This is a genomic window from Streptomyces panaciradicis (assembly GCF_023516615.1).
GTDB lineage: Bacteria > Actinomycetota > Actinomycetes > Streptomycetales > Streptomycetaceae > Streptomyces > Streptomyces panaciradicis.
The window spans coordinates 1-56,743 of the sequence record NZ_JAMGBF010000076.1; the positions used below are offsets into that span (position 1 = coordinate 1).

General features: G+C 70.9%; 41 protein-coding genes and 2 pseudogenes. 25 read left to right on the forward strand and 18 right to left on the reverse strand.

The features are described from left to right. The 4 genes from M8J74_RS24320 to M8J74_RS24335 all read right to left on the reverse strand — a co-directional run. Positions 1 to 296: phosphoadenosine phosphosulfate reductase domain-containing protein (locus M8J74_RS24320; RefSeq protein WP_249838485.1), on the reverse strand; the 296-nt coding region annotated here is incomplete at its 3' end. Further along, positions 293 to 850, reverse strand: a complete 558-nt coding sequence (gene cysC / locus M8J74_RS24325; RefSeq protein ID WP_249838486.1) for an adenylyl-sulfate kinase — start codon at positions 848 to 850, stop codon at positions 293 to 295. The genes M8J74_RS24320 and cysC, both read right to left, overlap by 4 nt. A 149-nt stretch (positions 851 to 999) precedes the next feature. Continuing rightward, complete coding sequence (locus M8J74_RS24330; protein WP_249838487.1) at positions 1,000 to 1,812, reverse strand: PaaX family transcriptional regulator; 813 nt, start codon at positions 1,810 to 1,812, stop codon at positions 1,000 to 1,002. A 15-nt stretch (positions 1,813 to 1,827) separates the two neighbouring features. Further along, on the reverse strand, positions 1,828 to 3,420 hold the full coding sequence (locus M8J74_RS24335) for an AMP-binding protein (RefSeq protein WP_249838488.1): 1,593 nt from the start codon (positions 3,418 to 3,420) through the stop codon (positions 1,828 to 1,830). 127 nt (positions 3,421 to 3,547) lie between these two features. Here M8J74_RS24335 and M8J74_RS24340 point away from each other — a divergent pair, with 127 nt between their 5' ends. Together M8J74_RS24340 and M8J74_RS24345 are read left to right on the forward strand one after the other, a co-directional pair. Continuing rightward, positions 3,548 to 4,672, forward strand: coding sequence for an acyl-CoA dehydrogenase family protein (locus M8J74_RS24340; protein WP_249838489.1), 1,125 nt, complete (start codon positions 3,548 to 3,550; stop codon positions 4,670 to 4,672). Next, the gene (locus M8J74_RS24345; protein WP_249838490.1) at positions 4,669 to 5,067 is read left to right on the forward strand and encodes a RidA family protein; all 399 of its coding nucleotides are present in this window, start codon (positions 4,669 to 4,671) and stop codon (positions 5,065 to 5,067) included. Before M8J74_RS24340 ends, M8J74_RS24345 begins: the two co-directional genes overlap by 4 nt. Before the next feature lie 13 nt (positions 5,068 to 5,080). Here the strand turns inward: M8J74_RS24345 and M8J74_RS24350 are convergent, their stop codons facing one another. Next, positions 5,081 to 5,275 (reverse strand): DUF5999 family protein, encoded by a 195-nt coding sequence (locus M8J74_RS24350; RefSeq protein ID WP_249838491.1) that lies wholly within the window; start codon positions 5,273 to 5,275, stop codon positions 5,081 to 5,083. Between the two features lie 227 nt (positions 5,276 to 5,502). Between M8J74_RS24350 and M8J74_RS24355 the strand changes: the two genes are divergently transcribed. Together M8J74_RS24355 and M8J74_RS24360 are read left to right on the forward strand one after the other, a co-directional pair. After that, on the forward strand, positions 5,503 to 5,928 hold the full coding sequence (locus M8J74_RS24355; protein ID WP_249838492.1) for a DUF6299 family protein: 426 nt from the start codon (positions 5,503 to 5,505) through the stop codon (positions 5,926 to 5,928). 109 nt (positions 5,929 to 6,037) lie between these two features. Beyond that, the gene (locus M8J74_RS24360; RefSeq protein ID WP_249838493.1) at positions 6,038 to 7,459 is read left to right on the forward strand and encodes an NsdA family TPR-like regulatory protein; all 1,422 of its coding nucleotides are present in this window, start codon (positions 6,038 to 6,040) and stop codon (positions 7,457 to 7,459) included. Positions 7,460 to 7,877: 418 nt separating this feature from the next. Here M8J74_RS24360 and M8J74_RS24365 read toward each other — a convergent pair whose 3' ends face one another. The 3 genes from M8J74_RS24365 to M8J74_RS24375 all read right to left on the reverse strand — a co-directional run bounded on the left by M8J74_RS24365 (position 7,878) and on the right by M8J74_RS24375 (position 9,833). After that, positions 7,878 to 8,648 (reverse strand): cytochrome P450 family protein, encoded by a 771-nt coding sequence (locus tag M8J74_RS24365; RefSeq protein ID WP_249838494.1) that lies wholly within the window; start codon positions 8,646 to 8,648, stop codon positions 7,878 to 7,880. Between the two features lie 217 nt (positions 8,649 to 8,865). Then, positions 8,866 to 9,525, reverse strand: a complete 660-nt coding sequence (locus tag M8J74_RS24370) for a hypothetical protein (protein WP_249838495.1) — start codon at positions 9,523 to 9,525, stop codon at positions 8,866 to 8,868. Beyond that, on the reverse strand, positions 9,522 to 9,833 hold the full coding sequence (locus tag M8J74_RS24375; RefSeq protein WP_249838496.1) for a hypothetical protein: 312 nt from the start codon (positions 9,831 to 9,833) through the stop codon (positions 9,522 to 9,524). Before M8J74_RS24375 ends, M8J74_RS24370 begins: the two co-directional genes overlap by 4 nt. 406 nt (positions 9,834 to 10,239) lie before the next feature. Between M8J74_RS24375 and M8J74_RS44855 the strand changes: the two genes are divergently transcribed. Genes M8J74_RS44855 through M8J74_RS24390 form a run of 3 tightly spaced genes read left to right on the forward strand, consistent with a single transcriptional unit; the run spans position 10,240 to position 15,144 of the window. Then, a complete protein-coding gene (locus tag M8J74_RS44855; RefSeq protein WP_249838497.1) occupies positions 10,240 to 13,821 on the forward strand; it encodes a CHAT domain-containing protein in 3,582 nt (1,193 codons plus the stop codon). Further along, on the forward strand, positions 13,811 to 14,476 hold the full coding sequence (locus M8J74_RS24385) for a hypothetical protein (protein WP_249838498.1): 666 nt from the start codon (positions 13,811 to 13,813) through the stop codon (positions 14,474 to 14,476). The genes M8J74_RS44855 and M8J74_RS24385 overlap by 11 nt, the downstream gene beginning before the upstream one ends. Further along, positions 14,476 to 15,144, forward strand: a complete 669-nt coding sequence (locus tag M8J74_RS24390; protein WP_249838499.1) for an RES family NAD+ phosphorylase — start codon at positions 14,476 to 14,478, stop codon at positions 15,142 to 15,144. The genes M8J74_RS24385 and M8J74_RS24390 overlap by 1 nt, the downstream gene beginning before the upstream one ends. A 12-nt stretch (positions 15,145 to 15,156) precedes the next feature. Here M8J74_RS24390 and M8J74_RS24395 read toward each other — a convergent pair whose 3' ends face one another. The 4 genes from M8J74_RS24395 to M8J74_RS24410 all read right to left on the reverse strand — a co-directional run bounded on the left by M8J74_RS24395 (position 15,157) and on the right by M8J74_RS24410 (position 22,093). Further along, complete coding sequence (locus M8J74_RS24395) at positions 15,157 to 15,936, reverse strand: FHA domain-containing protein (RefSeq protein ID WP_249838500.1); 780 nt, start codon at positions 15,934 to 15,936, stop codon at positions 15,157 to 15,159. Further along, entirely contained in the window at positions 15,936 to 17,996 is a 2,061-nt protein-coding gene (locus M8J74_RS24400; protein ID WP_249838501.1) for an AAA family ATPase, read from the reverse strand. Before M8J74_RS24400 ends, M8J74_RS24395 begins: the two co-directional genes overlap by 1 nt. A 93-nt stretch (positions 17,997 to 18,089) precedes the next feature. Next, on the reverse strand, positions 18,090 to 19,685 hold the full coding sequence (locus M8J74_RS24405; protein WP_249838502.1) for a hypothetical protein: 1,596 nt from the start codon (positions 19,683 to 19,685) through the stop codon (positions 18,090 to 18,092). Then, entirely contained in the window at positions 19,682 to 22,093 is a 2,412-nt protein-coding gene (locus M8J74_RS24410) for a protein kinase domain-containing protein (RefSeq protein WP_249838503.1), read from the reverse strand. Before M8J74_RS24410 ends, M8J74_RS24405 begins: the two co-directional genes overlap by 4 nt. A 241-nt stretch (positions 22,094 to 22,334) precedes the next feature. On the opposite strand from M8J74_RS24410, the gene M8J74_RS24415 reads away from it, so the two are divergent. Next, positions 22,335 to 23,525: a macro domain-containing protein gene (locus tag M8J74_RS24415; protein WP_249838504.1), complete on the forward strand. Its 1,191-nt coding sequence runs from the start codon at positions 22,335 to 22,337 to the stop codon at positions 23,523 to 23,525. A gap of 7 nt (positions 23,526 to 23,532) precedes the next feature. Here the strand turns inward: M8J74_RS24415 and M8J74_RS24420 are convergent, their stop codons facing one another. Then, a complete protein-coding gene (locus M8J74_RS24420; protein WP_283948548.1) occupies positions 23,533 to 24,174 on the reverse strand; it encodes a 4Fe-4S single cluster domain-containing protein in 642 nt (213 codons plus the stop codon). Positions 24,175 to 24,527: 353 nt separating this feature from the next. On the opposite strand from M8J74_RS24420, the gene M8J74_RS24425 reads away from it, so the two are divergent. The 3 genes from M8J74_RS24425 (at position 24,528) to M8J74_RS24435 (ending at position 27,617) form a co-directional block, all read left to right on the forward strand. After that, on the forward strand, positions 24,528 to 25,157 hold the full coding sequence (locus tag M8J74_RS24425) for a hypothetical protein (protein ID WP_249838506.1): 630 nt from the start codon (positions 24,528 to 24,530) through the stop codon (positions 25,155 to 25,157). 113 nt (positions 25,158 to 25,270) lie between these two features. Further along, complete coding sequence (locus M8J74_RS24430) at positions 25,271 to 26,077, forward strand: hypothetical protein (RefSeq protein ID WP_249838507.1); 807 nt, start codon at positions 25,271 to 25,273, stop codon at positions 26,075 to 26,077. Further along, positions 26,055 to 27,617, forward strand: coding sequence for a hypothetical protein (locus tag M8J74_RS24435; protein ID WP_249838508.1), 1,563 nt, complete (start codon positions 26,055 to 26,057; stop codon positions 27,615 to 27,617). Before M8J74_RS24430 ends, M8J74_RS24435 begins: the two co-directional genes overlap by 23 nt. 75 nt (positions 27,618 to 27,692) lie before the next feature. Here the strand turns inward: M8J74_RS24435 and M8J74_RS24440 are convergent, their stop codons facing one another. Both M8J74_RS24440 and M8J74_RS24445 read right to left on the reverse strand, forming a co-directional pair. After that, positions 27,693 to 29,222, reverse strand: a complete 1,530-nt coding sequence (locus M8J74_RS24440; protein ID WP_249838509.1) for a helix-turn-helix domain-containing protein — start codon at positions 29,220 to 29,222, stop codon at positions 27,693 to 27,695. A gap of 64 nt (positions 29,223 to 29,286) precedes the next feature. Further along, positions 29,287 to 29,484, reverse strand: a complete 198-nt coding sequence (locus M8J74_RS24445; protein ID WP_079077882.1) for a DUF4236 domain-containing protein — start codon at positions 29,482 to 29,484, stop codon at positions 29,287 to 29,289. Positions 29,485 to 29,776: 292 nt separating this feature from the next. On the opposite strand from M8J74_RS24445, the gene acnA reads away from it, so the two are divergent. The 5 genes from acnA to M8J74_RS24470 all read left to right on the forward strand — a co-directional run bounded on the left by acnA (position 29,777) and on the right by M8J74_RS24470 (position 39,929). Then, entirely contained in the window at positions 29,777 to 32,494 is a 2,718-nt protein-coding gene (acnA, locus tag M8J74_RS24450) for an aconitate hydratase AcnA (protein WP_308406094.1), read from the forward strand. Between the two features lie 249 nt (positions 32,495 to 32,743). Beyond that, on the forward strand, positions 32,744 to 34,240 hold the full coding sequence (locus M8J74_RS24455; RefSeq protein WP_249838511.1) for a sensor histidine kinase: 1,497 nt from the start codon (positions 32,744 to 32,746) through the stop codon (positions 34,238 to 34,240). Between the two features lie 74 nt (positions 34,241 to 34,314). Beyond that, positions 34,315 to 34,917 carry an HD domain-containing protein gene (locus tag M8J74_RS24460; protein ID WP_249838512.1) on the forward strand — a complete coding sequence of 201 codons (603 nt, stop codon included), beginning with the start codon at positions 34,315 to 34,317 and terminating at the stop codon, positions 34,915 to 34,917. 317 nt (positions 34,918 to 35,234) lie between these two features. Beyond that, positions 35,235 to 36,314, forward strand: a complete 1,080-nt coding sequence (locus tag M8J74_RS24465) for a lytic polysaccharide monooxygenase (protein WP_249838513.1) — start codon at positions 35,235 to 35,237, stop codon at positions 36,312 to 36,314. A 342-nt stretch (positions 36,315 to 36,656) separates the two neighbouring features. Next, positions 36,657 to 39,929 (forward strand): GH92 family glycosyl hydrolase, encoded by a 3,273-nt coding sequence (locus M8J74_RS24470; protein ID WP_249838514.1) that lies wholly within the window; start codon positions 36,657 to 36,659, stop codon positions 39,927 to 39,929. On the opposite strand, the pseudogene M8J74_RS24475 reads toward M8J74_RS24470, so the two are convergent. Further along, positions 39,910 to 40,245: pseudogene (locus tag M8J74_RS24475) on the reverse strand (acetylxylan esterase); the annotation flags it as partial. The gene M8J74_RS24470 and the pseudogene M8J74_RS24475 sit on opposite strands and share 20 nt — an antisense overlap. Here M8J74_RS24475 and M8J74_RS24480 point away from each other — a divergent pair. Continuing rightward, positions 40,225 to 40,488, forward strand: a pseudogene (locus M8J74_RS24480) (hypothetical protein); the annotation flags it as partial. The pseudogenes M8J74_RS24475 and M8J74_RS24480 sit on opposite strands and share 21 nt — an antisense overlap. Before the next feature lie 56 nt (positions 40,489 to 40,544). Here the strand turns inward: M8J74_RS24480 and M8J74_RS24485 are convergent. Both M8J74_RS24485 and M8J74_RS24490 read right to left on the reverse strand, forming a co-directional pair. After that, positions 40,545 to 42,488: an alpha-glucuronidase gene (locus M8J74_RS24485; RefSeq protein ID WP_249838515.1), complete on the reverse strand. Its 1,944-nt coding sequence runs from the start codon at positions 42,486 to 42,488 to the stop codon at positions 40,545 to 40,547. Positions 42,489 to 42,508: 20 nt separating this feature from the next. Further along, positions 42,509 to 46,312: a GH92 family glycosyl hydrolase gene (locus tag M8J74_RS24490; RefSeq protein WP_249838516.1), complete on the reverse strand. Its 3,804-nt coding sequence runs from the start codon at positions 46,310 to 46,312 to the stop codon at positions 42,509 to 42,511. A gap of 376 nt (positions 46,313 to 46,688) precedes the next feature. Here M8J74_RS24490 and ngcE point away from each other — a divergent pair, with 376 nt between their 5' ends. The 8 genes from ngcE to dxs form a co-directional block, all read left to right on the forward strand. Beyond that, complete coding sequence (gene ngcE, locus M8J74_RS24495) at positions 46,689 to 48,143, forward strand: N-acetylglucosamine/diacetylchitobiose ABC transporter substrate-binding protein (RefSeq protein WP_249838517.1); 1,455 nt, start codon at positions 46,689 to 46,691, stop codon at positions 48,141 to 48,143. Between the two features lie 121 nt (positions 48,144 to 48,264). Continuing rightward, on the forward strand, positions 48,265 to 49,200 hold the full coding sequence (locus M8J74_RS24500; protein ID WP_249838518.1) for a carbohydrate ABC transporter permease: 936 nt from the start codon (positions 48,265 to 48,267) through the stop codon (positions 49,198 to 49,200). A 15-nt stretch (positions 49,201 to 49,215) separates the two neighbouring features. After that, the gene (locus M8J74_RS24505; protein WP_249838519.1) at positions 49,216 to 50,139 is read left to right on the forward strand and encodes a carbohydrate ABC transporter permease; all 924 of its coding nucleotides are present in this window, start codon (positions 49,216 to 49,218) and stop codon (positions 50,137 to 50,139) included. Positions 50,140 to 50,333: 194 nt separating this feature from the next. Next, complete coding sequence (locus tag M8J74_RS24510) at positions 50,334 to 51,533, forward strand: ROK family transcriptional regulator (RefSeq protein ID WP_249838520.1); 1,200 nt, start codon at positions 50,334 to 50,336, stop codon at positions 51,531 to 51,533. A gap of 133 nt (positions 51,534 to 51,666) precedes the next feature. Further along, complete coding sequence (locus M8J74_RS24515; RefSeq protein WP_249838521.1) at positions 51,667 to 52,761, forward strand: sugar ABC transporter substrate-binding protein; 1,095 nt, start codon at positions 51,667 to 51,669, stop codon at positions 52,759 to 52,761. Between the two features lie 301 nt (positions 52,762 to 53,062). Further along, positions 53,063 to 53,854 (forward strand): ATP-binding cassette domain-containing protein, encoded by a 792-nt coding sequence (locus M8J74_RS24520; protein WP_079077881.1) that lies wholly within the window; start codon positions 53,063 to 53,065, stop codon positions 53,852 to 53,854. Then, positions 53,851 to 55,167 carry a sugar ABC transporter permease gene (locus M8J74_RS24525; RefSeq protein ID WP_249838522.1) on the forward strand — a complete coding sequence of 439 codons (1,317 nt, stop codon included), beginning with the start codon at positions 53,851 to 53,853 and terminating at the stop codon, positions 55,165 to 55,167. Before M8J74_RS24520 ends, M8J74_RS24525 begins: the two co-directional genes overlap by 4 nt. A 192-nt stretch (positions 55,168 to 55,359) precedes the next feature. Beyond that, positions 55,360 to 56,743 (forward strand): 1-deoxy-D-xylulose-5-phosphate synthase (gene dxs, locus M8J74_RS24530; RefSeq protein ID WP_249838523.1); only part of this gene is annotated, 1,384 nt, incomplete at its 3' end.

Here is a 56,743-nt window from a genome sequence, read left to right on the forward strand (position 1 = left end):
ACACCCCGGTCGATGTAGTCCTGTACGGAGGCCACATGGAGCCGCAGCCCATGTGCGGCGACCACACGGTCGCGGTAGTCGAGGACCTCGGGGAAGTTGTGCCCGGTGTCCACGTGCAGCAGCGAGAAGGGAACGGCCGCCGGGGCGAAGGCCTTCAGCGCCAGGTGGAGCATGACGATGGAGTCCTTGCCGCCGGAGAACAGGATCACCGGCCGCTCGAACTCACCCGCCACCTCACGGAAGATGTGCGCGGACTCCGATTCCAGGGCGTCCAGATGGGACAGCGCGCCGCTCACACCAGCCCCCGCTCCGCGAGCACCGCGTACACCGCGTCCGCCGACTCCTCGGGCGTCTGGGCCTGCGTCGCCAGCACCAGATCCGGGTCCGCCGGCGGCTCGTACGGGTCGTCGACGCCGGTGAGCCCCGTCAGCCGGCCCGCGGCCTGCCGGGCGTACAGCCCCTTCACGTCCCGCTCGCCGCACACCTCGACCGGCGTGGCGACATGCACCTCGACGTACGGCGTCGCGCTGGCCTCGTGCCGCTTGCGGACCGCCTCCCGGCTGTCGGCGTACGGGGCGATCACGGGGACCACGGACAGCACGCCGTTGCGGGCCAGGACCTCGGAGACCAGGCCGATGCGCTGCACGTTCGTGTTGCGGTCCGCTCTGGAGAAGCCGAGGCCCGCCGAGAGGAAGCGGCGTATCTCGTCGCCGTCGAGGATCTCCACGCGATGACCCTCGGCCGCCAGGCGTGCCCCGAGGTGGCGGGCGATGGTCGTCTTGCCCGCGCTCGGCAGTCCGGTGAGCCAGACGGTGGCTCCCCGAGCCCTGGGTCCTGGCGTGGTGGTCATGCGCAACAGTCCTCTTCCTCGGCCTAGCGGTCGGCTCGCCGAACGCTAGGTAAGAAACTTGAGAAGAGGGACAGAGGAAGCTGAGGGTTCCGTGAGGGGCGGAAGGTGTGGCTGAGGTCATAGCAGGCCGCGGGCGGCCAGGTGCCGCCTCACACCCCCGCGAACACCGCCCCCGCGTCCCTGAGCCGCTCGTGCAGCTCCCGGAACACCGCGGCCGAGCGCGCCCCCGGCCAGTCCTCCGGCAGCAGCCGGGCCGGGAGACCGGGGTCGACGTAGGGCAGATGGCGCCAGGAGTCGAGAACCAGGAGGTAGTCGCGGTAGGCGTCCTCGGGCGGGGTGTCCGCGCGCCTCCGCCACTCCTGGAGCACCGGCTCGTGGCGGTCCAGGAAGACCTCGTGCTCCTTGGCGATGGCGGCCAGGTCCCACCAGCGGGCGACCGCCTCGACGGTGGGGGCGAAGCCGAGGTGCTCGCCGCGGAAGAGGTCGACGTACGGGTCGAGGTGCAGCCGGCGCAGGGTGTGCTCGGTCTCCTCGTACAGCCGCGCGGGCGCGATCCACACGCCGGGCGCCGCCGTCCCGAAGCCGAGCGCGGCCAGCCGGGAGCGCAGCACGTGCCGCTTCTGCCGCTCCGACTCCGGCACGGAGAACACCGCGAGCACCCAGCCCTCGCCCTCGGGTGCGGCGGTGGCGTACACGCGCCGGTCGCCGTCGTCGAGCAACTGGCGGGCGTCCGGCGACAGTTCGTACCCGGCGGCGCCCTGCGCCGTGCGGGCGGGCAGCAGCAGCCCGCGGCGTTTGAGGCGGGACACCGACGACCGTACGGAGGGCGCGTCCACGCCGACCGCGGCCAGCAGCCGGATCAGCTCGGCGACGGGCACGGGGCCCGGCACGAAGCGGCCGTAGGCGCCGTAGAGCGTGACGATGAGAGACCGTGGTGCATGCTGGTCGGACACGTTGATCATCTTAGGTCGTCGGCATCACTGCTGGTCACTTTCGGTGCGCAGTTTGAACCGCTGGAGCTTTCCGGTCGCGGTGCGCGGCAGGGCGTCAGCGAAGTGGATCTCGCGCGGGCATTTGTAGGGCGCCAGTTCGGACTTGACGAAGGCGCGCAGCGCCTCGGCGTCCCGGGCGGCGCCCTCCTTGAGGACGACATGGGCGACGGCGACCTGCCCGCGGGCCTCGTCGGGGCGCCCGACGACCGCGGCCTCGACCACGTCCGGGTGGCGCAGCAGGGCGTCCTCGACCTCCGGCCCGGCGATGTTGTACCCGGCCGAGATGATCATGTCGTCGGCGCGGGCGACGTACCGGAGGTAGCCGTCGCCGTCGCGGACGTAGGTGTCGCCCGTGATGTTCCAGCCGCCGCGCACGTACGCCCGCTGCCGCGGGTCGGCGAGGTAGCGGCAGCCGACGGGACCGCGCACGGCGAGCAGGCCCGGCTCCCCGTCGGGCACGGGGTGCCCGTCCTCGTCCTGGACGCGTGCCTGCCATCCCGGCACGGGCACCCCGGTCGTCCCGGGCCGGATGTCCTCGTCGGCGGCGGAGACGAAGATGTGCAGCAGCTCGGTCGCGCCGATGCCGTTGATGATGCGCAGTCCCGTGCGCTCCTGCCAGGCCCGCCAGGTGGCCGCGGGCAGGTTCTCGCCCGCGGACACGCAGCGGCGCAGGGAGGAGACGTCGTGGGCGTCGATCTCCGCGAGCATCGCCCGGTAGGCGGTCGGCGCGGTGAACAGCACCGAGACGCGGTGCGCGGCGACGGCCTCCAGCAGCTGCCGCGGATGGGCCTGTTCCAGCAGCAGGGCGCTCGCGCCGGCGCGCAGCGGGAAGACCACCAGGCCGCCGAGCCCGAAGGTGAAGCCGAGGGGCGGACTGCCGGCGAAGACGTCGTCCGCGGTGGGGCGCAGGACGTGCCGGGAGAAGGTGTCCGCTATCGCCAGGACGTCCCGGTGGAAGTGCATGCACCCCTTCGGGCGGCCGGTCGTGCCCGAGGTGAACGCGATCAGCGCCACGTCGTCGGCGGCCGTGGCGACGGCCGGGTACGGGGTGTCGGGTGCCGGGCGGCGCAGGAGGTCGTCCGGGGTGTCGCCGCCGTACGTGGTGATCCTCAGGCCGGGTATCTCGGCCTTGACCAGGTCGTCGACGGAGCGGACGTCGCACAGGGCGTGCCTGACCTGTGCGATGTCGCAGATCACCGCGAGCTCGTGCGGCCGCTGCTGCGCCAGCACCGTGACCGCCACCCCGCCCGCCTTCAGCACCGCCAGCCAGCAGGCGGCCAGCCAGGGCGTGGTCGGGCCGCGCAGCAGGACGCGGTTGCCGGGGACCACGCCGAGGTCGTCGGTGAGCAGGTGCGCGATCCGGTCGACGCGGGCGCGCAGCTCGCCGTACGTCCAGGACGGGCCGGTGGGGGTGTGGAACGCCGGGCGGGCCGGACCGGGGCCCGTCAGCAGTTCGGCGGCGCAGTTCAGCCGATCGGGGTACCACAGCTCCGGCAGGTCGAAGCGGAGCTCGGGCCATTCCTCGCGGGGCGGAAGGTTGTCGCGCGCGAAGGTGTCGACGTGGGCGGAGTCGGTCATGGAGGTGCGCCCCCTTATGCCGGGTTCGGCGTCCTGGCGGGCTCGTGAATGGAGCGTATCGTGTTGGTGACGACAGTCAATGGAGCGCGATACGGTCGGGGTGGAAACGGCAGAGAGGGGACCGGCGATGCCCGCATTCTCGCTCGAACCGGCACAGATCGCCTGGTGCGGGGAGCTGCGCACGGCCGCCGAGCGGCTGCGCCCGCTGGCCGAGAAGGGCGAACCGGGGCACGTCAACCGCCCGCTCGTCGTCGAACTCGGCAGACTCGGGCTCCTGGACCGGCTGTTCACCTCGGGCGCGCTCGACCTGTGCCTGATGCGCGAGTCCCTCGCTTACAGCTGCACCGAGGCCGAGACGGCGCTCGCGCTGCAGGGCCTGGGCGCCCACCCCGTGCACGCGTACGGCACCCCGGCCCAGCGCGAGCGCTGGCTGCCCCGGGTGTCCGACGGCACGGCGGTGGCGGCGTTCGCGCTGAGCGAGCCGGGGGCCGGCTCCGACGCGGCGGCCCTGACGCTGACCGCGCAGCCCGACGGCAGCGGCGGCTGGCGTCTCCGCGGCGAGAAGTGCTGGATCTCCAACGCCCCCGAGGCCGACTTCTACACCGTCTTCGCCCGCACCACCCCCGGCGCCGGCTCACGCGGCGTGACCGCCTTCCTGGTGCCCGCCGACCGCCCCGGCCTCACCGGCACCGCCCTCGACATGCTCTCCCCGCACCCCATCGGCGCCCTCGACTTCGACGCCGTGCCGGTCACCGCGGACGACATGATCGGCGAGGCGGACGGGGGCTTCCGGGTCGCGATGGGCACCCTCAACCTCTTCCGGCCCAGCGTCGGCGCCTTCGCCGTCGGCATGGCCCAGGCGGCGCTGGACGCGACCCTCGCCCACACCTCCCGCCGGGACGCCTTCGGAGGCAAACTGCGCGACCTGCAGACGGTCGCCCACCGGGTCGCCGAGATGGCCCTGCGCACGGACGCGGCCCGCCTCATGGTGTACGCGGCGGCGTCGGCGTACGACGAAGGGGCCCCGGACGTCCCCCGGCGCGCGGCGATGGCGAAGCTGCTCGCCACCGAGACCGCGCAGTACGTCGTCGACGCCGCGGTCCAGTTGCACGGCGCCCGCGCCCTGCGCCGCGGCCACCTGCTCGAACACCTCTACCGCGAGGTCCGCGCGCCACGTATCTACGAGGGCGCCAGCGAGGTCCAGCGGGACATCATCGCCAAGGAGCTGTACCGGAACCGGGAGGCGCGGTGACCGCGGAACGCATCAACCCCAGTGAGCTGTCCCCGCCGGCCGGCTTCTCCCACGCGGTCGTCGCCACCGGCACCCGGGTCGTCTTCCTGGCCGGCCAGACCGCCCTGGACACCGACGGCAAGGTGGTCGGCGACACCCTCCCCGAACAGTTCGAACGGGCCCTGGGCAACCTGCTGGCCGCCCTCGCGGCCGCCGGCGGCACCCCGTCCGACCTGGCCCGCGTCACCGTCTACGCCACGGACGTCGCCGCCTACCGCGAGCACGCCGGCCGGCTCGGCCGCGTGTGGCGGGACCTGGCGGGCCGGGACTACCCGGCGATGGCGGTCGTCGAGGTCGTACGGCTGTGGGACGAGAAGGCGCTGGTGGAACTCGACGGCTTCGCCGTACTGCCGTAGGCCACGGCGGAGTTCAGGCGGCCACGGCCGGGCGCTCGGCCGGCACGCGGTGCGGGTCGACGACGCGGCCGTCGGCCGTCAGCTCACCCGAGTCGTCGAAGACGATCGCGCCGTCGCAGCGCAGGCTCCAGCCCTGCTCCGGATGGGCCGCCACGATGTGCGCGGCGCGGCTGTCGGAGGAAGGGCACGAAGGCTGGTGGGAACACATGGCGCACCTCCACATCGGCCGGGACCGCTGCGTACGGCCCCGCTGCACAGACCATCCCGCGGACGCGAACCCACCGGAACGCCCCGGCGGGAAGCGTGACAACACCCGGACAACTCCCGGACGGTTCCACGACCCTCGACGCGGACTCGCCACCGAAGGGGTGACGGTCACCGCCCCGGACGGGCCCGGCCGGTACCTAGTGGAAGCCCCACCTTCAGGAGGTCTCCATGTTCGTCCGCCCCGCCATCGGCCTCGCGGCCGGTGCCGCCCTGCTCCTGCTCACCGCCCCCACCACGCCGGCCGCCGCGGACCCGTACGAGACGGTGACCGTCGACCCCACCGGCACCCTCGCCGCCGACGGCACCGTGACGCTCTCCGGCACCTACCGCTGCCTCGGCAACACCGGCCCGGCCTTCGTCAGCTCCTCCGTCAGCCAGGCGAAGCCGGACGTCCGCCAGGGCATCGGCGGCACCAGCGCGGTGTGCGACGGCCAGGAACACCGCTGGCAGAACTCGGGCAAGCCCACGGACGCCCTCGACGCCGGCACCGCGAGCGTCGAGGCCACGGTCATGGAGCTGCGCCCCATGAGCGGCCTGCCCCTGCCCCGCTTCCACGCGGTGCAGCGGCGGGACGTCACCCTGACCCGCGACTGAGAGCGGCCGGCCGGTACCTCGGGGTCACCGGGCGAACCGCCCCCGCTTACCATTGCGCTGTACACGCAGCAGCCCGGACGGTTACCTGGTCGGACCCGTGGAGATGCCCGTGGCCTCGCACCGTCGCTCTCCGAACCACCGTTTACGACTGCTCGTCACCGAGGCCCGGCTGACGCACGAGGCACTCGCCCGGCACGTCAACCGGCTGGCGGCCCTGCGCGGGCAGCCCACCCGGTACGACCGGACCTCGGTCGCGCACTGGCTGGCCGGCACCCGGCCCCGCTCGTTCACCGTGGAGCTGCTCTGCCACGCGCTGAGCGAGCGGCTGGGCCGGCCGGTCACGCCCTTCGACGCCGGATTCCAGACCACCCCGGCACACGGTGGCAGCGCCGCCCCGGACGCCGTCGCCCGCCTCGGCGACCTGGCCGGCGCCGAGACGGACCCGCGCCTGCGGGCCGCGGCACGCGCGGTCCCCTTCCGGCCCGGCGCGCCCCTGCCCGCCGGCCCCGCCGACCGGGCCGCCGCCGACGGCCCGCACGAGCCGGCGGACCTCGCCCTGGAGATCCGGTCCATGCGGGACACCGCCGCCTTCTGCGCCTTCCACCTCGACGCCTTCGGCGGCGGCTACACCCGCACGGTGCTGGCCGGCTACCTCTCCGACGTCGTCACCCCGTGGCTGCGCCGGCGGGGAGAGGAAACCGGCCACCGGGTGCTGTTCGCCGGCGCGGCCCAACTCGCCCACCTCCTCGCCCAGTCCGCCGCCGACATGGGCGCCGAGGGCCAGGCCCAGCAGGCCCACGAAATCTCCCTGGCGCTGGCCGCCCACGCCGGCGACCGGCGGCTGTACGCCATCGGGCTGCGGGCGCTGAGCGGACAGGCGCTGCGCCTGGGCGCCCCCGCCTCGGCCCTGCGGCTGGCCGAGACCGCCGCGGAGACGGTGCCGCGCACGGCCTCGCCAGGCACCCACGCCTACGTGCTGACCCAGTGCGCGCTCGGCCAGGCGATGAGCGGGCTGCCGCGCACGGCGGTACGGACCCTGCTGCGGGCCGAGCGGTGGCTGGAGCGGGCCGACAGCGTCGCGGGCCCGTTCACGCACTACGCCCACGCCGACTTCGCCTACCAGCAGGCCCAAGTGCTGCGCGCGCTGGGCGAGTCCGCCCCGGCGCTGCGCGCCTACGAGCTCTCGCTGCGAGAACGCGAGGCACACCGCAACCGGACGCGGGTGCTCACCCTGGCCGGCACCGCCGAACTGCTCCTCGCGCAGGGCCGGCTGGACGAGGCCTGCGCGCTGTGGCACCGCTGCCTCGACGAGGCTCCCCGCGTCCACTCCCAGCAGGTCACCCAGCGTCTCGCCGGGATCCGCCAGGAACTGCGCCCCTACCGGCGCAGTCCCGCGGTGGCGGAGTTGTGGGCGAGGGTGATATCCGGGGCCGAACGGAGTACCGGCGCGGACGGCGGCCGGTCCGGACGGCCACAGTGGTCCCATGACCGACCCTCTGACGACGGCCGACGTACTGGCAGCCCTGCGTAACCCCGAAGCCACGGGTGCGGCCGGCACCCCGGCGGGCCCTCACGTACCGCCGGCTCCCGACCATCCGTCGCCCTTCACGCGCGGCGGGCAGCAGGCGTGAGGGTCGCCTTTCAGGTGAGCCGACGGCAGGCGTGACGGCAGGCCCTCGCGTGCCGCCGGGGGCCGACCATCCGTCGCTTTTCGCGTGCGGCCCGCGGCAGGCGGGTCCGTCGTCCTTCGCGTGCAGCCCGCGGTGGGTGTGACCGTCATCTTTCAGGCGCAGCCGGCGGCAGGCGCCCCCGCCGGTCCTCGCGTGCCGCCGCAGCAGGCGTGTCGGTGGTCGTTCACGTGCGGCCCGCGGCAGGCGTGCATGCCGTCCCTCGCCTGCCGCCCGCGGCAAGCGTGACCGACGGCTCTCAGGCGCCGACCGCGGCCGCCGTCACGCGCGTACGTCCAGCAGTACCCGTACGGCCACCGGCCGGCGGTCCCCGATCGCGCCCCGCCACACGATGTCGGTGAGCTCGCCGACCAGCCGCATGCCGGGGAACCGGGCGAACAGCGCGGGCAGCGCGGCGGCGGCGACCCGGCGGGCGAGCGGGGCGCCGACGGCGGACGGGGCCGTCAGCCGCGGCCCGAGCAGCTCCTCCAGGACCGGCACGAGGTCCGCGGCCGGCACACGGCCGAGGGTCTGCGGGTGCCGCAGCAGCAGGGCGGCGCCGTAGGCGAGACGGATCGCGGTGGTGCCCGACGCGCCGATCAGCAGCTCGCCCGCCTGCTCCCGCAGTTCGCGGCCGGAGATCGCGCCGCCGTGCCGGGCGCGGACGAGGGCGCCGATCACGTCCTCGGCGGGCAGCTCCGCCTTCGTCCGCAGCGCCTCCTCGACCAGCAGGGCGAACTCCCGCTGCGCGGCCCGCATACCGGGAGTCCGCGCGTGCTCATGGCCGAACAGCCGCCCGGCGAGCTCCATCATGTGCGGCGCGTGGGCGGGTGGCAGTCCGAAGACGTGCGCGCCGACGGTCGCGGTCAGCGGCAGCGCGAAGTCGCCCATGAGGTCGGCGCGTTCGCGCCCGCCCAGTATCTCCAGCCCCTCCCTCACGCACCGGTCGATCGCCTCCGCCCAGACGTCCAGTCCGGCCGGTGCGAAGTACGGCGCCGTCAAATGCCGAAGAACCGCTTGTCGTTGACCATCCCGGTCCAGCACCTGCGTCATGCAGGCAATGGTCGGTGCTGCCGGACGCTCCGGCGCACGCCCCGCCCGGCCGAGTGTGTTGCACGTGTTGAACGTGCCCGTGAAGCGCCAAGGACAAGTGTCGTATCGCACGTCCTGCCATGCGAGGCCCGGTGTGGACGGCGACGCTGGCCGACGGCCTCCCGCCGCACCATGCCGTACAGCCTGACGCCGATACCGAAGCCGTGAGAGTTCGGCTTCATCTCGTACCCGAGCCGCCGGAGTCCGGGCAGGACTCCACCGCACGTACGGTCAGGGCCTCATCGAGGCGGACTGTCACCTCTCCTGCCGAAGTGCGCAACAAGAGACGTCCGCCGGCAATGCCCTGGGAGCCGCCGCAAAAGGTCCCCTCGGGAGTGGCCACCTCGATCCGGGGTTTCGACCTGTCCGGGCCGTACCAGGTCACTGCCACCGTTCCGGCGAGAGCCGTGGCGCACAGCATTGTCAGAACCACACCGCACGACAGCGCCGTCGCCGCGCGCACGGTCTCCCGGTGATCGAGGACGTCCTCGCCCCGGACCAGCACCCCGGGCAGCGTCTGCTGAACTACGGTGACCGCGGGCCTCCCGTGCGCGGCGCGAAGCAGAAGGAGGGCCCCCAGCGCGCCGGTTACCAGCGTCAGCAGCAACAGCCAGCCGACGACCACGTCGTAGGGCGCAGCCAGCTCCCGGATGTCGTCGCGGCCCTTCACCAGGCCGAATCCGACCATGCTCACCAGCAGCGCGGCCAGTCCTGTACGCCATGCCGCCGCCGCTTCACGAACCCTCGCCAGCTCCTGGCGCAGCAGGTGGCGGCGATGCCGGACGGCTGCGCGGTCCGCGAGCGTGGCGGGCGGCCCCGGAGCCGCCTGCCAGTTCACCGGCGAACATCCCGTTGCAGCAGGAGGATCCAGTACGCGCCACAGCCTTCGTCGTCCTCCGGGCGGCCAGGGTGCTCCTCGCTGCAGAGGCACGCGACCTGGACGGAGTACGTGCCACGGGACTGCCTCGGCCACAGTCCGCGGAACCCGGTCAGTGGGTGGATGTACTGGAAGGCATGCATGCAGCGCGGGCAGACGCCGCTGAGCACGAACTCGTGTCGGCCCCCCTCGATCCTCAGCCCGGCCATGTGGTCGGCCGCATAGCCGGGACGCGTGGTCTCCTCGAAGGGATCTGGGGGACCGGACATGGGAACCTCCTGCGCCCAGGGCGCGCGTCGTTCCGCCCGCCTCGAAAGCGATGGTGCCAGGGGGTGAACGCCGGAGCCGTGCGTATGCGTCCGCCTCGTCTGCCATCGACCTCCTCGCAGCCACATCTGCGCAGGTCGAGACGCTTTCGGTCCAAGTCCGGTCGCATTGTGGTCCTCCCTCGCAAAGCTCTCGCTCATACCCGTGGGCCGGAGCATCATGACGATGTGACCGCGCAGCAAGACCGTGCGGCGGGCCGGGGGAGGAGCCAGTGTGATGGGGGAGGCACCTCCCCCGGCCGGGAACGAATCGATCCGACGGGGGCGGCAGTTGACGTCGAACGAGCTGGGCGCATGCGCGGACGGGGAGCATGTGCGACGCCTGCTGGGTCGGGCCGGCGGTGCGGGCGTGACGTACGCGGACAACGTGGTGGTCCCGCTCGGCCCGGACCGGACCGAGCGGGACATGCTGATCGGTGAGCTGGAATCACTCGGTGGAGGGCTGGAGCCCCAACTGCTGGTCCGGGTCAGGCTGGGGCTCGGAACGCTGCTGGCGGCCCGTTGGGCGGAGGCAGGCGACCCGGACGACCGTATGCGCGCCGTCGAACTTCTGCGGGCCGCACGGCGGATGCCGGAGCTGGACGCAGGCGCACGCCGGGAGGCGGCCCGTGATCTGGCCGTTCTGCTGGTGGCCCCGCTGATCGACCTTCCGTCGGCGCAGAGCGGCGCGGCGGTGTTGCCGCCCGGTCTGGCTCGCTACCTCCCATTCGGTCTGCCCGCGGCCGCGGAGGGCATGAACGCGCTCGAAGTGCTGACCGAGGTCGTCGAACTGGGCCGCGAGGTGGCGGGCGGGGACGGTCGGCTGCCGGCCCACATCGAAGCCATCGCGACCATGGTGCCCCTGCTGCGTGTGGCGGAGGACGGAAGCACCGGCGCGCTCGCGGACATCATGGCCGCTCTGCCGGGATTGCTGCCCCCGGACGGTCAACTCGGCGGTCTGGCCCAGGCGCTGCCGCACATGATGAAGGCGTTCGACGCCCTGCCCTCCAGCGAGGACACGGGAGCGGGCCCCGTGGACGCAGCGCGTCCCGTACCTCCCACCGGGCCGCCCGAGGAAACAGATCTTCAGGAGATGGCGCGTTCGCTGGACGCGCCCACGATCCTCACGGAGATCATCAGCCCTGGTTTCGTCACACTCGAAGACCTGCGTGTACTGACCGAGCGGACCGTGGTGGAGGCGCGCTGCGGGGGCGGCCGGGAACTGGCCATCGCGGCCATGTCCCTTCTGGTACTCGGCATGCGCACCGGAGAACAGCACCACTTCGCACAGGCGTTGGAGCTACTGGCCCGACTGCGGGACGCGGCGCATCCCGTCGACTCGGACACCGCGTGGCTGCTCCGGGCCATCGTGCCCGCCGTGCTGGTCGGCTCCCACATGACCGGTCACAGTCTTCAGGACGGGCAGACCGCCGAGGAGCTGGTCGAAGAGGCACTCGGGCCCGGTGGTCTCCTTGCCGCGCAGACCCCCGAGCGGGCCGGTGCCCCAGGCCTGCTGCTCATGAACCGCTGTCTGAAAGCCCAGTTCGCCATCGATCGGGCGCAACGGGAGCGCGACACGGCCGCGTTGAACGAGTACCGCAGTGAACTGCTCGCCCTGGCGGAGCAGGCGGCCGAGGACGGCAGCGAGTGGAGCGGCCTGCCCCGGATCCTCCTGTGCGGCCTCGAAATCGTCCGGGCGTACCTCACCACCGACCTGTCCGCCTTGCGGAGCGCGGTCACCCAGCACACCGCCGCCATGGCATGCACCGGCACACTGCCCTTCGCCCGCCCACTGCTCACCGCGATGGAAGCCCCGCTGCTCGTGCTTGCGACGCACCTCGAGCCGGACCTCGACCGGGTGCGGCGCGCCCTCGACTCGGCGCGGGCCGCGCTGGACGAACCGGCTTCCGTATCCGGTCAGCGCCCTCGAATCCGGCTGGCCATCGCGTTGGCCCTGCGCACCCTGCACGTCGCCGGCGACGGGGACCCCGCTCTCCTCGACGAGGCCATCGCCGAGCTGGAGGCAGCTGTGGCGGACCTGGAAGCCGAGAGCCACGAAACACAGTCCCATGCCGCCGATCTCGTCGTACCCCTGCACGAGCAGTTGGCCACGACCCTCGCGCAGCGTGCCGGTCCAGGCGATCCCGGCCAGGACACCGCCGTACGGGACCGGTTCACCCGCGCTCTCGCCCATGCACGCCTCGCCCTGCGTGCCTCGGTGGACGACGTGCTGCTGCAACTCGGTGCCGAGCACGGTCTACGCGCCGCCCGAGCAGCCGGCAGCCTCGGTGTCCTCGCCGCCGGATGGGCGGTACGTCTCGGTCGGCCCCACGAGGCGGTCTCCTGTCTGGAGGCCGGGCGGGCCCTGGTGCTGCACGCCGCCGCGGTCCGGACCACCATGGCCGACCAGCTGGAGGCGCTCGGCGCGTACGAGACGGCGGCCGAGTGGCGACGGGCCGCGGCCTCCGCAGGTCCCGCGGTGTTCGACGAGGTGCTCAACCCCGATGCCACGGGGGTGCCCCGGCTGCCCAGCGAACTGCGCAGGAAGGCGCTGGAACTGGTGCGCACGACGCCAGGAGCCGCGAAGGCGGCATCAGAGCCGCTGTCCGTGCCGGTCCTCGCCGACGCACTGACCCGCTGCCGAGCCGACGCACTGGTGTACCTGGTGCCGGGTGACGAGGTCGGGGCCGCGCTTCTGCTCCGCCCCGGACTCGGCGTGCACAGCGTGGAGCTGCCCGGGTTGTCCACCGCGCATCGCGGTCCGCTGACAGCGTTCGTGCAGGCCAGGATCGAGATGCGGCGCAGCCAGGGGTCGGACACGGAGGACCCTGATGCGATCCCCGCGGTGCGTCGCCCGGAGAAGAGGCTGGAGCAGTCCCTGGACCGGCTGTGCGACTGGGCCGGCGCGTCGGTGATGGGACCGGTGATGGACGCGCTGGACGTGTGGGAGCGCGCACTGGCCGAGAGCGGCCTGGGACCGAGCGGCACCGATGAGAGTCCGGAGCCCGTCCGGCTGGTGATCGTTCCCTGCGGCGACCTGGGTGTCGTCCCGTGGCAGGCGGCGCGGCTCCCGCTGCCGCGGAGGAGCGTCGATGCCGAGGCGGACCCCTCCGGCATCCCGACGGTCGCTCACCTGTGCGAGCTCGCTGTCGTGACATTCGCCGCATCGGGTTCCGAACTGGTTCACGGGATTCGCCGTTCGAGGCTGCCGATCGCGCAAGGACAGGCGCTGGTGTCGGTCCCCCTGGACGACCTGTACCACGCCGACGACGAGATCCGGGCACTGGCGAAGGCGTACTACAGCAAAGCCCGGATTCTGGACGACGGCACCGGGCACCGCACCGACCTGCCGACGCCGGCCGCCGTACTGGAAGTCCTGGGCGCCGAGTCCTCCGCCGCCGGCACCCGCGCCGCGGTGGTGCACATGGTGTGTCACGGGAAGGCAGGCACCGACCCCACCCGTTCCGCGCTGTACCTCTGGTACGACGAGGGCGCTCCCCCGGAGACGGGTCACCTGTCGGTGACCACTCTGCTGGACACACCGTCGGCGGGGGACCGCGCCGGGCCGCTCGTGGTGCTCAGCGCGTGTGAGACGGATCTGAGCGACACGGACCACGACGAGGCCCTCACCCTCACCACAGCCCTCGTGCATCGGCTGGCCACGGACGTCATCGGCTCCCGCTGGGCGGTGTCCGACCTTGTCACCCCGGCACTGATGACGGTCCTGCACCATCATCTGAACGCGGGCCTGGCCCCGCCCGACGCACTGCGTGCCACGCAGCGCTATGCCCTCACCCCGACCGGCCACCGGTGTCCGGTACCAGGGCTGACCGACCTGGATCCCTTCCTCGCCGAACAGGATTTCAGCGGACCGCTGAACTGGGCCGCCTTCATTCACCAGGGCAACCCCGCCCCCGGCCGACCCGGAGGAAACCCGGTCCATGACGCCTGACCAGTTGATCGCCGTGCTGCACCGCCACTGGGCGCAGACGCTGGCCGAAATGGATGAGCACGAGCGAGCCGAGTTGCTGCGCCGGGTCACCGCGCTCGGCGAGGCCGGGGACCGCGACTCGATCCGGCGCGCCGTGCGGGACGTGGGGCGGATGCTGAGCAGGCTGCCCGCGCACCACCCCGTCGGTGCGGCGCTGCGCGGTGCCCTGCGTTACGCGGATCCGGTCGCCGACCGCGACGCCGTCGTCGACCGGGCCCGGCTGGCCGACCTACTCGGCTTCCTGTCCGGCCCGCCACCGACGGCTGACGAAGTGCTGGAGACCACCCGGCGTCGACTGCTCGACTCGCCGGCCCGGGAAGCGGCGGCGACGCCTGCGACCGTGACGGACGCGGCGCCGGACGACTGCATCCGGCTGCGTCACCCCGAACACGGCTACCGCTACCCCGAGTTCCAGTTCAGTCCCGGTACGGACGAGCTGCGGCCGGTGGTTCGGGAGGTGAACCGGCTGCTGCTCGCGGGGCAGGATCCGTGGGGCGCGGCGGACTGGTGGCTGGGCGACAACGAGTGGCTGAACGGTGCTCCGGCCGATCTCCTGGACGAGGCGCCCCATGAGCTCATCCTCGCCGCTGCCCGAGCCCTGGTGGAGGACGACTGATGGCCGGCCACGCCCCGCCCGAGGGGGCCCGGATGGAGCCGCTGGTCCGGCTGCTGCCCGCCGGCACCGAGGTGTACCGCTGCCACCGGGAGACGCGCCCGGCGGAGTCGTTCAACCCCAGCCGCCAGCACGCCTTCTTCGACGGAGACCGCTTCGGTGCCACGGAACAGGACCCGTTCTCCTATCTGTACGGAGCGCTCGACCCGGTCACTGCCCTGAGCGAGGTGCTGCTGCGGTCCATGCGGTTCGACGGTCCGACCGCCCAGCGTCGCATCCCCTGGGCACGGGCGAGCCAGTACTGCCTGTCGGTGGTGCGCACCACGACGGACCTCGCCCTCGTGGACCTGATGAGCGCGGAGGGTCTCGCCGCGGTGTGGCAGGACGCCTGGCTGGTCGACGCGGAGCGGCACGACTACGCCAAGACCCGCTACTGGGTTCGATTGATCAGGGAACACGCGCCGGACATTCAGGGCCTGTTGTGGCAGTCCAAACGTCACCGGCCGCGCGAGGCACTCCAGTTGTTCGGCGACCGTTGCGGGGAGCGCCCGCTGGAACCCGTTCCGGAACGTACGGTGCGTCTGTGCACGGAGGAGGGCGCGGCCGAGGCCCGGCGGCTGCTGGGCCCGGTCCGCGCGACGGTCTCCGAGCGGGAGCCGGCGGGTGGCTGACGCGGTCGCCGCTCAGGCCTCCGGGTCGGTGGGTTCCTCACGGGGGGCGCACAGAGAGACGGTCGCCTCCGAGTCGAGCCCCAGGACGAGGCGATCGCCGTCGACCAGGGGCCGGGGAACAGCAGGCAGCAGATACTCCCCGTTGACCCGGGTGCCGTGGGTGGTGCCGTTCTGATGTTCCGTCACCCACAAGGTGCCGTCCGAGCGCAGGGTGACCTCGGCGTGGCGGCGGGACACGGATCTCTCGTCGGCGAACCCGCCGGCCGTTGTGGGTGCCCACACCGGATCCCGGCCGAGGGCCCGCACATCGCCCGGACGCAGGTGCACCTGCACCGCACCGCCGGAGAAGCGCAGCACCGCCGTCGCCCCGCTGTCCGGGGTGGGGGCGGCGCTCGCGACCGGAGCCGAGCAGACCGGGCACCTGTCTGAGGTTCGTGGCACCTTTCGACCACACCCGGTGCAGCGCACGAGCCGAGCCTGCGGCGCGGGCTGCTCCAGGCGGTCGGCGCCTCTCGCCTCGGGAGCACCCGGGCGCAGGGGCGAGAACTCCTCCACCGAGTCGTCCTCGTCGGCGTGCGCACCCGCAGCCGCCTCCGGGGGAGAAGGCACCGTCGGAGCCGGCCGGGATTCGTCGTCCCCCTGCCGATCCCCGTGCCCATCGCCGGGCGAGGGCTTCTCCGGAGTGGCGGATGCCTGGTGGACGCCCGCCGGATGCACGGGTGTGCCGGGTCGGCGGGGCGTCAGGTCCTCCCAGGGCTCGTCGTCCGGCTCGTCGATCTCGACGTCCGACATCACCGTTCCGGGACCTGTTCGACCCGCAGGTCCACCGACCCGGTCTCCTTGTCCTCCCACACGTCGGTCACCCGTAGTGTGCCGTTCAGCGACTGCGGCCGGATCGTGAAGACCGCGCGTGCCAGCGGATTGATCAGGTGCGTCTCAAGGGCCATGCCGATGCCGCGCCCGCCGGCGTACGGATCCCGCAGACAGTACTCACCGAGCCGTCGGCGGGCCTGCGGGCTGATCTCCAACCGAATGCCCTGGCTGTCCCATACGGCAGCGGTGATGTTGCGGATCGACAGGTCGAGCACCTCCTCCGCCGCCTCACCCGTGATGAAGCCGAACACGACCACGTTGCCACCGAAGCGGTTCATCAGCTCCGGCCGCCCCACCTCGGCCTCGAAGTGCTGGCGAATATTGGCCCTGACCCGCTGCACGAGGTCGTTGTAGTCGTCTTCAGGGCGCACGTCCCACACCCGCCGCCGGGTCTGTGGATCCGTGTGCTGGATCCCGAGGTTGGACGTGAAGATGAGCACGCACTCGCTGAAGTACGTGGTGACACCCTGTCCGTCGGTGAGCCGCCCGTCCTCCAGGAGTTGGAGGAACTTGTCCATCACCCCTTGGTGTGCCTTCTCGATCTCGTCGAAGAGGATGACCCGGAAGGGATCGGCGCGTACGGCTCGGGTGAGTTCACCGCCGGCCTCGTATCCCACGTATCCGGGCGGCGCGCCCACGAGCCTGTCCGCGGCGTGCGCGGAGGAGAACTCGCTCATGTCGAACCGCAGGTAGGCGTCCTCGCTGTCGAACAGCAACTGCGCCACGCTCTTGGCCATTTCGGTCTTGCCCGTCCCCGTGGGACCGGCGAAGAAGAGGACGCCACGCGGCCGGTGTCCGGTGGACGTCGCCTGCGCCCCGGACAGCCCGAGGGCCGCGCGCTTGAGAATGTCGAGCGTCATCGTGACCGCCTGTTCCTGGCCTCGGACCCGCCCGGTGAGATGTGCGTGTCCATGGGCGATGCGTTCGCGGATGTCCCAGGAGCGCCATGGGTCCTTCTCCACGCCCAGCCGGTAGATGCGGACCGCGTCCGGCATCGCCTCGAACGGCATGCTCCTGGACAGGGCGAGCCGGTGGCTCTGCCGCATGGCGTCCAGCGACAGTCCGGCGGCTGCCCTGGCGAACGCGGTGACCGGGTCCAGCCGCGACGGTGCGTCCGCGACGGCCCCGGTGCCGTCCTGACGCGCCGCCTTGTCGTCTGCCGGTGCCGCCGGATGCTCCGAGGCGAGCAGTTGCGCCATACGGCGGCGCTCGCCGGCGTCCGGCCCGGGAACGGCGACCGCGCGGACGCGCCCGGATCCGCTCACCAGCCAGTGCGGCAGGTCGCGGTCGCTGTCCGCGAGCCAGATGACCGGGTTGAACAGTTTCCCCGCGCCCGCCGGGTCGCGCGGGGGGTGGTGCGGGGCGGCGGACAACGGCTCGGCTTCCTGGGCGAGTTGCACACAGGCCAGGAAGAAGTCCCGCTCGCCTTCGCCGAGCCGGGTGACGTCGGTGCTCAGCCTGGAGGAGTGATCGATCAGCAGTGCCAGCCGCAGCGGCTCGGCGTCACGGCCGTCCCGACGCCGTGCGGTGCGCCGTTCCCGGAATCCCGTGACGATCTCACGCAAGAGCGGCTCCGCTTCGAGGAGCTGGGGGGTGCGGCCGCTGCCGCTTCCGGTGCGCGGGCTCCGCAGGGCATCGTTGAGCAGTTCGACAACGGTCTCCTGGTCAGGGCCGACCAGTGCCTGGAATCCGGTTATCTGGTCGTAGCTCAGCAGTGCGCCGTACCCGAGTGGGCGCAGTCCGTCCCACAGTGATTCGGGCAGGCTGCGGTCGCTGTCGACCGGCTTTCCACCGATACGGCGCCGCGCCAGATAGCGGTCGTGGATGTTGCCGTGCACCACGAACTGGCTGTGCACCGAGAGCGTCCCGACGACCTCGTCGACGAAAGGGGGTATGGACCGCTGGGCGCTCGAGGCGGTGCGGCCGGGCTCGCCGTCCTTGGAGAGAGGCGTTCGCGGCGATGCGTTGGTCGAACTCATGAGTTCCTTTCTCCGCGGTGCAACGGCACCGCGGGTGGTGTGACGCGGCGTCGGCCGGATCACCTGCCGGCCACCGTCCCTGCGGCATGTGGCTCAGTGCCGGCCGTCGCGGTCGTCGATCTGCCGGTGCCGTGGTCCGTCGTCCCGGCGCCTCAGGTCGTCCCGGGAACGACCCGGACGCTCGCGCCCCGACGACCCCGACGCGGTGCGCGGCGCGGCGTCCGGTGAGCGTGGTGCGACGGCCTCCGAGTCGAAGCGGAAGTCGCATTCCAGGCCGAGGCGGGCAAGGGCCTGCTCGAAGCCCGCGGCCCACTGCTTCGCCTCGGCGCAGCGCTCGGCATCGATGGGTGAGGGCGGCCCGCCTCGGCATGTGACCAGGTCCAGGCCGTCCGGATGGACGGTCACCTCGATCCAGTGGTCCGGTTCCCAGCCGGGGGGAGCGAAGGCGGCGCACCGGGCGCCGGATGCGGTGTCGTGCCACAGGGCCGGTTCCCCGCCGAGCGCGCCGAGCACATGCTCTGCTCCCTGCTGGAGGTAGCGTCGTTCCAGTTGCTCCAGCCGATCGTCCACCGCCGCGCGTGCCCGGTCCCGGTCGGCTGCGCGGAGGGGACGGCCCTCCGCGACCGCCTCGCGCAGCAGTGCCAGGACGTCCTCGGCCGGCGGCGCGGGCTCCACGTCGGACGGCACCTCGGTGGTGAGGAAGTCCAACTGGGCCGCGGCCTGGAACAGGGCATCGGCACGGAGGCGGACACGCCGGCCGACATCGGCGGCGAAGATGCGGGCCTCCTCGAGATGTTCGGCGGCGCTGATGCCGTCACCGGCGCGTACGCAGATCAAGGCGTGGTGCAGGGCGGTGACGACGGGCTCGCTGTCCTCCGGGGTCGCTTCGACGGGCAGGGCGCCCAGGAGCTCCGCGGAGGCAGAGGTCACCTCGTCCTCGTCAGCCCCCCTAGCCCGGGTCACCGGGACCGGCTCGGATTCCACGGAGGGCCGGGCGGGCTCGGCGGCCGGCGGGGTCCCTGCTCCGGTCCGGCGCCGCGGCCGACGTCGCTCGGCGAGAACACGCTGCCAAGAGGTGTCCCGCGCATCGGCGACGTCGGCGACCGCCGTCGCGCATGCCCAGGCCGCCAGCTCGGCCTCGGCCTGTTCGAGTGCCCGTTCAGCCTCGGCCAAGGTCTGACGCGTGACGTCCAGGCGGCAGCCCACCGGCTGGACGGGCGGCGGCAGTACGGGCGCGGGCGGGGGCGAACCCGGCGGGGTTTCCCGCTTCAGGCGGGCGAGTCGGGCGGCGAGCACGGTGCGGCGCGCGTTCACGCGGACGGCGGCGAACGCGGCGCTCTCCCACTGCTGTGCGGCGTCGCGGGCCGACTCCTGCTGTCGCAGCAGACAGCGTTGTTCCTCCGCGGCCCGGACGGCGGCGTGAGCGAGCACCCCGGTGGCGGCCATGGCCGCTCGTCCGGCCAGCAACGCTCCGCTCATGGCACCCAGCGCGATCGCGGCCGGTTCGAGCAGCTCGTGCAGAGCGTGGGCCACGCCGTGCACGACGTGGTCCACACTGTGGGACATGTCTGCGACGGACACGTGCGGAAGCCCGCTCGTGACATGGCCGGTGGAGACGGGCGGGGACGTGTCGTATCCGTACGTCGGCCACACGTCCTGGACGCCGGCGTACCCCTGCGCGGAACTCATGCCGGTCCCCCCGTGGGTACGACGGGCAGCGTACGTCCGTCGCGGACGGCCGCCTGCAGGGCACGCTGCCTGAGCAGCGCGCGTCGCCAGAGCCGGTCGCGCCGCACGGTCCACACGCCGAGCGCGACGACGGTGCACACGGGCCACAGCCACGGTGTCCACAGCAGGACGTACGGCAGCACCACCGTGAACAGGACTGCCATCAGGACGCCCACGGCGAGCCTGGCCCAGCGGCCGGCGAGCACGAACCGCCCCGGCCGTTCTGCGGTCCCGATGATGAGTCCGGCCAGCGAGTGGGAGGGATGGTAACCGGGGGGCCCGATGCGGACCGCGATCCACAGTTCGAGGAGGTGTACGACGAAGGCGGCGGGCATCGCCAGCAGCCAGCCGGTGACGACGGCGGACTGCGGCGCGAGTCCCGCGGCATCGGAGAGCGAGATGACAAAGCCCCAGGGAACGCAGAGCAGGATGGCGCCCAGCAGTGCCCACCCGAGGTTCGGCAGCATGTCGAGGCGGCGCATCACGACGTCGAGTCCGTCGCGTGCGGCGGCCAGAGCGGCGGCGGCCTCCTGCTGTCGCCGTTCGTCGAGCCGTGCGTACGCCTGTGCCGCGTCGTCCTGGGCCAGACGGACGAGCATCATCGCGGCGAGTCGGCGTAGTGGGTCGTCGGCCTCGTCGAGCAACTGCTCGAACCAGGGAACGCGGACGGCAAGGGTCCGGGCGGCCCGCTGGGCCTGTCGGCTCCAGTGACCGGCGACTTGCGGCAGCCGGGCCAGGTGCAGCAACCGGGCGTCGACCGCCGCGGTCCGGCTGAGGGCCGCCCGCACCGCGCGCCGGCGCAGCCGCGGGTGCCGCAGGGCGAGTTCCTCCGTCTGCGCGTCCCAGGCGCTGCGCAGTCGCCGCCACTGGTCCTCGGTGGCGGCCAGCTGTTCGCCGCCCGGCCGGACGGACAGGGTGGTCAGGAGTCCTGGATGGCCGAGAGCGACGATGAGGTCACGAGCGTCCCGGTCGCCCTCGCTCGCGTGCTGTACGACCTCGGGCAACCGGTGACCCTCAAGGCTGAAGCCGTGCCAGGTGACGGGCAGATGCGGGCCGAGCCGGTTGAGGAGCCGGGCGAGGGTGACGGGATCGGGTGCTGCCTCGGACAGGCGGGTGCGCAGGTCGTCCCTGGCCGCAGGTCCTTCCTCGGCTTCGCCCGCCCTGGCCGCCGTCACGGGTTCGGCCACCGTGTCCGGCGGGAACTGCTCGAGCCAGCCGACCAGTGCACGGCGCCCGGACGGGGAGGACAGTAGCCGTGACGCGCTGGGATGGTCGCGGTCGAGCGCGTCGGCGAGGTCCTCGGGGTCGGTGTACTCCCGTCCGATGAAGGTGAACGGCCTTGTCCGCGGACCGGAGGCAGCGGCAGGACCGGGTGACGTGGCGATGCCCCGGGTGACCGGTGCGGGGTCCTCGCGGTCGGGATCGATCCACTGGCCGACCTCGTCCGAGCCCCAGCGGTGCTTCAGGGACCGGGTGAGCAGTCCCTCGCACAGGGCACGCAGCCGGGGGTCGCCGATTCCGCTGACATCGACGTCCTCCGTGCTGATGCGTCTGAGGACGAGCCCGCGTTCTCGCAGACGGATCGGGTGGGTGCCGAGGGCGAGTTCGGCGACGACCATGCCCAGGGACCACCAGTCGACGGACGGCTGGACGGTCTGTACGACGGAGGTGGCCTCCGGCGCGAGGTAGTGCGGCTTCCCGGTCCAGTGCCGTACCCGCGCGGAGGACACCGGCAGAGCGGCGCCGATGTCGACGAGGACCAGCCGAGGCTCTCCGGCCGGGCCTTCGCGGACGACGATGTTGTCCGGGGCGACGTCGCGGTGCACGATGCCGTGCCGGTGCAACGCGGTGAGTGCCCCGTGGAGTTGCTCGACCACCTGTCGGATGCAGTCGGCGGGCAGCGGGCCGCCCTCTCGTTCCTGGCGGCGTTCGCGGTACTCGGCGAGTGTGGTCTCCCCTTCCGAGAGGCAGACCTCCCACACCATTCCGGTCGCGATGCCGCGGTCCAGGACCTGAACGACGTTCTCGTGAACGGGTGCGCTGAGGACCTCATGGACCTGGTGATGCGGGGCGAAGAAGTGGTGGTAGCCCTTCCAGACCAACGGCACGCCCGAGGGTCTGAGCCGGGGGTCGCGTTCCACGACGCGCAGCACCACGGCCTGGGTGGGCCGTGGTTCGCCGGTGCGGCCGGCACCCAACTCGGCGAGCCGTTCAAACCGTCCGCGCAATTCCTCCGGCAGGTCGTGCAGATCGGGCCGGACTTCGCGGCCACGCGCCGGGTCCGGGTCGACATCCGGGAACTGGTCGGTCGGCGGAATGGCGGTCCGGGCCGAGGGCGGCCGGCCGTCAGGCGGAACTTCCGTACTCATGTGATTCTCCTCGGCCGAATGAATATCACGCGAAGATATTCCTGCCGCTGCGGGCGTCCGAATTTAGTCACTTTCTGAATGCCTTCGATCAAATAAAGTCGATCCCTGCGTCGACCACGAATAACTTGCGGCAAGAAATGGACAGGAAGAAACGTGTGGCGACCGGGTCGGCCCTCGGCAGGGCTGTACCGATCGCGTGAAACCGCCTACCTCCCGAGCGGCCCGGTCCTATCGTGCCGACATGGGTCTGGCACAACGCCCCGCGGCGCCTTCCGAACTCCCACTGCACCACCAACTCGTCGCCGAACTGCGCGCGCTGCGCAAGGTCGGTATCCCGCGCGTCCGGGAGATCGCGCATCCGGGGCTCACCGCCGCTGCGACGGCCGCGGGCCTGCCCACGGGGCCGATGGAGCCCGCGGCAGGCATCGAACGGCTGCTGATGACTGCGGTCCGCTGGCTCGACCGCTCCTGTCCGCCGTCCGGCGACCAGTCGCTTCCGGACGCGGTCGAGCCCGTCGGCGAACTCGCGCGTGCGGCGGCCCTCTCGTTCGGGCTCGTCGCCACCGGCTCCCAGACGGCCGGTGACCGGCGCAGGGCGGCCGCCGCGGTGTTCGGTGTCACCACGGAGAGCTTCCGGCATCGCCAGGAACACCAGGTCCTGGACCGTCTGGCCGACGCCGTGCTGGCCCTGGCCGGCGCGGGGGCCGCGGCGGACGGGAACACCGAGCGGTGCGGGTCGGCTCCGGATCTCCCGCCGCGCACGCCGCGGATGACCGATCCGCCCACGCACTTCGACATGACGACGCCGGGTGATCCGCCCGCGCACCCGCACATCCAGGTGCATCTGTCGCCGATCGAGTTGCTGCGCGGCATCGACGTCCTGGTCTCGTCCGAGAACACCTACCTGGAGATGTCGAAGATCTTCCGTGACACCGTCTCCGGGGCGCTGCGCCGCGCCGCAGCCGTGCGGAACGAGGCCAACGCAGTCGTCGACGACCCCCTCGCCCGGGAACTGCGGGACTGGCTGGCCCGGCACAACCACGGCGGCATCCAGGTACCGCCCGGCACGGTCGTACCCACGGGCCCCGGCGCCATGGCGGAGCGGGGTGTCCGCCGCGTTCTGCACGCGGCGGTCGCGGTGCCCCGGCGCGACGGCCGCGGCTACGAGACGTCCGAGCGGACGGTGGTCGACGCCGTGGCCGGCGTCTTTCGTACGGCCGCCAGGGAACGGGAGGCCTACGACCCCCCGCTGTCGTCCCTCTGCTTTCCCGTGCTCGGAGCCGGGCGTGGAGGTCTGCCACCCGAGCGGGCTGCCCGCTGGCTGCGCTGGGCCGTGGAGGAGGAACTGCGAGCGGACCCTCGCTGGACAGTGCACCTGGTCACGCGCACCCCAGCCCTGATCCCTGTGCTGCGGGCCGCCGACCAGTGCTGAGGGAAGGTCAGGCACGCCAGCTCGGTGCTGATACCGACAGGCCACGGCGGGCACCCTCCCTCTCCCACGCGGTCAGATCGCCGCGGCGTGGAATGCCGTACCAGCGCATCGGCCAGGTCCCGTCCTCGGCTCGCCGGTCCACCACGACCTGGAGTCCCGCATCGTGCGGACGCCGGACGCGGGTGAGGTGCGGGCCGTAGCGCAGACGCCCCAACTCCGTGCGCGGACAGAGCCTTTGGTTGGCGGAGCCGCGCCAGACGAGGTCCGTGGGCTCGGCGACCTTGAAGCGGCCGGTGACCACGGCATCGGCCGTCGCGAGCGCCGCTCGCTGCTCCGCGGTGAGTTCGTCGTCCTCGTATCCGGTGTAGACGAGCAGGTCGGGGGCCCCGCCGTCGGGGGCCGCCCGTACGCCGGTTGCGCTGCGCAGTTCGTCCGCACCCCTGAGGAAGGCGCCCAGTGCGGCCGGTTGGTCGCAGGGCTCCCCGCCGCTCACGGTCAGCCCGGACGCCCCCCGGTCCAGAGCCTCCTGCCACCGGGCCAGCAGGTCGACCACGGGGGTCCGGACGCCGCCGGCGCGGTCCCACGTGTGTCGTGACATGCAGCCTGGACAGGCCAGCTCGCAGCCCTGCGTCCAGACGCCGAGCCGCATTCCCGGCCCGAGTGTCACCAGCGGCAGGTGCGTGCCGCTCACATTCAGTTGTTCCGCGTTTCCCAACGTACTTCCTCCCCACGTGCGCGGAGAAAAAGTATTCGCTCGGACGTCCCCGGGCGGCAAGTGGTCATGTTCTCGTTCCGGACCGGAATCGGACCGATTGAGGAACCGAAGCGGACCCTTTTCGGGTCCGGGACGGGAACGGATTCTTCCCTCCCGCCCGCATGTATTTCATCGCATATTCGGCTAGGCTCGGCGTCCTGGCTTTCGCGTCCAGCGCCACCGTATGCGCACGGAAAGCCGATCTCCTGTGCCTTGGGGAAGGCACTCGTACACAGGGGGGACCTTTCGTGGAAACCAGACACACAGTCACGGGCGGTCTGCGTCCGGGCGGCCTCGGTCTGCACAGCTCGGTGCGCAGCCGCTGGCGGGGCCGGCGCGACGGGAGCCGGCTGCGGATGACGCTCCCCGACCAGAACCCGGACTCGGCCGAACTCATCACGCCGTACGTCCAGGAAGTCCGGCTCATGGCGGTGCGCACCACCACCGAGCTGCGCGCCCGGCTGCTGAGGGACCGGCACGCCCTGGTGGCGGGCATCCACTCCGGAGTCGTCGCGGTGATCACACAGTACGAAGTGCGGCGCAGCCCCTCGCCCGCACTGCTGGACCGATGGGGCCGCTCCGTCGCCGAGTGGCGCACGGCGGCGGCGCAGTGCCGTACCCGCGCGGAGTCGGACGTGGCCGGAGCGAACCTGCGGCTGGCGCACTACTGGGACGCCGTCTGGCGGCGGCAGTGCGCCGTCGACGGGAACCGCCGGGTGCGTCCGAACTCCTGGCTGCCCGGCCAGATCACTCTGGACCCGGGATGGCAGGACTACGACTCATGGCTCGCCGCGGCCCCCGGCGCTCCCTCGGCCCTGACCAGGGCACTGAACCTGCTCGACCTCGGTCATTCCTCGACGGGAGCGCAAGCGGCCTGAGGCCGACCGCACGGGGCAGCTGCACACGCGCCCGCCGCGTCATGTCGACGGCGGGTCCGCCACCCCTGCCCGCGTCCTGCCGATACACCACATCTCCGACGTGAAAGATGCACATGAACGCACTCCATCCGCTGCACATACCCCGGGCCGGCCGGCCGCCACACGGGCGCCGCGCTCCGGGCCGCATCCACCTGGCGCTGCTGGCCGCGCTGGCCCTGTGCCTCGCCGGCTGCTCCGCGCCCTGGAAATCCGACGACAAGGGCGCACACAAGCAGCCCTGCGGTCTCGTCGTGGACGGCTCCGGTTCCGGAACCAGCGACCACACCGGTATCGACGTGAAGAAGAAGCTCCAGGAAACGCTCATCCCGTTCCTGGACCAACGTGGGTGCTCCTCGCTCGCCTACGCGCCCGTGACGGCCTCCTCATGGACGTCGTCCTGCCGCCATTCGCCCATCGATCTCGACCCGAAGCCGAAGTCGAGCACCACCGATCCCGAGGTGCTGCGGCAGCGGGCCCGGATCGCCGCCGTCAACACGTCCGTCGAGATGCTCGACTGCGCCCGAGGACAGAACGGCTCGGACGTACTGGGGGCGCTCGGCCGGATCGCGCAGACGCTGCGCGAGACGCAGGGCTCCGCCGCCAACGACGCGAGCATCCTCGCGGTCAGCGATTTCGAACAGTGGGACCGAGAGTTCCACATCTCCAGGGAGCCGTTGTCGACCGCGGCCGAGAGAACGCGGGCTGTGAACAAGCTCCTGGCCGGCAGGGAAGTCCCGGCGCTGCGCGGGATGGACCTCTACACGGTCGGCTACGGCAAGAACCCGACCCGCAAGCCCTCCTCCTACCAGGGCTTCGACCAGTTCTGGACCGACATACTCACGACACGGGCGAAGGCACATGTCCATCACGACTACGAATAGCGATCCCGAAGAGTCCACCCCGCGGCGCTCCCGCATCGACCGTGTACTGCGCCGCGAGGACGGCTCGCGGCGGCGGCCCTTCGCGGCATACGGCAGGCGGACACGTCCCGAAGTGCAGCGGACACCGCTCGTCCTGAGCGACCGTGCACAGCGACGACTGGTCGAACAGGCACGGCAACAGGGCGCCGCGGACGGCAGAGGAAAGACGCTCGACGTCGTCGTACTGTCCAGCGGCCTCCTGCCGCCGTATGCGGCCGAACTGGCCGCCCGCCGCGACCTCGTGCGCGAACTGATGGAGGAGGAGGCGGCCGACCGGGAGTCCCGGAGCGCCCGAGAGGACGCGGAGGCGCGCAACCGCACCGCGCGCGAGGAGGCGGCAGTCGAGATCGCCCAGCACCGGCTGATCGAGGCGGAGCACGACGTCCGCCGGGCGCGCGAGCAGCTCGACCTGCTCGCTCACCGGGCGATGCGCTGGCAGCGGCTGCGCGACGCGGTGCGCGAGCGTTTCGAGAAGTCGTGGTCGGGTGCGGGCACGCGTGCCGATGCCGCCGACTCCACCACCTCCGACGGCGACGACGACCGCGAGGGTGACCTTGCGGACGACGAGTACGACGAGTACCGCACCCTCAACCCGGTGGCCGCGGCCCCGCTTGCGGCCGCGGCCCCGTCGGACAGCAGGGACACGGTCGTTGCCTCCGTCGAGGGCTGGGAGGGACTGCGAGCCCGGGCCGCGATGCCGGAGAAGGCGGTCCTCTTCCTGCTCGTCCTTGTCTTCGCGGTCGAAGTGCCCATCTACTGGGTGGCGTTCCAGCCCTTCCACGGTGTCGGCACCTCCAGTTCCGGCGTGCTCAACGCGACCCTGGCGATCTCCGTGGGGGTCCTCATGCTGACCGTGCCGCACCTCGTGGGCCGCGCCCTGAGGGAACGCGGGGCGACGGGCAGCAACCGGTCGTCAGGTCCTGCTGCCCTGTTGTTCCTCTGCTTCTGGGCGGCCTGCACGGTCACTCTGGGCATCCTGCGCGCGAAGACGGTGATGGCCAAGGAGCCGACGGTGAGGGCCACGGGCGCCGCCGCGGGATTCGAGGGCTCCGACGTGGACGTCCCTTCCCTGGCGGCGCGACTGGATCTCCAGCCCACGACCGTCTACTGGATGTTCATCTCCCTCTTGCTGCTCTCCGGCGGGATCGGCCTGCTGGCGGGTCTGCTGCGCGAACATCCGTACGTCGACAGTTTCCGCTCCGCGCTCGAGCGCCGTCAGGAGCGGGGGCACGACCTCGCCGTCGCCCACGCTCGGCATGCTGCCGCGCGAGCCTGGGCCGATACGGCGGGCGACCGCACGGAGCACCGCCGGCGCGCTGTCGAGGCCCGGCTGCGTGCGGCGGACGAACTCTACGAGACAGCGGCGCAGGCCCACCGCCAGGGCCTCACATCGGCGGCGTCCGACCCGGCGGTCCTTGAGGCGGCGTTCAAGCGCACCGAGGCAGATGAGCCGCTCCTGCCCACGCCCGCGAAGCGCCGCCCGCCTGCGCCGCGGCGCTGACCGTATCGGCCGTGAACGCCGGGGCCGGACCTCGCCGCGCGAGGTCCGGCCCCGGCAACGCGCCGCGCGGGCGGGTCAGATGTCCCGGAAGATCTCGATCTGCGCCCCGATGGTGTTCAGGCGCTCGGCGAGGTCCTCGTAGCCGCGGTTGATGACGTAGACGTTGCGCAGGACGGACGTGCCCTCGGCCGCCATCATCGCCAGCAGGACGACCACGGCGGGCCGCAGGGCCGGCGGGCACATCATCTCGGCGGCCCGCCAGCGCGTCGGGCCCTCGACCAGCACCCGGTGCGGGTCCAGCAACTGCAGCCGGCCGCCGAGGCGGTTGAGGTCCGTCAGGTAGATCGCCCGGTTGTCGTAGACCCAGTCGTGGATGAGGGTCTTGCCCTGGGCGACGGCCGCGATCGCCGCGAAGAACGGGACGTTGTCGATGTTCAGGCCCGGGAAGGGCATGGGGTGGATCTTGTCGATCGGGGCCTCCAGCTTGGAGGGCCGGACGGTCAGGTCCACCAGGCGGGTGCGGCCGTTGTCGGCGAAGTACTCCGGCGTGCGGTCGTGGTCGAGGCCCATCTCCTCCAGGACCGCGAGCTCGATCTCCAGGAACTCGATCGGCACCCGGCGCACCGTCAGCTCCGACTCGGTGACGACGGCCGCGGCCAGCAGGCTCATCGCCTCGACCGGGTCCTCGGAGGGGGAGTAGTCGACGTCGACGTCGATGTCGGGCACGCCGTGCACGGTGAGGGTCGTGGTGCCGATGCCCTCGACCCGGACGCCGAGCGTCTCCAGGAAGAAACACAGGTCCTGGACCATGTAGTTGGAGGAGGCGTTGCGGATGACGGTGACGCCGTCGTGCCGGGCGGCGGCCAGCAGCGCGTTCTCGGTGACGGTGTCCCCGCGCTCGGTCAGCACGATCGGGCGGTCCGGCCGCACGCCCCGGTCCACCTGGGCGTGGTACTGGCCCTCGGTGGCGGCGACGTCCAGACCGAACCGGCGCAGCGCGATCATGTGCGGCTCGATGGTCCGGGTGCCGAGGTCGCAGCCGCCGGCGTAGGGGAGCTTGAAGCGGTCCATCCGGTGCAGCAGCGGACCGAGGAACATGATGATGGACCGCGTCCGCACCGCCGCGTCGGCGTCGATCGCCCCCATGTCCAGGTCGGCCGGCGGCACGATCTCCAGGTCGACCCCGCCGTTGACCCAGCGGGTCTTGACGCCGATGGAGTTGAGGACCTCGAGGAGCCGGTAGACCTCCTCGATCCGCGCGACGCGGCGCAGCACCGTGCGTCCCTTGTTGAGCAGGGACGCACAGAGCAGCGCCACGCACGCGTTCTTGCTCGTCTTGACGTCGATGGCCCCGGACAGCCGACGTCCGCCGACCACCCGCAGATGCATCGGGCCCGCGTAGCCCAGAGAGACGATTTCACTCTCCAGCGCTTCACCGATTCGGGCGATCATCTCAAGGCTGATGTTCTGGTTTCCGCGCTCGATGCGGTTGACCGCGCTCTGACTGGTGCCGAGAGCCTCCGCGAGTTGCGCCTGTGTCCAGCCTCGGTGTTGCCGGGCGTCACGGATGAGCTTGCCGATACGTGCGAGGTAGTCGTCTGACATGAGGCTGAGGCTATCTCAGATATGAGATGGGGCATCTCGGGGGGTCCATTCGGGTGATGACCCGTCAACCTCGCCTCTCCGTACGGGTCCGCCGCCACCCGAAAGGTCCGGGCAAATCCATCGATGTCGTACGACGTCCGGTGCTGCTGTGCGTGTGCCGCGGCCCGTGCTTGCCGCCGGTGGTGATGGACCACGAGTGCCGGTTGATGTTCAGCCGCACTCCGGGAAGGATCCGGAAACTCTTGCGGAACGTGAGGGGCATCGCGCCTCCTTTCACTGGGTGCATGACATCTCCCTGCTACCCCGAGTCGGCGCACTGATGGCTCGCCTCGCCGGATCGCGGCACGACGGGACCGGGCCCGGGCATGACCATCCCGCCCCCATGTACTAGAGTTATCTCGACATCGAGATATCTGCCGAGGAGCACCGCAGCCGCAGCCGCCGTCGAGTCTGGCACTAAGGGTTACCTAACTTAGCATTGCCTTAGCGGATCGGCCGAGATGCCGAGGCGGCAGGATCGTGGTGGTACGCGCACATCAATGAAGGAGACTGTCGTGTCGGCGAACAGCTTCGACGCCCGCAGCACGCTGCAGGTGGGCGACGAGTCGTACGAGATCTTCCGGCTGGACAAGGTGGAGGGCTCCGCTCGCCTGCCGTACAGCCTCAAGGTCCTGCTGGAGAACCTGCTCCGCACGGAGGACGGCGCGAACATCACCGCCGACCACATCCGCGCCCTCGGCGGCTGGGACTCGCAGGCCCAGCCCAGCCAGGAGATCCAGTTCACGCCGGCCCGCGTGATCATGCAGGACTTCACCGGCGTTCCCTGTGTCGTGGACCTCGCGACCATGCGTGAGGCCGTCAAGGAACTGGGCGGCGACCCCGCGAAGGTCAACCCGCTCTCCCCGGCCGAGCTGGTCATCGACCACTCCGTCATCGCCGACAAGTTCGGCACGAACGACGCGTTCGCGCAGAACGTCGAGCTGGAGTACGGCCGCAACCGCGAGCGCTACCAGTTCCTGCGCTGGGGCCAGACCGCGTTCGACGACTTCAAGGTCGTCCCGCCGGGCACCGGCATCGTCCACCAGGTGAACATCGAGCACCTGGCCCGCACCGTCATGGTCCGGAACGGCCAGGCCTACCCCGACACCCTCGTCGGCACCGACTCCCACACCACCATGGTCAACGGCCTCGGTGTGCTCGGCTGGGGCGTCGGCGGCATCGAGGCCGAGGCCGCGATGCTCGGCCAGCCGGTCTCCATGCTCATCCCGCGCGTGGTCGGCTTCAAGCTGACCGGCGAGCTGCCCACCGGCACCACCGCCACCGACCTGGTGCTCACCATCACCGAGATGCTCCGCAAGCACGGTGTGGTCGGCAAGTTCGTCGAGTTCTACGGCGAGGGCGTCGCCGCCACCTCGCTGGCCAACCGCGCCACCATCGGCAACATGTCGCCGGAGTTCGGCTCGACCGCCGCGATCTTCCCGATCGACGACGAGACCATCAAGTACCTCAAGCTCACCGGCCGCTCCGAGCAGCAGCTCGCGCTCGTCGAGGCGTACGCCAAGCAGCAGGGCCTCTGGCTGGACCCGAAGGCCGAGCCGGACTTCTCCGAGAAGCTGGAGCTCGACCTCTCCACGGTCGTCCCCTCCATCGCCGGCCCGAAGCGCCCGCAGGACCGCATCGTCCTCGCGAACGCCGCCGAGCAGTTCAAGCAGGACGTCCGCAACTACGTCGACGACGTCGACGAGTCGGGCAAGGAGTCCTTCCCGGCCTCCGACGCCCCGGCCGTCGCCCCGAACGGCGCCCCGTCCAACCCGGTCACCGTGACCGCCCCCGACGGCTCGACGTACGAGATCGACCACGGCGCGGTGACGGTCGCGGCCATCACCTCCTGCACCAACACCTCGAACCCGTACGTCATGGTCGCCGCCGCGCTCGTCGCGAAGAAGGCCGTGGAGAAGGGCCTGACCCGCAAGCCCTGGGTCAAGACCACCCTCGCCCCGGGCTCCAAGGTCGTCACCGACTACTTCGACAAGGCGGGCCTGACCCCCTACCTCGACAAGGTCGGCTTCAACCTCGTCGGCTACGGCTGCACCACCTGCATCGGCAACTCCGGCCCGCTGCCGGAGGAGGTCTCCAAGGCGGTCAACGACCACGACCTCGCGGTCACCTCGGTCCTCTCCGGCAACCGCAACTTCGAGGGCCGGATCAACCCCGACGTCAAGATGAACTACCTGGCCTCCCCGCCGCTGGTCGTCGCGTACGCCATCGCGGGCTCCATGAAGGTGGACATCACCAAGGACGCCCTGGGCACCGACCAGGACGGCAACCCGGTCTACCTGAAGGACATCTGGCCCTCCGAGGCCGAGGTCAACGACGTCGTGGCGAACGCCATCGGCGAGGACATGTTCAACAAGTCCTACTCCGACGTCTTCGCGGGCGACGCCCAGTGGCAGGCGCTGCCGATCCCGACCGGCAACACCTTCGAGTGGGACGCCGAGTCGACCTACGTGCGCAAGCCCCCGTACTTCGAGGGCATGACGATGGAGACCACCCCGGTCTCCGACATCACCGGCGCCCGGGTCCTGGCCAAGCTGGGCGACTCGGTGACCACCGACCACATCTCGCCCGCCGGCGCCATCAAGGCCGACACCCCGGCCGGCCAGTACCTCACCGAGCACGGTGTGGAGCGTCGTGACTTCAACTCCTACGGCTCCCGCCGAGGCAACCACGAGGTCATGATCCGCGGCACGTTCGCCAACATCCGCCTGCGCAACCAGATCGCGCCGGGCACCGAGGGCGGCTACACCCGCGACTTCACCCAGGCCGACGCGCCGGTGTCGTTCATCTACGACGCCTCCCGCAACTACATCGAGCAGGGCATCCCGCTGGTCGTCCTGGCCGGCAAGGAGTACGGCTCCGGCTCGTCCCGCGACTGGGCGGCCAAGGGCACGGCCCTCCTCGGCGTCAAGGCCGTCATCGCCGAGTCCTACGAGCGCATCCACCGCTCGAACCTCATCGGCATGGGCGTCCTGCCGCTGCAGTTCCCCGAGGGCGCCTCGGCGCAGTCCCTCGGCCTGACCGGCGAGGAGACCTTCTCCATCACCGGCGTCACCGAGCTGAACGAGGGCACCACCCCGAGCACGGTGAAGGTCACCACCGACACGGGCGTCGAGTTCGACGCGGTCGTCCGCATCGACACCCCCGGTGAGGCCGACTACTACCGCAACGGCGGCATCATGCAGTACGTGCTGCGCAGCCTGATCCGCAAGTAAGCGGTCCGGCAGGGCAGTTGAGCACCGGAAGGGCCGTATCCCCGTATGTCGGGGGTGCGGCCCTTCCGCCGTATCCGCCCGATGTCATCACCCACCCTCAGGCTGAACACAGGGTTCCGACAGTGGACCGGGACAGTATCGAGACATGTCAGGCACCCTGGGGATCCACACCGGCCGCGTCCGCGGGCCCGTCGTCGACGCGCCGGCCCGCACCGACGCGGCCGTCACCCGGCCTGCCGGGGGGCGCAGATGACCGCCCGCCCGCGCGGCCGCTCCCTGCGCACGCGCCTGCTGCTCTTCGTCACCGCCACCCTGGTCGCCGTGTGCGCCGCGATGGCCGGCACCACGGCGTACCTTCAGCGCGCCTCTCTCATGGGCGAGTTGGACGAACGGGTCGGCGACGAGGTCGTCCGCAGCCTGGGCGGGGCCGAGCTGTACCCGGACGACCGGACGGGGCTGTCCTTCCTCAGCGAGAACGGCCATCCCGCCGGGATGCTCGCCGCCCGGCTGGACGCGGACGGCGGCATCCTCTCGGCGGCCGTCGTCCGCCGGGACGCCCCACCGCAGAACCTGACCGCGGACCAGCGCGCCGCCCTGCGGGGCATCGCGACCGACGGGTCCGAGCACACCCGTACGGTGCCCGGACTCGGCGTCTACCGGATCGCCGCCGCGCGGTCGGGCGACGTACGCGTCCTGGCGGGACTGCCGATGGGCGACGTCCGGGACACGATCGGCGCACTGGTGGCCGCCGAGGCCGCGGTGGCGGCGGCCGGTCTGGTGGTCGCGGGCGGCGTCTGCGCGGTGGTCATACGGCGGCAACTGCGCCCCCTGGGCCGGGTCGCCGCCACCGCCGCCGCGGTCACCCGCATCCCGCTGGACCACGGCGAGGTCGCCGGCCTGACCCGGGTCCCCGTCCGGGACGCCGACTCCGGCAGCGAGGCCGGCCAGGTCGCCGCGGCCCTCAACCGGATGATCGACCATGTGGAGACCTCCCTCGCCGAGCGGCAGCGCAGCGAGGAACGGATGCGGCGCTTCCTGGCCGACGCCAGCCATGAACTGCGCACGCCGCTCGCCTCCATCGCCGGTTACGCGGAGCTGATGAACCGCGGCACGGACCGGGTCGAGCCGGTGCTGGCCTGGCGGACGGTGTCGGCGGAGTCGGCGCGGATGACGGGGCTGGTGGAGGACCTGCTGCTGCTGGCCCGGCTGGACGGCGGGCGCCCCCTGGAGCGGGCCGAGGTCGATCTCGCGGCCGTCGCCGCCGAGGCGGTGTGGCAGGCCCGGGCGTCGGACGACGGCCACCACCACTGGCGGCTCGCGCTGCACCTCGACGAGGTGCCCGCCCTCGTCGTCGGCGACCGGACGAGGCTCCAGCAGGCCCTGGCCAACCTCCTGGCCAACGCCCGCACGCACACGCCCGCCGGCACCACGGTGGTGGTCGAGGTCGAGGCGACGGGGGAGCGGTGCGTGGTGCGCGTACGGGACGACGGACCGGGAATCCCGCCCGAACTGCTGCCCACGGTCTTCGACCCCTTCACCCGGGCCGGCCACTCCCGGACCCGCCCCCCGGGAACGACGGGCGGCTCCGGCCTGGGCCTGACGGTCACGGCAGCCGTCGTCTCGGCACACGGAGGGGCCATCGACGTGGAGAGCACCCCGGGCCGAACGGAGTTCACCGTCCGACTCCCGGCGGCCGAGACCGCTTTGGCGAGGCATCCCTCCGCCTCCGGTCACGTCCTGCACTGAGCGCGTCCGCACGGCCGGGCTCCGCCGGGACCGAAGACGGACCCTGGAAGAGCCCTCGGCCCTACCCTGGCGTCGTGACGGCCATCGACCTCCTCCACCGCGCCCTGCACGACGACGGTGATCCGCCGCTGCGTCCTCTCGGTGATCAAGTAGAGGGCCTGCTGAGGGAGTTGGACGCGCCACCTCGTCTCGCGGCTCATCTGCGGGCCGTGCACGACGTCGGGTGCCGGCTCGTCGACTGGATGGCGCGCGAGCATCCGGCGGTCCCGCTCGACGCCGGCGCCGTGCTGTTCGGAGCCGCGACGCACGACATCGGCAAGACGCTGCACCCCGAGGAACTGTCCGGTCCCGGTTCCGCCCACGAGGCCGCCGGCCGCGCACTGCTCCTCGCGCGTGGCGTCGAACCCGCGCTGGCTCGTTTCGCCGCCGGTCACGCGGACTGGAACCGGCCGGACATCACCCTCGAGGACCTGCTGGTGAGCGTCGCCGACAAGATCTGGAAGGGCAGGCGGGTCCAGGAGCTGGAGGACCTGGTCGTCGCACGGCTCGCGGCGGCGAGCGGACGGGCGGTGTGGGAGGAGTTCCTGGCCTTCGACGACGTGCTCACCGCCCTCGGCCGGGACGCCGACGGCCGACTGGCCTTCCAGGCGGCCTATCCGGTGCGGCAGCCGCGCTGAGACGCCCGAGGGAAGCCGTCGGCGCGTCGGCTGCGACAGTGCCGTATTCGAGTGGCGTGCCGCGTCAGCCGTTTACAAGACGGCCCCGCAGCGCTAACTTCCCCCACAGGCAGGGTGGGAGCGCTCCCATGAGGGCGGTGGACCGGAACCCGTCGCCCTCGGGCCGCTCCCACCCCGCTCGGCAGCTCACGCGCACCCTCCGCACCTGCGCGGACCTCGCCCCTGCCCCGCCCCCCGCACTCGTGCCACCCCCCACACCACCCGCACCCGCACCGCACCTCGCGCCGTACGGCCGTACCCGAAGGATGTTGCCTGTCATGATCCTGTCACTCCCCAGATCGGGCCGATTAGCGTCCTCGTCCCGCACCCGGGCCCTCTTCCTCGTCCTGGTCTCCCTGCTCGCCACGCTTCCGGCCCTCGCCCTCGTCGTCACGGCGGGCGGGAGGGCCGAGGCCCACGGCACGCCCATGAAGCCCGGCAGCCGTACCTTCCTGTGCTGGCAGGACGCCCTCACCGACACCGGTGAGATCAAGCCCGTCAACCCGGCCTGCAAAGCGGCCCAGCAGGTCAGCGGCACCACGCCGTTCTACAACTGGTTCTCCGTGCTGCGCTCCGACGGCGCCGGCCGCACCCGTGGCTTCGTGCCGGACGGCCAGCTCTGCAGCGGCGGCAACCCCAACTTCACCGGCTTCAACCTTCCGCGCAGCGACTGGCCCCTCACCCACCTCACCTCGGGCGCGACCGTCGACTTCTCCTACAACGCCTGGGCGGCGCACCCTGGTTGGTTCTACGTCTACGTCACCAAGGACGGCTTCGACCCGACCAAGCCGCTCACCTGGAACGACCTCGAGGACAAGCCCTTCCTCACGATCGACCACCCGCCGCTGAACGGCACCCCGGGTACGGTCGAGGCCAACTACTCCTGGTCCGGCAAGCTGCCCGAGGGCAAGTCCGGGCGCCACATCGTCTACATGGTCTGGCAGCGCTCGGACAGCGCGGAGACCTTCTACTCCTGCTCCGACGTCGTCTTCGACGGCGGCCACGGCGAGGTGACCGGCATCCACGACCCGGGCAACCCCACCGACCCCGTCCCGGGCACCTGCTCGGCCACCCGTAAGTCCACGGGGAGTTGGAGCGGCGGCTACCAGTCCGAGGTCACCGTCACCAACACCGGTGACGTCCCCATGCTGGGCTGGATGGTCGACTTCGCGCTGCCGGGCGGTCAGTCGGTGGCGAGCCTGTGGAACGGCAACGCGACCTACACCGGCCAGGACGTGATGGTCCACAACGCCGACTGGAACGGATCGCTGAGCCCGGGGCAGAGCACGACCTTCGGCTACGTCGTCCAGGGCGACGGCGGTGATACGAGGACGACCCTTCCCTGCCAGGTCGGCTGACCCGGCCGGCGTTCGGACTCGGGGCGGACCCGGTGGCGGCATGGCGCTCCACCGGGTCCGCGAGCCGGGCAGGCCGGGGGAGTACCTGTCCGGGTGGTGCTGGCTTGTGGCGATGCCGCGGTGCGACGACAACGTTGTCTATTGGTCTGCACATGACTTTACCGCGTCAACCGACAACGCTGTCAATCGAGTTGGCCTGCCCGGTTGATCCGTACGGATGCCTTCGCGGTGTGCCCCGGCCGGCTGACGCGCTCTTCCGTGGTACGCGTGACGCACGCTACTGTCCCTGCGGCTTGTGCGACCTGTGGTGCGCGACCCGTCCGAAGGAGGAGGGGCCGCGTCATGCGTTTGCGTCCTACGTCCCTGCTGCTGGCCGCCGTCCTGGCGGTCACCGGTGCCACGCCCGCCCTGGCGGCCACCGCGGCACCCCCCGACCTGCTCAAGGACCCCACCCCGTACGTCGATCCCCTCATCGGCACCAAGAACGGCGGCGACGTCTTCCCCGGCGCCGTCACCCCCTTCGGCATGTTCTCCTTCAGCCCGGAGAACACCAGAGGCGACGCCACCCGGACGGCGGCGCCGGGCGGCTACCAGTACGACGCCACCCGCATCAGAGGCTTCAGCCTCACCCACATGTCGGGCACGGGCTGCGCGGGCGGCAGCGGGGACATCCCGTTCTTCCCCTATGCCGGTGAGGTCACCTCGTCGCCCGCGAGCGACACCAAGGACGCCGTCTACGCCTCCGACTTCCGCCACACCGACGAGACGGCCGAGCCCGGCCACTACAAGGTCGGCCTCGCCTCGGGCGTCACCGCCGACCTCACGGCCACGGCCCGCACCGGCTCGGCCCGCTTCACCTACCCCGCGGACAAACCGGCCTCCCTGCTCATCCGCACCGCCAACTCCGAGGTGGGCTCCGCCGATTCCTCGGTCACCATCGACCCGAAGACCCGTACCGTCTCCGGCTCGGTGACCTCCGGGAACTTCTGCGGCTATCTCGACCCCGAAGGCCAACGCGCCTACTACACGCTGTACTTCACCGCCCGCTTCGACCGCGCCTTCAAGACGACCGGCACCTGGCAGGACGACACGCTGACCCCGGGCTCGACCTCGGCCTCCGGCGGCACCGGCGGCTTCTCCCACGGCGGGCGGCCCGTCGCCGGCAAGGGGGCGGGCGGCTATGTCGAGTTCGCCCCGGGCGACGGCCCCGTCGGAGTCAAGGTCGGCATCTCCTACGTCAGCCGGGCGGGCGCCGAGGCGAACCTCGCCGCCGAGAACCCGCCGCACCGCTCCTTCGACGCGGTGCGGGACGCGGCCCGCCGGGCCTGGCGCGACCGGCTCGACGCCATCCTCGTCGGCGGCGGCACCGACGAGGAGCGCACCACCTTCTACACCGCGCTCTACCACTCCCTGCTGCACCCGAACGTCATCAGCGACGCCGACCGCCGCTACCGCGGCAGCGACGGCGAGGTGCACACCGTCGGCGGCGGCCACCGGGCGCAGTACGGCACCTTCTCCGGCTGGGACGTCTACCGCGACCAGGTGCAGCTGCTCACCCTCCTCGACCCGCGGACCGGCTCCGACATCGCCCAGTCGCTGTACGAGCTCGCCGGGCAGAACGGCGGCGTTTGGGACCGCTGGCTGCACGGCGCGAGCGGCACCCACGTCATGAACGGCGACCCGTCCCCGACCGCCCTCGCCGGCATCCGCGCCTTCGGCGGCACGGACTTCGACCTGCGCGGCGCGCTGAAGTCCCTGGTGCGGGCGGCCACCGTGCCGACCGCGCAGGACCTGTCCGCGGCCGGCAAGCCCGTCCTGTCGGCCGGCCAGCGGCCTTCGCTCGACAAGTACCTGAAGCTGCACTACATGCCGTCCGTGTCCAACGCCTGGGGCGGCGCCGCGGAGACCCTGGAGATGTCCGGCGCCGACTTCTCGCTGTCCCAACTCGCCGCCGCGGCAGGGGAGAAGGACACGGCGGCGGCCTTCGCCGGGCGGGCGCAGTGGTGGCAGAACAACTTCAACGTCGCCGCCGACCCCACCGGCGGCTACATCGCCAACCGCAAGGCGGACGGCAGCTGGGTCACCGGCTTCACCCCGTCCACCGGCAACGGCTTCGTCGAGGGGACGGCCGCCCAGTACACCTGGATGGTCCAGCACGACCCGGCCGGGCTCTTCGCGGCGATGGGCGGCAGGGACGAGGCGCTGACCCGGCTCGACGCCTTCTTCCATGACGGCGACGGCGGTTGGGCCTTCACCGGCAGCGGCGGCGACAAGTCCGAACTGGACAACGAACCGTCGATCAACGTGCCCTACCTGTACGACTACGCGGGCGCCCCGTACAAGGCGCAGGAGACTGTCCGCGCGGCGATGAGGCAGCTGTGGTCCACCGAGCCCGGTGGCATCCCCGGCAACGACGACCTCGGCGCGATGTCCGCCTGGTACGTCTTCTCCGCCCTCGGCATGTACCCCCAGGTCCCCTCGCGCGCCGAACTCGTCCTGGCCTCACCGCTGTTCCCGCGCATCGAGATCGACCGCCCGCACGGCAACGACATCTCCGTCCGCGCGACGGGTGCCGCCGCCGACGCGCCGTACGTCACCTCGCTGAAGGTCGACGGCCGCACCAGCGGGCGGCCCTGGCTCCCGGCGTCCTTCGTCCGGGACGGCGGGCGGCTGGACTTCACGCTCTCCGGTACGCCGGACAGGACCTGGGGCGGCGACCCGTCCGACGCGCCGCCCTCCTTCCGCGCGGGCGAGCAGCCGTACCAGATCGGCGTCGGTCCGACCACGGCGACCTTCGCACCGGGCGGGAGCGCGAAGGTCGGCATCCGCGCGCTGTCGATGAGCGGTGGCGCGGGCCCCGAGGTGCGGTTCACGGTCGAGACGCCGGACGGGATCAGCGCCACGCCCGCGCACGGCACGGTCGCCGACGGGAAGCAGGAGATCACCCTCGCCGCGGCGGCGGACACCGAGCAGGGTTTCTACGACGCCAAGGTCACCGTGACCTCGCAGGGCACCTCCTACGAGCAGCCCGTCGCGCTGACCGTCGCGGCCCCCGGCACCCTGCTCGCCGCCTACGACAACACCGGCGTCTCCGACGACCAGGGCGACCACGACGAGGCCGACTACGACGGCGGCGGCTGGAGCTACTCCCGCCAGGCCCTCGCCGCGGCCGGGCTCGCCCCGGGCGGGCAGGGCACGGTGCAGGGTCTCGCCTTCACCTGGCCCGCCTCGCCGAGCGGCCGCCGGGACAACGTCTCCGCCGACGGGCAGACCGTCCGACTCGGCGACGGCGTGCACACGTTGTCCTTCGTCGGCAGTGCCGTCAACGGCAACCAGCGGACCGAGGCCACCGTCACCTACTCCGACGGCGGCACCGACACCGTCGACCTGTCCTTCACGGACTGGACCGTCGGCGGAGGCGGCGGCACCGTCCAGTACGGCAACGAGGTCGTCGCCAGGACCGCGTACCGCAATGTCGCCGGCGCCGACAAGGACCCGGTGGCGACGTACGTCTTCGCCACCAAGCCCTTCACGGCACCGGAGGGGAGGACCATCGCGAGCGTGAAGCTGCCGCGGAACGCGGACCTGCACGTGTTCACCCTCGCGACCGGCTGACCTCCGGCAGGGCGGCCGGCCAGTCGAGCTGGCGGCGCACGTGCACCGCGTCGCCGCCCTCGTGGCCGTTGCAGGGACAGGCGCGGATCTCCTTGCGGGGGTCCGCGCCGCTCAGTTCCGCATACCGGTTGAAGGCCGCGTACGCCCCGCTCGGCGGGCACACCGTGTCGCGCAGGCCGACTCCGCAGTGGGCCGGGGCGTGGGCACGGCGCGCGAAGGAGATCCCCTCCACGTAGGAGAGGGTGCGGTACGCGGCGGTCTCCGCGCCGCGGTGGACGGCGAGGTAGGCCGCGATCTCGCCGCACGGACCGGCGTCGGCTTCCTCCTGTGGGGTGCCCACGCGCTCGTGCTGACCTCGCTGTTCCCCTTCCGTGCCCGCGACACCGCCCGCCTCGCCGCCTCCTTCCTCCTCCGGCACGGCGGGGCCACCCTCGCCGCGGCCTCCCTGCTCGTGCTCACCGCCGCACTGACCGCCCTGCTGGCCGCCCCGCTGCTGCTCTCCCTGCTGTACGGCAGCCGCCGCGTGATCGCCGAGACCCGGGAGGACTTCACCGCATGACCCAAGGAGGGCACGGCCCTGACCCTCGACCCGTTCGGCGCGGCGGTCCTGCGCCTTCACCAGATGGTGCGCCCCCGCTCGTCCGGCACCCCGGACTTGCGGAAGAAGTAGCTGTTGACCTGGTCCCGCCACTCGCGGGCGCTGCGGAGCTGCTCCTCGTACCGCTCCGCCACCCGCGCGTGCCGGGCCGGTGCCACACGGCCCTTCAGCGAGGCCCACACGGCCATCGCCGCCTCCACCTGCGCCACGCCCTCGAAGTGCGTGTCGTAGATGTGCTGGATCACGGTCCTGCCGCTCTTCAGGACATGTCCGTAGGGCACGTGGTGGAAGAACAGCAGCAGCTCGTCGGGGCAGGTCTCCGGCGACTCGTACGTCTCGGCCCACGGCGCCGCGTACTGCCCCGCGAACCCCGTCCCGGTGGCGGTGCTGCGGTCCACGCCGACCCCGTCCCGGTCGGCGAAGTGGTAGGTGCCCCACGGGCTGTACTCGTACCCGTCGACACTCGGCCCGTAATGATGCCCCGGCTGCACCATGAACCCCACGCCGAGGGGCGCGGTGTACTTCTCGTACGTGCGCCATGAGCCGTCCAGCACCGCGTGCAGCTCCTTCACCGGGCCGTCGGCGCCGAACGTGAGCGCGATCCACTCGTCCAGGACCGCGCCCGGGTCCGCCTCCGGCCGCCAGGCCAGCCGTCCGAACGTGTACAGGTTGGCCTGGGCGAGGGGATGCCCGGTCCAGAAGGGATCGTCGCCGACGTTGGAGACGGCCACCAGCTCCTCGAACCCGCGCCCGGCCGCCGGGCCGAACCGCAGCACCTCGCTCCACATCGGCCCCAGCCAGCACACATGGCGCTGCTGCCCGGTGTACTCCTGTGTGGCCTGGAGTTCCACCGCGAGCCGGGTGCGCGGCATCGCACCGATCAGCGGCGACACCGGCTCCCGCACCTGGAAGTCCATCGGCCCGTGCTTCACCTGGAGCACCGCGTTCGCCGCGAACCGCCCGTCCAGCGGCAGGAAATGGTCGTACGCGGCCCGTGCCCGGTCCGTCGTCCGGTCCCGCCAGTCCTGGCGGTGGTCGTAGACGAAGGCCCGCCAGTGGACCGTGCCGCCGTGCGGCGCGAGGGCCGCGGCCAGCATGGTCGCGCCGTCCGCGTGCGTGCGGCCGTAGGCGAACGGCCCCGGCTGCCCCTCGCTGTCGGCCTTCACGACGTATCCGCCGAAGTCGGGGATCGCCTCGTACACCCGCTCCGTCGCCGCCGCCCACCACGCCCGCACGCCCGCGTCGAGGGGGTCCGCCGTGTCCAGCCGGCCGAGCACGATCGGCGCGGCGAAGGTGACCGACAGATGCGTCCGGATGCCGTACGGCCTCAACGCGGCCGCGATGTCGGCGACTTCACCGATCCGGTCGGTCAGCAGCCGTGCCTCGGTCGCGTGCACGTTGACGTTGTTCACGGCCACGGCGTTGATCCCGCAGGACGCCAGCAGCCTGCCGTACGCCCGTACCCGCTCGAACTCCCCGCGCGCCCGGCCGTCCGCCCAGAACAGCGACCCGCCCGCGTACCCCCGCTCCACCTGGCCCATGACCGGGTGCACGGCCACGTTGTCCCAGTGGTCCAGCATCCGCAGCGCCGGCGCCGGCCGGTGCTCCTCCGGCGGCCGCTCGCCGCGGAACGCCGCCTGGCCGAGCCGTACGACGTGGAAGAAGCCGTACAGCAGCCCGCGGCCGCCGGACGCCGTGACGGTCGTGCGTCCGTCACGGCGTCCGAGGGTGAACGCCTCGCTTCCGTCGTCGCCCGTGGCCTCCAGGACGAGTTCGGGGTCGTCCTCCACGAGAGCGCCGCCGAAGCGGGCGCAGGCCTCCGCCACCTCCCCGTGCACCGTCTCCACCAGCGGGCCCGGTCCCCGGACCAGCACCCGCCGGCCGCCGACCGGCCGGAACGCCTCCTCGGGCAGCCAGGCCGGATCGACGCCCTCGGGCAGGACGGGCACGGGAAGCGGCATCAGACCCCCAACGCGACTGCTCAGGCGAGCAGTTCGACCTCCGAGACGGTCGCCTGGCCGTCGAACACCAGACGGTACTTCCCGTACGTACCCGGGGTTCCCACGGTGAACGCGCGGGTCTGCCGGTCCCAGCGGAAGGGTTCGTCCGACCGCTTGTCGATCGTCTTCCAGGTGGTGCCGCCGTCGTCCGAGGCCTGGAGGGTCCAGCCGGTCGGCGCCTTGGTGTGGTCGGCGGAGGAGGTCACCGTGTACTGGACGCCCTTCACCGGTTCGGAGACCGGCAGATCGACGCTCGTCACGGTGGCGTCCGTGGCCGACGTGTTGTCGAACAGCGCGCCGTCACCCTTCAGCACGTCCGCCCGCGGCGCCGGCACCTTGTCGTCCTGGGTGATCGACACGGGAGCGGCGCTCTTGCCCGTGCCCCACGACGACGGCTTCGCGCCCATGGCGAACTCCAGCGTCCCGCCCTTGGCCAGCAGCGAGTGGGGGAGCGAAGTCGACGTCCAGGCACGGCCGTTGACCTTCAGGCCCTGGACGTAGACGTTGTCCACGCTGTTGCGCGGCGCCTTCACGACCAGGTCCCGGCCGTTCTCCAGATGGACGGTCGCCTTCTTGAACAGCGGGGAGCCGACGGCGTACTCGCCGCCGCCCATCACCAGCGGGTAGAAGCCGAGCGCGGAGAACAGGTACCAGGCCGACTGCTCGCCGTTGTCCTCGTCGCCGTGGTAGCCCTGCCCGATCTCGCTGCCGACGTACAGCCGCGACAGCGCCTCGCGGACGTTCCGCTGCGCCTTCCAGGGCTGGCCGGCCGCGTCGTACATGTAGATGACGTGGTGGGCGACCTGGTTGGAGTGGCCGTACATGCCCATCCGGACGTCCCGCGCCTCGGTCATCTCGTGGATGACGCCGCCGTAGGAGCCGACGTACTCGGGGGCGGCCGTCTCCGGGGTGGAGAAGTACGCGTCGAGCTTGTCCGCGAGCTTGCCGCGGCCGCCGTAGAGGTTGGCCAGGCCCCGGCTGTCCTGCGGGGCGGTGAAGGCGTAGCCCCAGCCGTTGGTCTCCGTGTAGTCGTAACCCCACACGCGCGGGTCGTACTTCGCGGAGTCCACGCGCCAGTCGCCCTTGGCGTCCCTGCCCTGGAAGAACCCGGCCTTGGAGTCGAAGAGGTTCACGTAGTCCTGGGCGCGGTTGAGGAAGTACTGCGACTCCTCCTGGTAGTGCTTCTCGCCCGTCTTCTCGTACAGGGCCCGGCCCATCCGCGCGATGCCGTAGTCGTTGACGTAGCCCTCCATCGCCCACGACAGGCCCTCGTGCGTGTCGGTGCTCGTGTAGCCGAGGAACGGCGAGGTCGCCATGCCCTTGCGGCCCACGCCCGAGGCCGGGGGCACCACGGTGGCGTTCTTCACGGCCGCGTCGTACGCCGCCTTCGCGTCGAACTTCACGCCCTTGACGTACGCGTCGGCGAAGGCCACGTCCGAGGAGGTGCCGGTCATCAGGTCCGCGTAGCCGGGCGAGGACCAGCGGGAGGTCCAGCCGCCGTCCTTGTACTGCTGCACGAACCCGTCGACCATCTCGCCCGCCTGGGAGGGCGTGAGGAAGGAGTACGCCGGCCAGGTGGTCCGGTAGGTGTCCCAGAAGCCGTTGTTGACGTACACCTTGCCGTCCACGATCTTCGCGCCGGTGTGGGTCGGGGTGTCCGGCCCGGGCATCGGCGAGAACGGCGAGGCGTACTGGTCCTTCGAACCCACCCTCTCGAAGCCGGAGTTGGGGTACAGGTAGAGCCGGTACATGCTGGAGTACAGCGTGGTCAGCTGGTCCGGCGTCGCCCCCTCGACCTCCACCTTGCCCAGCAGCCGGTCCCAGACCTGCCGGGCGCGGTTCTTCACCGTGTCGAAGGAGGTGCCGTCCGGGATCTCCTGGCGGAGGTTGTCCTTGGCCTGGTCGATGCTGATGAGCGAGGTGGCCAGGCGCAGGGTCACGGTGTGGTCGTCACCGGCGTCGAAGCGCAGGTAGCCCTTGACGCCGCTGGAGGAGCCGTCGGTCGCCTTCTTGTCGAACACGCCGTAGACGAACAACCGGGTCGCCCCCGTCGACAGCCCGGACTTCACGTCCGAGTAGCCGGTGACGATCCCGTTGTCCTTGTCCAGCGTCAGCCCGGCCTGCTCGGTGACGTTGTCGAAGACCACGCTCGCGTCGTCGCCGGGATAGGTGAAGCGCAGCGCCGCCGCGTGGTCGGTCGGGGCCATCTCGGCCTTCAGCCCGTTCTCGAACCGCACCCCGTAGTAGTACGGCCGCGCGGTCTCGTTCTCGTGCCGGAACGCCAGCTCACGCGCCTCCCGCCCGGTGTCCGGGGTGCCCGGCTGCGCGGACGGCATCAGCTGGAAGGTCTGCCGGTCGCCCATCCACGGGCTCGGCTCGTGGCTCGCGCTGAACGCCTGGATCGTCGGCAGGTTGTCGTCGTTGTTGGCCCGCGCGTAGTCGTACAGCCAGCTCAGCGAGGACGCGTTGGTCACCGGCGTCCAGAAGTTGAAGCCGTGCGGCAGCGCGGTCGCGGGGAAGTTGTTGCCGCGTGAGAAGCTGCCGCTGGAGTTGGTGCCGCGCGTGGTGAGGGCGTAGTCGGCGAGGTGCGCCTTCGGCTTCCCGGGCGCCACCTGACGCAGCGCGATGTCGTCCAGCCAGCCCCGGAACTTCGCCGGGCCCTTCGCGGAGTCGTACGCCACCAGTATCCGGTCGACCGTCTTGCCGGCCGCGACCGACCCGATCCGGGAGGCGACGTCGTTCCACTGGTTGACGTACAGCACCTTCGCGGCGCCCTGCCCCCGCGGCGAGAGCGCGAACCCGTGCCGGTCCGTCGCGCCGAGGTCGCTGAGGTAGGTGCCGTCGGTGAACGCCAGGTCCACCGCCACGTTCGTGGCGTCGTAGTCCCGGTCGCCGTCCGCCATCGACGGGTAGATCCGGTACGACAGCTCGGTGTCCCGGCCGACGGCCACGTTCACGTCGAAGACCTTGTTGTACGAGTACGCCCGGCCGTCGGCCGTGTGCCGGCCGGCGTAACGCAGGGCCCTCTTTCCGGTGAACCCGGCCGCCGCCTTGGCCGTGGGTGAACCGGCGGGCCCGTGGTCGACCAGCGACAGCATGTCCTGCGGCACCGGGCCGCCGCCCCCGCCCGTGGACAGCTGCAGATCGGCGAGCTGCAGGATGTCGGCGCCGTTGTTCCTGGTGATGTCCAGCCGGTAGTGCTGGTACTCGGCCGGCTCCGCGAGGTCGTAGGACTTCGTCTGGAACCGTTCGGAGAAGGTCTCGCCGGCGCGGGAGTCGAGGGTCTTCCAGTCCTTGCCGTCGGTGGAGCCCTGCAGGGTCCAGTCCCGCGGGTCGCGCTCGTCGTAGTCGTTGGCCGAGGTGAGGGCGTACGTCACGATCTTCATGGGCTTGTCGAGGTCGAACTCGGCCCAGCCGGTCGGCTCGAACGTCAGCCACTTGGTGACCGCCTCGCCGTCGGCGAGGTTCTCCTTCACCTCGCCGCCGCCGGTGTTCTCGGCGCTCGCGCGGACGTCCGTGACATGGTCGTTGACATTGCCCGGAATGCCGCTGCTGTAGCCGCCGTCGACGCCCGAGGCCCGCTTGGCGCCGTCCGCACCGGTGTCGACCGTGTTCAGCCAGTCCGGGGCCGGATCGCCCGTCTCGAACGACGACGCGAACTCCCGGTCGGCCTTGGCAGGAGCGCCGGGCAGCGCGACCGCCGCCCCCTGCGAGCCCACCGCCATGACAAAGGCGGTCGTGATCACGACCGCCGGTCCGTATCTGTGCCGAGCTCTGTGCCGCATACGCCAGCACCCTCCCTGTCTTGTGGCACGCACTGGACAACGTTGTCAACTTCGACGCGCAAGGACCAGTAGTGGGTCAAGTGGCCAGTGATGTCAAGGGTGTTGCCTGCGGCATTCGGGGCTTATGTCGCGGACTTTTCCGGCATGCGGCGCACAGGGCGCTCATATTTCCGCGAGGTCTCAACTCGGAAAAGACCCATGGCCAACCTTGCATTCGATCTTGCTCCGTTGGCGGGAAGTGGACTATACCTGTCGGCGATTCACACGATCCGTACTTTGCTGTCCGCACTTCCTGCACGACCCTGCTTGACCTGACCGCGGTGCCGGGGAGGATCCGGTTCACCGCCTGAGTCCTGGAGAAGGCGAGGACTTGAGCATGGGATCCACTTCCGGCGAGAACGAGAACAACGGCACCGCGGGCGTCGGCCGCCGCGATCTGATCAGGCGTTCGGCCGCACTCGGACTGATCTCCGTACCGGCCATGGGCTTTCTGTCCGCATGCGCGAGCGGCGGCGGGAGCGACGACAACTCGAGCGGCAATGACCAGGGCAAGACGTCCAAGTCCAATCCCTTCGGCGCCAAGAAGGGCACCAAGCTCGACGTCGTCATCTTCAAGGGCGGTTACGGCGACGACTACGCCAAGGCCTGGGAGGCGGACTTCGCCAAGGACCCCGGCATCACCTCCACCCACACCGGCACCCAGGAGATCACCGGCAAGCTCCAGCCCCGCTTCAACGCCGGGAACCCGCCGGACATCGTCGACGACTCCGGCGCCCAGCAGATCAAGGTCGACGTCCTGTACAAGAACGGCCAGCTCCTCGACCTCGCCCCGGTCCTCGACGCGCCGTCGGTGGACGACCCGGGCAAGAAGGTCCGGGACATGCTCATCCCCGGCACCCTCGACCCGGGCATCCAGGAGGGCAAGGTCGTCGCCCTCAACTACATCTACACGGTGTGGGGCCTGTGGTACTCCGGCAAGCTCTTCAAGGACAAGGGCTGGGAGCCGCCCAAGACCTGGGACGACTTCATCAAGGTCTGCCAGGCGGCCAAGAAGGACGGCATCGGGGGCCTCGCCCACCAGGGCAAGTACCCGTACTACATCAATGTCGCCATCATGGACATGATCGCCAAGAAGGGCGGCCTCGACGCCGTCAAGGCGATCGACAACCTCGACCCGAAGGCGTTCGTCGGCTCCGACGCGGCGCAGGCGGGCGTCGAGGCGATCTACGAGGTCGTGGAGAAGGGCCTGCTGATGCCGGGCACCAACGGCCTGACCCACACCGAGTCGCAGACCCGCTGGAACCAGTACAAGGCCGCCTTCATCACCTGCGGCTCCTGGCTGGAGAACGAGCAGCTGAAGCAGACGCCGGCCGACTTCGACATGAAGTTCCTGCCGATGCCCCTGCTGCCCGGCAGCAAGATGCCCTTCGAGGCGATCCGGGCCGGCTCCGGCGAGCCCTTCATCATCCCCGCCAAGGCCAAGAACCTCCCCGGCGCCAAGGAGTTCATGCGCCACATGCTCTCCAAGGAGTGGTCGACGCTCTTCGCCAAGGAGGCCAACTCGCTCACCATCCTCAAGGACGGCGTCGACGCGAGCGTGAAGCTGCGGCCCGGCACGCAGTCCACGGTCGAGGCGTCGAAGGCGGCCGGTGACAACACCTTCCGCTACCTGTACCCGGACTGGTACAGCGAGATGGACACCGCCATCCAGAACGCCTCCAACGAGCTCATGGCCAAGCGCATCCAGCCGAAGGAATGGCTGAAGCGCTGTCAGGCGGCCGTCGACAAGCAGGCGAAGGACCCGGCCTCCAAGAAGAACCGGCACGAGTAGTTCAGGGGGACGCCGTGGGGACTGCGCGTCGTAGGGTGGCCGCGGATCGTCCGTGGCTTGTCGCGCAGTTCCCCGCGCCCCTTTTCGGGGCGCCGCACAGACCGGAATGTCAGGGGCAGGTATGCGCAAAGGGCAGTACAGGTTCGTAGCGGGGTTTCTCTTCATTCCCGTGTTGCTCTACGTGGTCTTCGTGATCTGGCCGTACATCCAGACGTTCGGCTATTCGCTGACGGACTGGAAGGGGCAGTCGCAGACCTTCAATTTCGTCGGGCTGGACAACTACAAGGCGTTGTTCCAGGACGACGTCTTCATGGCGGCCATCTGGCACAACCTGCAGTTCCTGGTCTTCATCCCGGTGATCACGATCCTGCTCGCCCTGTTCTTCGCCTTCATGCTGAACGCGGGCGGACGCAGCAGGGCCGGCGGGGTCCAGGGCGTCGCCGGATCGAAGTTCTACAAGGTGGTCTACTTCTTCCCGCAGGTGCTGTCGCTGGCCATTCTCGCCGTGCTGTTCAACGCGGTGTACCGCAGTGACGGCGGCGGCCTGCTCAACGGCTTCCTGATCAAAATCCATCTCGTCGACCCCAACAATCCCATCGAATGGCTCAATGAGCCGAACGTGGTGCTGTGGGCGCTGATGGTCGCCGTCATCTGGCAGGGCGTCGGCTTCTACCTGGTGCTGTTCTCGGCGGCCATGCAGTCCATTCCGAAGGACATCTACGAGGCCGCCCTCATCGACGGCGCCAACCGCAACCAGTCGTTCTTCCGCATCACCCTGCCGCTGCTGTGGGACACCGTGCAGACGGCCTGGGTGTACCTCGGCATCATCGCGATGGACATGTTCGTCCTGGTCTCCTCGATGACCCAGAACATGGGCGCCTACGGCGGCGGACCCGACCACCACAGCGACGTCATGGCGACCGTGATGATGCGCAACTTCCTCTACTACGGCAAGAGCGGCTACGCCTGCGCCATGGGCGTGATCATGCTGCTGCTCACCCTGGTCCTGTCCGTCTTCACGCTGCGCGTCACCCGCCGCGAGCGCATCGAGTTCTGAGCGGGAGACATGACGATGAGCGCCCCCATCAAGGAAACCCCCGCCGCCCCCGCCCCGCGGCCCGTCGCCCCGCGGCCCGACCGCCCCGAGGAGCAGCGCGGCGAGGGCGTCGTACTGAACGTCTTCTCCCACGGCTTCCTCGCCCTGTGGGCCCTGCTGATCGTGCTGCCGCTGCTGTGGCTCGTGATCAGCTCCTTCAAGACCGACGCCCAGATCGGCGGCTCCGCCTTCGGCTGGCCGCACAACTGGTCCCTGGACGTCTTCCACCGGGCCTGGAACAAGGGCATCGGCGACTACTTCCTCAACACGGTCATCGTGCTGGTCTTCTCGGTGCCGCTGACCATGCTGTTCGGCTCCATGGCCGCCTACGTCCTGGCCCGGTACCAGTTCTGGGGCAACCGGCTGCTCTACTACTTCTTCGTCGCCGGCGCGATGTTCCCGGTCTTCCTCGCCCTCGTCCCGCTGTTCTTCATGGTCAAACGGCTGGACATGCTGAACACCTACCAGGGGCTCATCCTGGTCTACATCGCCTACTCGATGCCCTTCACGGTGTTCTTCATGCACGCCTTCTTCCGCACCCTGCCCACGGCCGTCTTCGAGGCGGCGGTCCTGGACGGGGCCTCGCACACCCGGACCTTCTTCCAGGTGATGCTGCCGATGGCGAAGCCGGGCCTGATCAGCGTCGGCATCTTCAACACGCTCGGCCAGTGGAACCAGTTCATCCTGCCCACGGTCCTGATGCAGCCGCAGAGCGGCGGCGACCCGGAGCGCTACGTGCTCACCCAGGGGCTCATCCAGCTGCAGCAACAGCAGGGGTACGCCTCCGATCTGCCCGTGCTCTTCGCGGGCGTCACGATCGCCATGATCCCCATGCTCGTGGTGTACCTGTCCTTCCAGCGCCAGGTTCAGGCGGGCCTCACGTCGGCCACGCTGAAGTAGCGCTCCGAAACCGCCCGATCGCGCGCCGTTCCCGCATTTCGGGCATGGCGCGCGAACGTGTATGTGCCTGCGGCCACGTACCCGGAAACGGTTCAACCTCTTGACGGGAGGCGACCCGAACGGCTCAGCTTAGAGTTCACTAGTTGGACATAGACGGGGCCTCATCGAAGCGGTCCCGCGCGCAGGAGGTCGTCGTGGAGACTCCGGGGTCGCAGTCGTCACTGCACCGAGCCAACCTGGAGCGGGTCGTCCGGGCCGTCCGGCTGGCCGGGTCCCTCACGCAGGCGGAGATCGCGAGGACCACGGGGCTGTCCGCCGCCACGGTCTCCAACATCGTCCGTGAACTCAAGGACGGCGGAACGGTCGAGGTCACGCCCACCTCGGCCGGTGGCCGCAGGGCCCGCAGCGTCTCCCTGAGCGGGGACGCCGGCATCGTCATCGGCGTCGACTTCGGGCACACGCATCTGCGCGTGGCGGTCGGCAACCTCGCCCATCAGGTGCTGGCGGAGGAGTCCGAGCCGCTGGACGTGGACGCGTCCTCGACACAGGGCTTCGACCGGGCGGAGGAGCTGGTCAATCGCCTGATCAGCGCAACGGGCGTGGACCGGTCGAAGATCGCCGGAGTGGGCCTCGGCGTGCCCGGCCCGATCGACGTGGAGTCCGGCACCCTCGGCTCCACCGCCATCCTGCCGGGCTGGACCGGCACGAAGCCCGCCGAGGAGCTGCGGGGGCGGCTCGGCGTGCCCGTGCACGTGGACAACGACGCCAACCTCGGCGCCCTCGGTGAGCTGGTCTGGGGCAGCGGCAGGGGTGTGCGCGACCTCGCCTACATCAAGGTCGCCAGCGGTGTCGGCGCCGGTCTGGTGATCAACGGCAAGATCTACCGCGGCCCAGGTGGCACAGCGGGAGAAATCGGTCATATTACTCTTGATGAATCCGGCCCCGTCTGCCGCTGTGGAAACCGCGGCTGCCTGGAGACCTTCGCTGCCGCGCGCTATGTGCTGCCGCTGCTCCAGTCCAGTCACGGCACCGATCTGACGATGGAAGGCGTCGTGCGGCTGGCCAGGGACGGAGACCCGGGCTGCCGTCGGGTGATCGCCGACGTCGGCCGTCACATCGGCTCTGGAGTCGCCAATCTCTGCAATCTGTTGAACCCGAGCAGGGTGGTCCTCGGTGGTGATCTCGCCGAGGCCGGTGAGCTGGTGCTCGGGCCGATCAGGGAGTCCGTCGGCCGCTATGCGATCCCCAGTGCGGCACGCCAACTGTCCGTGCTTCCAGGGGCACTTGGAGGTCGGGCGGAGGTGCTCGGAGCGCTCGCCCTCGCCCTCAGCGAGATGGGTGATTCGACCCTTTTGGACAGCACGCTGCACGCGACCACGCCTGCCTTCACTTAGAGAACGCAGGACGTCGTTGCCATCTCGTTAAGTATTTACTTCTTGACGTCGCACGTGCGGCCGAGTTGACTTCCAGCCACCTCGGCCGCAACGACGCGGCCTCGTCAGGGAGGTTTCTCAAGTGAACACGCTCATGCGTCGTGCAGCCGTGACCGTAGCGATCTCGGCTCTCGCCGTCTCGGTCGCCGCCTGTGGCAAGGCCGGTGACAAGAAGAGCAGCGACAACAGCAGCTCGAGCTCGGGCGGCGGCGGCAAGTCGATCGGCCTGCTCCTGCCCGACAACGTCACCGCGCGGTACGAGAAGTTCGACAAGCCGTACTTCGAGGCCAAGGTCAAGGAGCTGTGCGGCGACTGCACCGTCTCCTACGCCAACGCCGCCGCCGACCCGGCCAAGCAGGCTCAGCAGATGAGCAGCATGGTCACCAAGGGCGTCAAGGTCATCGTGGTCTCCGCCCAGGACTCCGCCGCCATCAAGTCCTCCATCCAGTCCGCGGTGGACAAGGGCGTCAAGGTCGTCGCGTACGACCGTCTGGCCCAGGGTCCGGTCTCCGCGTACGTCTCCTTCGACAACGTCAAGGTCGGCCAGCTCCAGGGCCAGGCCCTGCTGGACGCCCTCGGCTCCAAGGCGAAGAAGTCCTCGAAGATCGTCATGATCAACGGTGACGACGCCGACCCGAACGCCGGTCAGTTCAAGAAGGGCGCGCACGAGGCCCTCGACGGCAAGGTGAACATCGCCTACGAGCAGTCGGGTCTGTGGAAGGACACCGTCGCCGCGCAGAAGATGTCCGCCGCCATCACCCAGCTCGGCGCCAAGAACATCGCCGGCGTCTACGCCGCCAACGACGGCATGGCCGGTGGCATCGCCAACACCCTCAAGGGCGCCGGCATCAGCGGCATCCCGCTGACGGGTCAGGACGCCGAGCTCGCGGGCATCCAGCGCATCGTCGCCGGCACGCAGTCCTCCACGGTCTACAAGGCCTACAAGCCGGAGGCCGACACCGCCGCCGAGCTCGCGGTCAACCTGCTGCAGGGCAAGGACATCAAGTCCCTGGCCGACACCACGGTCACCAGCGGCTCGGGCGACAAGGTCCAGGCCAAGCTGCTGACCCCGGTCTCGGTGACCGTCAAGAACATCAAGGACACGGTCGTCAAGGACGGTCTCTACACCGTCTCGCAGATCTGCACCGCCGACTTTGCCGCCGCGTGCAAGAAGGCCGGCCTGCAGTAAGAGCCGCCCGGGCCCGTCCGGCGGACGGACCCGAGCCCCGGGGCGCGGTCCTGAACGGAACGCGCCCCGACGGCAGGCACCGAACCTGTCCGGCACCCGCGCCGCCTTCATACCCCGCTGCGGGGCGGGTGCCGGACGGAAGCATGGTGGACGCAACCGTTGCCAAGAGGCACGGACCGCGCGCATGTTCGACTTGTAAATCAGTGCCAACGGCACACCCCCTTGTAAATCAGTGCTTACGGCACACCCCTCCGCGCCCTACCTCAAGCGCGGCATCCCCGCCGGTCAGGCGGCGAAGGAGATGGTTCACGTGTCCGCTACGCCCGTGCTGGCGTTGCGCGGAGTCTCCAAGCGATTCGGTGCGGTGCAGGCACTCACCGATGTCGAACTGGAGGTCCACGCCGGCGAAGTGGTCGCCCTGGTCGGCGACAACGGCGCCGGAAAGTCGACGCTCGTCAAGACGATCGCCGGAGTCCACCCCATCGATGAGGGCGTCATCGAGTGGGAGGGCAAGCCGGTCAGCATCAACAAGCCGCACGACGCCCAGGGACTCGGCGTCGCGACGGTCTACCAGGACCTCGCGCTGTGCGACAACCTCGACGTGGTCGGCAACCTCTACCTCGGACGCGAGCTGCTGCACCGCGGCGTCATCGACGAGGTCACGATGGAGAAGAAGGCCCGCGAGCTGCTGAGCACGCTCTCCATCCGCATCCCGAGCGTTCGCATCCCGATCGCGAGCCTCTCCGGTGGTCAGCGCCAGGTCGTCGCCATCGCGCGCGCCCTGATCGGCGAGCCGAAGGTCGTCATCCTCGACGAGCCCACCGCCGCCCTCGGCGTCGAGCAGACCGCCCAGGTCCTCGACCTTGTCGAGCGGCTGCGCGAGCAGAACCTCGCCGTCATCCTCATCAGCCACAACATGGCGGACGTCAAGGCGGTCGCCGACACCGTCGCCGTACTGCGGCTGGGCAGGAACAACGGTTCCTTCTCGGTGAAGGACACCAGTCAGGAAGAAATCATCTCCGCGATCACCGGTGCCACGGACAACGCCGTGACCCGTCGTGCGGGGCGGCGCGGCGCGGAGGCGACCCAGTGAGCGACACATCCAAGGTTTCCAAGGTGGACCCCGAGGCGCAGGACACCGTCGCGCCCGCGGACGACCCCACCGCGGCCCCGATCTCCGTCGTCGACCCGCGTCTGCTGATCCGCGAAGAGGGCCTCAAGGGCTACTGGACCGAGTTCACCCGCAAGGTCAAGGGCGGTGAGCTGGGCTCGCTCCCGGTGGTGATCGGCCTGATCATCATCTGGACGATCTTCCAGTTCCAGAACAGCCGGTTCCTCAGCGCCGACAACGTCTCGAACATCAGCTACTACATGTCGGCCACCGGCATGCTGGCCATCGGCCTGGTGTTCGTCCTGCTGCTCGGCGAGATCGACCTGTCGGTCGGTTCGGTCAGCGGCCTGGCCTCGACCGTGTTCGCCGTGTTCGTGGTCCAGCACGGCCTGAACGCCTGGCTGGCGCTGGTCCTGGCGGTCCTCGTCGGTATCGGCATCGGCGGGCTGCAGGGCTGGTTCTTCGCCAAGATCGGCGTGCCCGCGTTCGTGGTCACTCTGGCCGGCTTCCTCGGCTGGAACGGCCTGATGCTGTGGCTGCTGGGCTCCAGCGGCACCATCAACATCCCGTCCGACACCGGCCCGGTCCACCTGCTCGGCCAGAGCTCGTTCTTCATGGACCAGGCCATCATCGGCGCCTACCTGCTGGCCGGCCTCGGGGTCGTGCTGGCACTGGTCGGCAACTTCGGTGAGCAGCGCCGCCGCAAGGCCGCGGGCGTGCCGTTCCGGCCGACCGCCGAGATCCTGCTGCGCGTCGGCGTGCTCGCGGTGGCGTCCTTCCTGGCCGCGTTCGTGCTGAACGACGCCGCCGGTGTCTCCAACGCGCTGGTGATCTTCCTCGCCGCGCTGGTGATCGTGGACTTCGTGCTGCGCCGTACGACCTACGGCCGCAAGGTCTTCGCGGTCGGCGGCGGCATCGAGGCGGCCCGCCGTGCCGGTATCAACGTGCCGGTGATCCGGATCACCGTGTTCGCCATCTCCGGCGGCTTCGCGGCGATCGGCGGTATGTTCTTCGCCGGCCAGACCGCGAGCGCCACGCTGAGCGCCGGTGGCGGCAACACCCTGATGCTCGCCATCGCGGCGGCCGTCATCGGTGGTACCTCGCTGTTCGGTGGCCGCGGCTCGGTCTGGTCCGCCCTCCTGGGCATGCTGGTCATCCAGTCCATCCAGACCGGCCTGGACCTGCTCAACATGAACACGTCCATCCAGTACATGATCACCGGTGCGGTGCTGCTGGGCGCCGTCGTCATCGACTCCGTCTCCCGCAGGAGCCAGAAGGCGGCGGGCCGGGCGTAACACCCCTCCCGAGACCTGTGCCCGGCACCAACGGCGGTGCCGGGCACAGTCATGTCGTAGGAAAGTGCGATCGTGGGTAGAGCCGAACGCGTGACCTACGACGCACCGCCCGGGCGTCGTCCGCAAAGGCGGAACATTAGACTCGACAAGCCCGGCAACAGCTCGATCAGCTTTTACTGCAAGGAGGCACGGGTGCCGCTGCTGACCCGCATCAGGGGACCGCGCGATCTGGACCGGCTCAGCCTGGAGGAGCTGGACCAGCTGGCAGAGGAGATCCGGACCTTCCTCGTCGACGCCGTCTCCAAGACCGGCGGCCACCTCGGCCCCAACCTGGGCGTCGTCGAGCTCACCATCGCCCTGCACCGCGTCTTCGACTCGCCCAAGGACAAGGTGCTGTGGGACACCGGCCACCAGTCCTACGTGCACAAGCTGCTCACCGGCCGCCAGGACTTCAGCCGGCTGAAGATGAAGGGCGGCCTGTCCGGCTACCCCTCGCAGGCCGAGTCCGAGCACGACGTCATCGAGAACAGCCACGCCTCCACCGTGCTGGGCTGGGCCGACGGCCTCGCGAAGGCCAACCAGGTGCTCAGGCGCGACGACCACGTGGTCGCGGTCATCGGTGACGGCGCGCTCACCGGCGGCATGGCCTGGGAGGCGCTGAACAACATCGCCGAGGCCAAGGACCGCCCGCTCGTCATCGTCGTCAACGACAACGAGCGCTCCTACGCCCCGACCATCGGCGGCCTCGCCAACCACCTGGCGACCCTGCGCACGACCGACGGCTACGAGCGCTTCCTCGCCCGGACGAAGGACATCCTCGACCGCACCCCGGTCGTCGGCAAGCCGCTGTACGAGACCCTGCACGGCGCCAAGAAGGGCCTGAAGGACTTCATCGCCCCCCAGGGCATGTTCGAGGACCTGGGCCTGAAGTACGTCGGCCCCATCGACGGCCACGACATCGAGGCCCTGGAGTCCGCCCTGGCCCGCGCCAAGCGGTTCGGCGGCCCCGTCATCGTCCACTGCCTCACCGAGAAGGGCCGCGGCTACCAGCCCGCCCTCCAGGACGAGGCCGACCGCTTCCACGGCATCGGCCCCATCCACCCCGACACCGGCCTGCCGATCAAGGCCTCCGGCGCCGACTGGACCTCCGTCTTCGGTGACGAGATGGTCGAGCTCGGCAAGGAGCGCGAGGACATCGTGGCGATCACCGCGGCGATGCTCCAGCCGGTCGGCCTGAAGAAGTTCGCGGACACCTTCCCGGACCGGATCTACGACGTCGGCATCGCCGAGCAGCACGGCGCCGTCTCCGCCGCCGGCCTCGCGCACGGCGGTCTGCACCCCGTCTTCGCCGTCTACGCCACCTTCCTCAACCGCGCCTTCGACCAGGTGCTGATGGACGTCGCCCTGCACAAGTGCGGCGTCACGTTCGTACTCGACCGGGCGGGCGTCACCGGCACCGACGGCGCCTCCCACAACGGCATGTGGGACATGTCGATCCTCCAGGTGGTGCCGGGCCTCAGGCTCGCCGCCCCGCGCGACGCCGACCAGGTCCGCGCCCAGCTCCGCGAGGCCGTGG

What these genes read in the sequence shown, in the direction of transcription:
- cysC (WP_249838486.1), bottom strand. Translation starts at nt 850, where the DNA reads ATGACCACCACGCCAGGACCCAGGGCTCGGGGAGCCACCGTCTGGCTC.
- M8J74_RS24330 (WP_249838487.1), bottom strand. Translation starts at nt 1,812, where the DNA reads ATGATCAACGTGTCCGACCAGCATGCACCACGGTCTCTCATCGTCACG.
- M8J74_RS24335 (WP_249838488.1), bottom strand. Translation starts at nt 3,420, where the DNA reads ATGACCGACTCCGCCCACGTCGACACCTTCGCGCGCGACAACCTTCCG.
- M8J74_RS24340 (WP_249838489.1), top strand. Translation starts at nt 3,548, where the DNA reads ATGCCCGCATTCTCGCTCGAACCGGCACAGATCGCCTGGTGCGGGGAG.
- M8J74_RS24350 (WP_249838491.1), bottom strand. Translation starts at nt 5,275, where the DNA reads ATGTGTTCCCACCAGCCTTCGTGCCCTTCCTCCGACAGCCGCGCCGCG.
- M8J74_RS24355 (WP_249838492.1), top strand. Translation starts at nt 5,503, where the DNA reads ATGTTCGTCCGCCCCGCCATCGGCCTCGCGGCCGGTGCCGCCCTGCTC.
- M8J74_RS24365 (WP_249838494.1), bottom strand. Translation starts at nt 8,648, where the DNA reads ATGACGCAGGTGCTGGACCGGGATGGTCAACGACAAGCGGTTCTTCGG.
- M8J74_RS24375 (WP_249838496.1), bottom strand. Translation starts at nt 9,833, where the DNA reads ATGTCCGGTCCCCCAGATCCCTTCGAGGAGACCACGCGTCCCGGCTAT.
- M8J74_RS24385 (WP_249838498.1), top strand. Translation starts at nt 13,811, where the DNA reads ATGACGCCTGACCAGTTGATCGCCGTGCTGCACCGCCACTGGGCGCAG.
- M8J74_RS24390 (WP_249838499.1), top strand. Translation starts at nt 14,476, where the DNA reads ATGGCCGGCCACGCCCCGCCCGAGGGGGCCCGGATGGAGCCGCTGGTC.
- M8J74_RS24395 (WP_249838500.1), bottom strand. Translation starts at nt 15,936, where the DNA reads ATGTCGGACGTCGAGATCGACGAGCCGGACGACGAGCCCTGGGAGGAC.
- M8J74_RS24400 (WP_249838501.1), bottom strand. Translation starts at nt 17,996, where the DNA reads ATGAGTTCGACCAACGCATCGCCGCGAACGCCTCTCTCCAAGGACGGC.
- M8J74_RS24405 (WP_249838502.1), bottom strand. Translation starts at nt 19,685, where the DNA reads ATGAGTTCCGCGCAGGGGTACGCCGGCGTCCAGGACGTGTGGCCGACG.
- M8J74_RS24410 (WP_249838503.1), bottom strand. Translation starts at nt 22,093, where the DNA reads ATGAGTACGGAAGTTCCGCCTGACGGCCGGCCGCCCTCGGCCCGGACC.
- M8J74_RS24415 (WP_249838504.1), top strand. Translation starts at nt 22,335, where the DNA reads ATGGGTCTGGCACAACGCCCCGCGGCGCCTTCCGAACTCCCACTGCAC.
- M8J74_RS24420 (WP_283948548.1), bottom strand. Translation starts at nt 24,174, where the DNA reads ATGCGGCTCGGCGTCTGGACGCAGGGCTGCGAGCTGGCCTGTCCAGGC.
- M8J74_RS24430 (WP_249838507.1), top strand. Translation starts at nt 25,271, where the DNA reads ATGAACGCACTCCATCCGCTGCACATACCCCGGGCCGGCCGGCCGCCA.
- M8J74_RS24435 (WP_249838508.1), top strand. Translation starts at nt 26,055, where the DNA reads ATGTCCATCACGACTACGAATAGCGATCCCGAAGAGTCCACCCCGCGG.
- M8J74_RS24440 (WP_249838509.1), bottom strand. Translation starts at nt 29,222, where the DNA reads ATGTCAGACGACTACCTCGCACGTATCGGCAAGCTCATCCGTGACGCC.
- M8J74_RS24445 (WP_079077882.1), bottom strand. Translation starts at nt 29,484, where the DNA reads ATGCCCCTCACGTTCCGCAAGAGTTTCCGGATCCTTCCCGGAGTGCGG.
- M8J74_RS24455 (WP_249838511.1), top strand. Translation starts at nt 32,744, where the DNA reads ATGACCGCCCGCCCGCGCGGCCGCTCCCTGCGCACGCGCCTGCTGCTC.
- M8J74_RS24465 (WP_249838513.1), top strand. Translation starts at nt 35,235, where the DNA reads ATGATCCTGTCACTCCCCAGATCGGGCCGATTAGCGTCCTCGTCCCGC.
- M8J74_RS24470 (WP_249838514.1), top strand. Translation starts at nt 36,657, where the DNA reads ATGCGTTTGCGTCCTACGTCCCTGCTGCTGGCCGCCGTCCTGGCGGTC.
- M8J74_RS24485 (WP_249838515.1), bottom strand. Translation starts at nt 42,488, where the DNA reads ATGCCGCTTCCCGTGCCCGTCCTGCCCGAGGGCGTCGATCCGGCCTGG.
- M8J74_RS24490 (WP_249838516.1), bottom strand. Translation starts at nt 46,312, where the DNA reads ATGCGGCACAGAGCTCGGCACAGATACGGACCGGCGGTCGTGATCACG.
- ngcE (WP_249838517.1), top strand. Translation starts at nt 46,689, where the DNA reads ATGGGATCCACTTCCGGCGAGAACGAGAACAACGGCACCGCGGGCGTC.
- M8J74_RS24500 (WP_249838518.1), top strand. Translation starts at nt 48,265, where the DNA reads ATGCGCAAAGGGCAGTACAGGTTCGTAGCGGGGTTTCTCTTCATTCCC.
- M8J74_RS24505 (WP_249838519.1), top strand. Translation starts at nt 49,216, where the DNA reads ATGAGCGCCCCCATCAAGGAAACCCCCGCCGCCCCCGCCCCGCGGCCC.
- M8J74_RS24515 (WP_249838521.1), top strand. Translation starts at nt 51,667, where the DNA reads ATGCGTCGTGCAGCCGTGACCGTAGCGATCTCGGCTCTCGCCGTCTCG.
- M8J74_RS24520 (WP_079077881.1), top strand. Translation starts at nt 53,063, where the DNA reads ATGGTTCACGTGTCCGCTACGCCCGTGCTGGCGTTGCGCGGAGTCTCC.